Source organism: Couchioplanes azureus, assembly GCF_014648355.1.
GTDB classification, from domain to species: Bacteria; Actinomycetota; Actinomycetes; order Mycobacteriales; family Micromonosporaceae; genus Actinoplanes; species Actinoplanes azureus.
In genome coordinates this window covers 1-44,333 of record NZ_BMQY01000008.1, presented here as the reverse complement: position 1 = coordinate 44,333, position 44,333 = coordinate 1, and the positions used below count along the sequence as shown (strand labels likewise).

Here is a 44,333-nt window from a genome sequence, read left to right as displayed (position 1 = left end):
TCTCACAGCCTGCCGAGCAGGTCCTCCATCAGGCCGATCTCGGCCTGCTGATCGGCGGCGATCTTCGCGGCCAGCGCCTTGGCGTCCAGGTTGACACCCGCACCGGACTCCTCGTCCGCCATCGTGATCGCGCCCTCGTGGTGGGCGATCATCATGGTGAGGAACTGCTTGTCGAACGCCGGGCCGCTCGCCGCGGCCAGCTTGGTTATGTCGTCCTGCGACATCATTCCCGGCATGGACTCGTGGCCGGCGCCGTGCGCGTCGGGGGCCGGAACCGGCTCGCCCCAGGCGCCGAGCCAGCCGGCCATCGTGGTGACTTCCGGGTCCTGCGCGGACTTGATCTTCGCGGCCAGCCGCTCGACCTCCGCGTTCGCCGCGCGGGTGCCCGCGAGGGAGGCCATCTCCACGGCCTGGCGGTGGTGCACGATCATGTGCTGGGCGAACGCCACGTCGGCGTCGCCGAACTGCGCTCCCGGCGCCGGGCTGCCGGCCGGCGCGGACGCGGCGGAGCCGTGACCGGACGAGCCGGTCGAGGAATGGTCACCACCACCGCAGCCGGACCCGGCGAACAAGAAGACAACGGCGACACCGGCCGGGACAGCGCGGCGCAGCAGGTAACGAGACATCGAACAGGCCCTTCAGCATGGGGAACGCACGAACCATTGTCAGCGGATCTGTTCCAGTGCGCGGTGATTGCGGCGTACTGGTCCGGGCGCGACGCGTGTCGCCGGCCGCATGTGCGCGCCTGCGGGGCGAGGTGCCGGGCAATGCCGTCGCAGGCGGATGGTGGCGTCCACGCCGGTGCCGGGGGCTTGTTCGAGGCTGATCTGCCCGCCGCTGGCCAGCCAACGGTTGGCGAACGGCCAAGGTTCCACCAAGAATCCGCCATCCGGTCCCCGCCTCGTGGGTGTTGCGTCCCGGCCGCGAGGCCCTAAGGTGTGCTGCCATGTCGAGCGACCTCCCGCCGGCGCCGTTGGGCGCCCACGCGCCGGATCTGTCCGCACCCACGCTTGCCCTGCCCGAGGTGCGCACCGGTCGGCGGCGGCGGGCGGGGTCCGGCCTCGCCTCCGGCCGCCGACGGCTCCTGCTGCTGGTCGCCGGCGGTGCCGCCCTCGCCGTCGTGCTGGCCCTGCTGGGTGCCGCGCTGCTCGCCGGCGGCGGGGCCGAGCGCCGTAGCTCCGCGCCGGCCCCCGCGGCGCCGGCGGACGCCGGCTCCGCGCCGGCGGGCGCCAGCGCCGAACCCTCCGCCAGCGCCGGGCCCTCGGCCACGGCGGAGCCGTCGCCCTCGCCCACCGTGGCGCCGTCCGCCCGTCCCCCCGCTCGCCCGGGCGAGCTCATCGCCGGCATCCGCGCCGGGCTCGACCAGCTGGCGGCCACCGGCCAGCTCGACCGGGACGCCGCCGAGCGGCTGGACGAGCGGCTGGCCGAGGTGGCGGACGCCCTCGCGGCCGGGGAGATCCGCAAGGTACGGATGCAGCTGCGGAAGGCTGCCCGGACGCTCGTCGACCTGCGCGAGGACGGCAAGCTGACGCCCGCCGGCTTCGAGGCGCTCGGGGCCGCCCTCAACCAGGTGGCCAGCGCCCTGCCCGCGCGCTGAGGCGGCGAGCCGGGTGTAACGGACCCGGCGCCACGAACGCTTTGTTGAGGAGACAATCAACTCGAGCAGCGTGGCGGTGAGAGGCATCCATCATGACGTTCAGTCACACCGTCGAACGCTCCGGCGCCCTGGTGCGAGTGACCCTGGCCGGCAAGGCCGACTTCGCCGTGGTGGAGGACTTGCGAGACATCCTGGCCGACGCCCTCCGGGAACATCCGGAGCGGGTGGAGGTCGACCTGTCGGCGCTGGATTTCGTCGACTCCCGCTCCGTCGGCGTCCTGGTCGGCGCCTGCCAGGCGGCCACCGGCTTCGGCTGCCGGCTGGTCACGACCGGCCCGCGCGGTCGCGTACTGCAGGTTCTGCAGGCGATGGGTGTCCTCGACGAGCTCACGGGCGGCACTCCGCGACCTCCGTCCGCTCCGCGCCCCCGGGCGCCGAGCGACGGGCCGGCCCAGCGGGCACCCTCGACCGGGTGAAGCTCCCCCAAGCAGAGCACCACCCGGCCGCAGCTTCACAGCTCTGTCATGTTCCGTTGTCGCGGGGTTCGCATGAGTCCGGTGTCGACGGCCACGGGGCATTTCCGAGCATCGATGTATGTCTTTTCATTGCATTGCCCCGCCGGCGCCGACGGAACCACCGGAGCGGCCGCCGGGCATCGGCCGCCGCCGGTTCGTGGCCGCGGCCGGCGGCACAGTCGCCGGACTGATCTGCGGCCCGGCCCTCGTCGATGCTGCCGGCGCCGCTCGGGCGGTGCCGCGCCCCGGCCCGGCCGCGCGGGTGCCGGCGAATGTGTTCACCTTGGGCGTCGCCTCGGGTGATCCGGGCCCGGACGGCATGGTGTTGTGGACCCGGCTCGCGCCCGATCCGGTGCACGGCGGCGGCATGCCGAACCAGAGCGTGACGGTGGCCTGGGAGCTCGCCGACGACGACCGGTTCGCTCGCATCCGGCGGCGCGGCACCGCCACGGCAGAGCCGGGCTGGGGGCACAGCGTGCACGCCGAGGTGTCCGGCCTGGAGCCGGACCGGGTCTACCACTACCGGTTCCTGGTCGACGGCCAGGCGTCCCCGGTGGGGCGGACCCGCACCGCACCGGCGGTGGACGCGCAACCAGCCCGGCTGCGGTTCGCGTTCGCCAGCTGCCAGGACTTCCAGGCCGGCCGGTACACCGCCTACCAGCACCTGGCCCGGGAGGACCTCGCCTTCGTGGCGTTTCTCGGCGACTACATCTACGAGAGCCCGCGCAACCCCGCGTCCTACCGTCAGCACGACGGCACCGGGGAGCCGTACACGCTGACCGACTACCGCAACCGGCACGCCTGCTACAAGACCGACCCCGACCTGCAGGCGGCGCACGCCGCCGTACCGTGGATCGTCACCTTCGACGACCACGAGATCGACAACAACTGGGCCGACGAGATCCCGCAGGACCCCGCCCAGCAGAGCCCCGAGGCGTTCCGGGCGCGGCGCGCCGCGGCGTTCCAGGCGTACTACGAGCACATGCCTCTGCGCCGCTCCTCGCTGCCGCGTGGCATCGACATGCGGGTCTACCGGCAACTCACCTTCGGGCGGCTCGCCGCCCTGCACGTGCTGGACACCCGCCAGTACCGCAGCGACCAGCCCGCCACCCTGGCCGAGGCGGACGACCCCGCCCGCACCATGACCGGCACCGAGCAGGAGCGCTGGCTGACGGCCGGGTTGAGCCACGCCGGCACCCGGTGGAACCTGCTCGCCAGCCAGGTCATGTGGGCCTCCAACGACCGCACCGCCGGGCCCGCGGACAGCTTCGACTTCGACAACTGGGACGGTTACCGCGTCCAGCGCCGCCGGCTGCTCGAATTCCTCGGCTCCGGCGCGGCCGGCAACCCGGTCGTCCTCACCGGCGACCGGCACGCCACCTGGGCCTGCGACCTGCGCCCGGACTTCGACCGGCCCGGTACCCCCGCGGTCGCCGCCGAGATCACCGGCACGTCCGTCTCCTCCGGCGGCGACCCGGACACCGCCGCGTTCCACCGCACCTACGACCCGATCATGGCCGAGAGCCCGCACTGGAAGTACATCGACAACCGGCGCGGCTACCTGGTGTGCGACCTCACCCCGGAGCGGCTGCTGGCCTCGCTGCGTACGGTCAGCACCGTCTGGGCGCCCGCCGCGACCGTCACCACCGCCGCCCAGTTCCAGGTCACCGCCGGGCGGCCCGGCCTCGACGTGCTGCACCACGACACCCCGCCGGTCGCCGGCCCGGCCGCCCTGCGCCGCTACGCCGTCGACGACGACCAGCCCTGAGGCCACAGCCACCTACGTACACGTCATGGAGAAACATTCCTGATATCGCCTCTTATCAATGTCTGCGTAAGCTGCCGTCTGCGTAACGGCAAGAATACGGAAGGTTACGCGAAGCCGAACCAGACACGGTGCGACGGAGAGGGGCTGGCGACCATGGCGAAGAAGAGCAAGAAGGACAAGAAGGACAAGAAGGGCAAGGCGAAGAAGAAGTAGCCGACGGGCCCGCCTCGCCGTCCCGGCCATCGCATCCGGGCGCGAGGTGGGCCCTGCCATGCTGTCCGCTGCCGGCTCCCGCGGCCGTGACGGCGGCACACCTCCGTCCGAGCGTGGAGCGAGGCAGACGAATCCCATGCACAGCGAAGTCCTTCAAGCGCTGGACCTGCACCTGCAGCAGATGACAAGTCTGCGCCAGAACCTGGTCGCCAAGCGGCCCATCACCCCCGGCGAGCGGCGGCGCCTCGCCGCCGACGCGCTCAGCTGCGCCGAGCAGTGCGCCCGCACCCTGAACGGCCTGTTGACCGGCGACGGCGGCGACGGCGACGAGCACCGCTGCCGGCCCGGCCAGGGCGAGACCCGCAAGCCCGTCCTGTCCGAACGCGTGCCGGCCCGCAAACGCTCCCCGATGCGTCGCAGACCGGCCGACATCGCGGTGAGCTGACCCGGCCTGCACGATGCGGGGAATCACCACCCACGACGTATTGCGACCGATCGACGCACGGGCCCTGCGGTGCCACCGTCGGCTGTGGCGCGAACGAGGAGGCGGCCATGACGGCGACGGTGGATCCCGATCGGTCCGAGTGGGACGTGATCGTCCTGGGTGGCGCGGCCGCCGGCGAGAACGCCGCACTGTACGCGACGCAGTTCTCCGGCCTGACCGCGGTCATCGTGGAGAAGGACCTGGTCGGCGGCGAGTGTTCGTACTGGGCGTGCATGCCGAGCAAGGCGCTGCTCCGCCCGGTCGAGGTGCTCGCCGCCGGGCGGGACCTGCCCGGCGTACGGGAGGCGATCGGCGACCGCGCCCTGGACACCGCGGCGGTGCTGGCCCGTCGCGACACGGTCGTGAAGCATCTCGACGACTCGTCACAGGTGCGGTGGGCCCTGGACGCGGGCATCGACGTCGTGCGGGGCCACGGGCGCCTCGACGGTGAGCGGACCGTGGTGGTGGCGGGCCCGGACGGCCGCGACCGGCGGCTCACCGCGCGGCACGCCGTGGTCCTCGACACCGGGAGCAGCCCCTTCGTGCCTGCCGTTCCCGGGCTGCGCGAAGCGCGGCCGTGGACCTCGCGAGATGTCACCAACCTGCACGAGGTGCCGGCGCGGGTCGTCATCCTGGGCGCGGGCGTGGTGGCCTGCGAGGCCGCGACGTGGCTGCGCGGCCTGGGCGTCGCCCAGGTCACCATCGTGCACCGGGGAAGCCGGTTGCTGGAGCGCAACGAGCCGTTCGCCGGTGAGCTCGTCGCGGCCGGGTTCCGCGAGTCCGGGATAGTCCTGCGCCTGCGCACCACGGCGACCTCGGTCCGGCGTGCGGACGTCACCGACGCCGGTGCCGGTCGTCTGCACGGGGGCGAGCTGACGGTGAGCCTCTCGGACGGCGACACGGTGACCGCGGACGAGGTCGTCGTGGCGACCGGCCGTACGCCGAACAACGAGGGCATCGGGCTGGAGACCGTCGGCCTGGACCCCGGCAAGCCGCTCGTCGTCGACGACCACATGACGGTGCTCGGGGCCGGCGGCGACTGGCTCTACGCCATCGGCGACCTCTGTGGTCGCGCCCAGCTGACGCACATGGCCAAGTACCAGGCGCGGGTGGCCGGCCGGGTGATCGCCGCCCGGGCCGCCGGCCGGCCGCTCGGCAGCGGGTCGTACAGCCGCTACGCCGACCTCGCCGACCACGGCCTCGTCCCTCAGGTGATCTTCACCGATCCGGAGATCGGGGCGGTGGGCCTGACCGAGGCCGAGGCCCGCGCGCGCCACCTGGACGTCGAGGTGGTCGAGTACGACCTGGCTCAGCTGGCCGGCACCTACGTGCTGCGCGACAACTACGTGGGCCGGGCCAAACTCGTCCTGGACAGGTCGGCCGACGTCGTCGTCGGGGCCACCTTCGCCGGCGCCGGGGTGGCCGAGCTGACCCATTCGGCCACGATGGCGGTGGTCGCGAGGATCCCCGTCCCGGTGCTGTGGCACGTGGTGCCCAGCTACCCGACGGTCAGCGAAGTGTGGCTGCGGCTGCTCGAGACACACAGCGCGGCGCGGGAAGCCCGGTCCTGAGTCGACGCCGTTTCTTCATCCCGATGCCACCCGCCCCTCACATGAACGGCGCTCCGGTGTCGGCCCGCGGAGGTTGGCTGTCGCCGTCCACACGTGAAAGAAGGAGCTACCTCGCGTGCCTACCTCTCGCCGTACCTTTCTGACCGGCGGCACCGCCGCCGGCGTGGGTCTCGCCGTCGCCGGTGCCGTCCCGTCGCTGGCCCAGGCCGCACCGGGCCGGGGGCACCGGCCCGCCGGGAGCCGCGTGCCCTTCCCGCCGCTCGTCGACGACCCGGACGGCATCCTGGCTCTGCCCGCGGGCTTCCGCTACGCCGTCGTCACCCGGACCGGCGTGACCCGGCTCGACCGCGGCCAGGGCCTCACCCCGGCCAGCCACGACGGCATGGCCGTCTACCCCGCCGGGCACGGCCGCTACACCCTGATCCAGAACCACGAGATCCACCCGGGCGCCGAGTTCGGCGTACCGCACGTGAAGGGCACGGTGTACGACCCCGGCGCCGTCGACGCCGGCGGCTGCACGGTCATCAGGACCGACCGCGCCGGCCGCAACCTCGGCGAGTTCGTCGCCCTCTCCGGCACCGCCGTCAACTGCGCCGGCGGCCCCACCCCGTGGGGGACCTGGCTGACCTGCGAGGAAACCGAGGACCGGGCCGGAACGACCTGGACCGAAGGCAACCGCAGCGGTGTCTACCAGAAGGACCACGGCTACGTCTTCGAGGTCCGGGCCGACGGCACCGCCGACCCGAGACCGATCAAGTGCCTGGGCCGCTACGCCCACGAAGCGCTGGCCATCGACACCGACCGCACACACGTCTACCTCTCCGAGGACGCCGCCAAGCCCAACGGCCTCTTCTACCGGTGGACCGCGCCCCGCGGCGTGCGGGTCGGCCCCGGCGTGCTCACCCGCCTCGCCCCGGACGCCGGCGTGCTCGCCGCGATGCAGATCATCATGGACGACGGCTCGGTACTGCCGGACGTCGCCTACCTCACCTCCGCCCAGCTGGGCCGGCCTTTCCCGGTACGGTGGATCGAGGTGCCCGAGCGCGACGCGAAGACCACGCCCGTGCGCAAGCAGTTCACCGACGCACAGATCACCCGCGGCCGCAAGTTCGAGGGCGTGTGGGGCACCGACAAAGGCGTGTACGTCGTCAACTCCTACGCCTGGAAGGACGGCGACCTGCCCGCGGACGCGGTCCCACACGACGGCATGGTCTGGTTCTACGACTACCGTGCCCGGACCATTCAGCTGGTCACCTACTTCCCGCACCAGAAAACCGCAGAGAACGGTGCCGTGGCGAAGTACTCCGACCTGACCTTCGACGGCCCGGACAACGTGACCGTGACGCCGTGGGGAAGTCTCGTGCTCGCCGAGGACGGCGCCGGCGCCTCCCACGTGCTCAGCGCGTTCCCGGGCGGCCCGACCTACGCCATCGCCCGCAACCAGCTCAACGACTCCGAGTTCTGCGGGCCGACCTTCACCGCCGACGGCCGGGTCCTCTTCGTCAACATGCAGGACCCGGGTCTCACCCTGGCGATCACCGGCCCGTGGGAGAAGTACCTGGGCTGAGCCGGACCACCGCGAGCGGGGCCGGGCGATCCGCCCGGTCCCGCACCTCGGCCGGTCGAATCTCGCGCCGGTGAGGGCGCAGGGGTGCCGGGGCGGAGCGCCGGCACCCCTGCGGCGCGGGTCGCGTCCTCAGAAGACGGCGGTGAAGACTCGCTTGGCGACAGCGACGATGAGGGCGATCAGCAGCGAGCTGACGACCTGGACGGTGATGGCGGCGAGCACCTCGGTCATCGGAGCCTCCTCGAATGCGCCGGGTCCCCGGAGCCTATGCGGACCCGATGACACAAAGGTTACCCCGTCGTAATGCAGAGTTAATGACGATCGTCCTCCAGGTGACTTCTGTGGATCACGGGACGGCCACGGGCTCCCGCCTCGGAGTCGCGCCCGGCGCGGCGTCGCGCTCGTGCGGCCCCGGTTCGGGCGCTCTGCGGGTCTCCGCTTCCTGCCGTTCGCCGCCGTGCCGGCGAGCGATCCACACCCCCGCGCCGATCGCCGCGGCGACCGGCCAGTCCACGACCCCGAAGGCGGCCAGCACGCCGAGACCGCCGTAGTAGAGCAGCTGGTCGGCGCTCGGCGTGTTCTCCCGTACGACGTTGCTCGCCCGGACCGCGCCGACGACGACGTCGTGCTGGGACGGCAGGGGAACGTGCGGCACGGCGATACGCACGCCGGTGAACGGCACCGGGATACCGCCCCGGCCGCCGCCCTCCGCGGCCGACGCCCCGCCCCGGCCGCCGCCCTCCGCCGCCGACGCCCCGCCCAAGGCGGCGCCCGGAGCTATTCCCGGCGACCGGCCGGCGGTCCCGCCGGTGGCCTCGCCGCCGCCGGTGGACCTCTCGGCGGCCGGGTCCACGCCCTCCGCCGCCGTGCCGTCCAGACCCTCGGCCGTGGGTTCCGGCTCGGCCGTCGCCTTGCCGGCCCTCGCCCGCTTCTTCGGCACGCTCCGCTCGTCAGCCATGATCGGCTCCTTCGTCGACCGGATGATCAGTGACAGTGATGCGGGTCGATTCGCCGCATCGGTCCCAGTCCAGTCCTGCGTGCCGGATTCGTCAACCGTGCGCGGCTCACCGATTGCCCGTCGCAAGGCCGTCCACCAACGACAGAGGGTCAGTCCCCGGGTCGTCCGCCCGGCAGCGGGGTGAGCCGCACGCGCCCGACCAGCTCGGCGATCGCGTCGCGGCGGCCCGTGCCCAGTCCGTGGCGGGTGACGTTGAGCGCGCCGGCCGCGGCACCGGTGCACACCGCCTCGCGCAGCTCTCCCCCGCGCGCCAGGACCGCGGCCACGCCGGCGGTCATCGAGTCGCCGGCGCCGCGATGGTCCACCACCTGCAGCGACGGCAGCTCGACGAGCACCGCTTCGTCGTCGATCAGCGCGATCGCCGGTTCGCCGGCCCGGCTGACCAGGACGTTGCGCGCCCCGGTGCGGCGCAGGTCCCGGGCGGCCCCGACCAGCGCGTCGACGCTGTCGTCGCCGGCCCGGCCGTCGCCGAGCAGCTCCTCGTGGCTGACCTTGACGAAGGCGGCGCCGCCGTCCAGCGCGGCGCTCAGATGATCGCCGGACAGGTCGGCGACGACCTGCGCCCCGTGGACCGACAGATCCGCGGCCAGCCGCCGGTAGACCTCCGGCGCGACCACCTCGGGACCGGCCGGCCCGCTGAGGATGCACACCCGGGCCCGCAAACCCTCGGCCAGGGCGACACCGTAGAGCTCGTCCAGATCGTGCCGGCCCAGCGGCGCGCCGGGATGCTCGCCGAGCGCCTCCCGGGAGCCACCGCGCCGGTCGTGCACGTACCAGCCGGTGCCGGTCGCACGCCCCACCAGGCGGACGGCGAACTGCTCGCGATCGAGCAGGGAGGCGACGACGTCACCGATCTCGCCGCCCACCGCGGCGCACAGGGTGACCGAGGCGCCCAGCGCGGCGCACATCCGCGCCTGCCAGATCCCCTGACTGCCGGGGTGCACGTGCAGCTCCGGGGCGTCGGTCTGCTGCTCGATGGTGACCGTCAGCTGCGGCACAGGTGCGAACACCATCACGGTGCCTTCCTCGCTGCCCATACCGGCCGGATACCCGGGATCCGGCGAGGAAACATGAAGGTTCGGTGAACTTCGGCCGCCGGAGCGGTGCTCAGATGAGCTGCGGCAGGGCGGTCCCGGTCCGCCCGCGGCGCTCGCTCATCAGCTCGTGCAGGGCGGCGACCGGCGCGGGCCGGGCGAAATGGTAGCCCTGGGCGAGGTCGCAGCCGAGCTCCCGGAGCCGGTCCGCCTGGGCCGCGGTCTCCACCGCCTCGGCGATGGTCTGCAGCCCGAGGTTGCGGCTCAGCTCCAGGATGGCGCGGATGAAGGCGAGATCGCGTACGGTGCCCTCCTCGATCTGCAGCGCGGTGAAGGACCCGTCCATCTTGAGGATGTCGACCGGCAGCTGGCGCAGGTAGGCCAGCGACGAGTAGCCGGTGCCGAAGTCGTCGATCGCGATACGAACCCCGTGGTCGCGCAGGATCTGCAGCTGCTCGGTGACGGTGGCGGCGTCGACGACCGAGGTGACGAGCACCGTCTCGGTGATCTCGACGATCAGCGCCGAGCCCGGCACGTCGTGACGTCCCAGCAGGTCGAGGACCCGCTGTGCGAACCGTGCGTCGCGCAGCTGCTGGGCCGAGACGTTCACGGTCACGGACAGCCCGTGCTCGCGGTGCAGGTCCCGCAGGTCGGCACAGACCTGGGCCAGCACCCAGGACCCGATGGCCACGATCGCGCCGCTCTGCTCGGCGAGCGGGATGAACCGCCCGGGCGGGACGACGGTCCCGTCGGGACGGGTCCAGCGCAGCAGCGCCTCGGCCTCGACGACGTCGCCGGTGGCCAGTGCCACGATCGGCTGGTAGTGGACGGTGAACTCGCCGGCCTCGAGGGCGCGGTGCAGGTCGGCCACGAGCTGGGTGTTGGCGAGCCGTTCGGCGTGCACGGCGGCGTCGTAGACCGCGACCTGCTGCCCGCCGGCCGATCGGGCGCTGCGCAGGGCCAGGTCGGCGTCGCGCAACGCCTGCCCGCGCGGGGCGTTCGCGGCCAGGGGCACCACGCCGATGCTGGCGGCGATGCGCCGGGCCGGGATCCCCGGCAGCCGGTACGGGTGGTGCAGCCCGTCGAGGATGTCCTGGGCGACGGCGGCGCCGTCGAGGCCGTCGCCGGTGTCGGTGAGCACGGCGAACTCGTCGCCGCTGATCCGGACCACGACGGCCCGGCCGGGCAGAGCGGCGCGCAGCCGCCGGGCGGCCTCCACCAGGACCGCGTCGCCGGTCTGGTCGCCGAAGCTGTCGTTGAGGTCGCGGAAGCCGTCCAGGTCGACCAGCAGCAGCGCCTGGTCCCGGCCGCCGCCGCCGTCCAGGGCGTCCTGCAGCCGGGAACGGTTGCCGAGCCCGGTCAGGCCGTCCAGCCGGGAGCGGCCGTTGAGCAGCGCGGCGAGCTGCGACATCCGGGCGATGAGCAGGACCGACATCGCGCAGCCGAGCAGCTCCAGCACGATCGTGCGGGGTGAGTGCCCGCCGAGGTCGGTCGCCAGGCTGGTGACGGTCAGCGCGCTGATCGCCAGGATCAGCGTCACGTAGAGCAGGAGCCGTCTCCGCGAGGCCGGCGCCGGGTTGCGGGTGACGGTGCCGGTGCTCAGCGCCATCGACGGATGCAGCGCCGCGCCGCCGATCAGCAGGTACGTGCCCAGCCAGCCGAGCGCGGTCACCCGGTCGAGGTCCGTGCCGGACAGCAACCCGGCGAAGTTCACGGTGTTCGTGATGATCAGCAGGCCGCCCGCGGCGACCATCAGCCGGTACGCGGGCGTACGCACCCGCGAGACCACCGCGATGCGCACGATGAGCACGAGAATGACCAGGTCCATGGCGGCATAGCAGAGGTAGCTGGCCAGCCGCAGCCCGCCGAACCGGTCGTCGAACAGCAACGGCTCGATCACCAGGGTCCACGAGAAGGCACCGCCGCCCAGCGCCACGATGGCGGCCTCCACGGCCCCGCCGCGGCGCTGCCCGGGACGGACCCACCAGTAGTTGCTCAGGACCAGCAGCACCAGCATGAGCGCGTAGAACAGGTCGCCGAACGACGGGAACCGCGGCACACCCGCCGGCGTGAGCGCCAGGGCCCAGCCGGCATTGGCCAGCAACGACGCGGCCACCGCCGCGACCATCAGCCACCACGGCGCGCTCCAGGCCGGCCGGTACCGGCGTACACCGACCGTGACGGCCCCCATGACCGACGCCGCGACCGCCATGTACAGCCAGATCCGCACCTCGAGGTCGAGCAGCGTGCCGAGCAGCACGATCAGCCCACCGACGGCGAGGTACCACCGGTGGGCGACGGCGCCTGCTTCACCTGTCGAACGGGGATGGGTCACAGGTCATGGATACCGGCCGCCGGGTGCAGTCGCGTTGCCAGCGCCCTGCAATCCGGATCGGGCGCCGCCGGCGGCCGGCCCGGACCCTGGTCCGGCCGACCCCGACTGGACACCTGCGGTTGGTCCGGACCTCGCCTCGGCGTCATGGTCCCCTCAATCCGCGTCCTTACGGTGACCTCCGACCTGAAGGGGGTGGTGTGTCGGATGCTACGTGCCGCCGTCGACGCCGATCGCGACACCGTGCTCGTCTGGCGCAACCATCCGGAGGTACGGCGGGTGAGCCTGTCCACCCACGTCATCGGCGCGGAGGAACACGCGCGGTGGTGGACGGCCGCGACGACAGATCCCGCGCGCCACGTTCTCATCTTCTGTGACGACGGCGTGCCGGCCGGCGTGGTGCTGTTCGACCTGCGGCGGGATCCGGCCGTCTGGTCCTTCTACCTCGACGTGGCCGGGCTGGGGGCGGCGTTGCTGCCGGCCTGGATGCGGCTGGAACGCGAGGCCGTGGCGTACGCCTTCGGCGAGCTCGGACTCGACCGGCTCGGCGGAGAGGCCCTGGCGAGCAACCGGCAGGTGCTGGCGCTGCACCGGCGCTTCGGCTTCCGGGAGCTCCGCCGGTACGAACGGCTGGTCGACGGCACGCCGCAGACCGTGGTGTGGACCGAGAGAGGAAGACAGTGATCGTCAACCAGGCCGAGATCGGCGCGGGGCTACGGCCGTACATCGTGGCGGAGATGTCCGGCAACCACAACGGCTCGCTGGACACGGCGCTGGCGCTGGTCGACGCGGTGGCGGACGCCGGTGCCCACGCCGTCAAGCTGCAGACCTACACGGCCGACACGATGACCGTGGACGTCCGGCACCCCCGGTTCCGCATCTCCGAGGCTCACGACCTGTGGCCAGGCCAGTACCTCCACCAGCTCTTCGCGCAGGCGCACACGCCGTGGGAATGGCATGAGGCCATCTTCGAGCGGGCGCGGTCGCGGGGCCTCGCCGCCTTCTCCAGCCCGTTCGACCGCACCGCCGTGGAGTTCCTGGAGAAGCTCGACGTCCCGATGTACAAGATCGCCTCCTCGGAGATCACCGACCTGCCGCTGGTGCGCCTGGCGGCCGGCACCGGGAAGCCGGTGATCATCTCGACCGGGATGGCGACCCTCGGCGAGATCGCCGCGGCGGTGACCGCGGCGCGCGAGGCGGGGTGCCGCGACCTGGTGGTTCTCTCCTGCACCGCCTCCTATCCGGCGCCGCCGGAGCAGACGAACCTGCGGCGGATCCCCGTGCTGGCCGACTCCCTGCGGGTACCGGTGGGACTCAGCGACCACACCCTCGGCATCGGCGTGCCGATCGCCGCCGTGGCCCTGGGCGCCTGCCTGATCGAGAAGCACGTGACGCTGGACCGGGCCGCCGGGGGCGTCGACGCCGCCTTCTCGCTCGAGCCGGCGGAGCTCCGCGACCTGGTGACCGAGTCGGAGCGGGCCTGGCAGGCGCTCGGCACCACGAGCATCGGCCCGACCGAGGCCGAGCGGGAGAGCCTGCGCTTCCGTCGCTCCCTCTACGTCGTGGCCGACGTGCGGGCCGGCGAGCTCGTCACCGAGCGGAACGTCCGGTCCATCCGCCCCACCGGAGGTCTGCCACCGGACGCGATCGGCTCGGTCCTCGGCCGCGCCTTCCGGCACGACGCGGCGATGGGCACGCCGCTCACCTGGGACCTCATCTAGTCGGCGAAAGGCACGGAACTCCACGGTGTGGCTGAAAGCGAACAGTCGGGAACTGCAATGGTTCCTGGAGGCGGCGGCGGTCTACTGGGACAAGAACCTGCGGCGCCCGGATGACGACGCCGTCGTCCTGGTCGAGGCGTTCCACCAGGACATCCGGGTGACGCTGCGGAACCTGGCCTTCGCGAACGCGGTCCGCCGGCTGCGCCCGGCCCGCCTGGTGGTGGTCACCGGCGTCGAGGAGCACTGGCGGCGTACGTTGTGGAGCGGGTTCGACGTCGACACGGTGCGCCGGGTCGCGCAGGCGTACGGGGCGGCCGAGGTCGTCGACGTGTGGGACGCCGTCCGGGCCGGGCCGTCGGGTCCGACCCTCGACGAGGCGACGCTGACGGCCTACGCCGACGCGACGTACTGCCGCCTGGGCAAGCTTCCCAGCCTGCCCGCGGACCACGCGTCGCGGCCCGACTACCAGCTACGCCGCCGGTACGCCACGGCGCTGTCGGCCGTCTACGAGAAGACCTTCGGCGGCCACGTGGTCGCGCTGGTCACCAGCCATGTCGACTACGACCAGTGGGGGCTGGCGGTCGAGTCGGCGCGCCGGCGGGGCGTACCGGTCATCCACACCCAGCAGACCGGCTGCATGAAGGCGTACGGCCTGTTCCCGGAGCACGACACCGGCGCCGGGACGTTCCGCCAGGAGCTGACCCGGCAGATCGGTGCGACGTTCGAGGGTCGGGTGTGGCCGCGCCGCGCCGAGCTGCACACGGCCGGCGAGCTCGTCGCCTGGCGGGCCAAGGTGAACCTCGGCCGGCCGAGCTGGTGGCGCGGCGGCGTGTCCGCCTCGGTCGACCTCGACGACGCCGCCGACCGGGCCCGGCTGCGCACCCACACGGCCCGCCGCCTGGGCCTCGATCCCGACCGGCCGGTGGTCTCCGTGTTCAACCACGCCGTCTCCGACGCGCTGGGCACCAATCGGGAGGTGTTCGGCTCGCTGGCCGACTGGTTCTCCGGCACCGCCGCCTACGCCGCCGGCCACACCGAGGCGCAATGGCTGTTCCTCGACCATCCCAGCCAGGCGCTGTACGACTCGACCGACTTCTTCGCCCGGGTCTCCCGGCAGCATCGCGGGGCACGGCACCTGGTGTTCCGTCCCAGCGCCGCACTGAGCAAGAACGCCTTGTGGAGCCTGACCGACCTCGGAGTGACGGTCCGCGGCAGCGTGAGCAACGAGCTGCCCGCGTACGGCATCCCGGTGATCCAGGCCGGCTGGTCGGAGTGGAGCTCGTGCGGGCTGTCGACGGTGGTCGACGACACCGACGCGTACTGGAAGACCCTGGAGGACCGCATCACGGCGCTGTGCGACGGCACGGTACCGATCAGCGAGGAGCAGGTGCGGCGCGCCCGGCTCTGGCTGTGGCTCTACCGCAGCGGCACCGACGTGGTCACTCCGCTCGTGCCGCAGTGGGAGGTGTGGCCGGCGGACACCCTGTTGAAGGTCATGCGCGCCACCTTCCGGCACATCGAGAGCGACGCCGACCCGCTGTTCGCGGCGGTGGAGCGGATGTGGCACCGTCGCGAGCCCATGCTGACCCGGGTGGACCTGTGATCGGCTCCTGGTTCGCCACCGACTTCGACGCCCCGGCCACCGTGCTCGACCTGCCGGTCGAGGTCACCAGCGGCCAGCACCCGGGCGTGCGCATCGTCGACCAGGTGGTGCGCGGCGCCGCCATCGTCGGCCGGCTCACCGGCGACTGCGGCGGGGTCGTGCTCAAGGTGCGCGGCGGGGCCGGTCCGGTGGTCGTCACGGTCGAGCTGAACCTCGACGAGACGGCGACGCGGTGGTGGGCCGACCGGGTCCGGCCGCCGCGCCACGCGCCGGAACGGCCCCGCCTGGTGCTGCTGCGCTGTCAGGGCGCCGTCCGCGGGGCGGCGGTGCTGGCCCGCCGGCAGGGCTGGCGCCGCGCCACGGCCGCCACCACCGTGGTCGAGTTCGAGCTCGCCGCCGGCGAGCTCGCACCGGACGGCCTGCTCGTCGTCGAGCTGGCCGAACCGCCGGTGCCGCCCTGGGCCCGGGACCGCGTGTCGCCGCGCGGCGCCGTCGGGCTGCGCATCGAGCGCATCCGGGTGCGGCCCCGGCCCGCCGGCCCGGCCGCGGTGACCCCGGCGCCGTCGGAGACGGGATGCGATCTGGCGGTCCTTCCCCCCGGCCCGGCACGGCGGATCCGCCTGGCCGCCGGGCTCGTCCCGCCGGCCCCACCGGTGGCCCGCTCGCCGGCCAACCGGTGGACCCGGCAGAAGCCGGCCCGCGCGGTGTTCAAGGTGTCGCGCCTGGCCCGCCGCGCCGCCCTGCACGCCGCCGGGGCACCACGGATCCGGCGGGTCGCGCCGCCGACCGTCCGCGCGACCCTGCTGGGCGACGCCGCGCCGGCGCCGGTCACGGTGCTGCGCCGAGGACCGGGCTTCGTCGAGGTGGAGCTGACCGCACCGGTTTCCGCCCCGGTCCTGCTGGGCCTGGCCGATCCGGACCCGCGACTGGCCCTCCGGATCACCCAGGAGTCCCGGCGATGACCTACCGTCCGCGCCTGACCGCGGATGCCGCCGGCAACCGCCGCATCGTGCAGGAACTACTGGACACGGCGAGGCCCGGCATCCTGGAGCTGCCACCGGGCGACCATCCGGTGGCCGGCGGGCTGGCCGTGCCGCAGGGCTGGAGCATCCGCGGTGCGGCCGGCTCCGAGGGCCGTCCGGCGAGCTGGCTCGTGTCGGCCGACTCCACCGACCACCCGCTGGTGCACGTGCTGGGTTCCGGCGTGTCCGTGCGGGACCTCGGGCTGCGGCCGGCGTCGGCGGACCCCGGTGAACACGGCGGCGACCGTGGCACCGCGCTCACCGTCGGCCGTTACCTGTACGCCGCACCTCCGCAGTGGATCACCGGGGTCGAGGTGCGGCGGGTGCATGTGGAACGGCCCGGAGACCGGCACGCGAACGGCATCGCACTGATGGGCGCCGTCCGCGACGTGGCACTGGAGGACGTCACGGTGCGCGGAGGCCACACGGCGCTGGCCGTGCACTGGGGAGCCGTCGGCGCGGACGTGTCGTCGGTCGCCGGGCCGACCTTCCACCCGCACCGGCTGGACATCACCGGGCTACGGGTCCGGGACGCGGTGGAGGGCTTCTACCTGAGCTCGGTGCACGACGTCCGGGTCGTCGGCTGCTGCCTGCGCGACGTGGAGATGGGCTTCCGGCTGCTGCCCGGAGACAACACCGACCGGTACGTGACGTCGGCGCGGATCGGTGCGGGCATCGAGATCGCGCGGGCCTGTGTGGCCTGGACCGGCCCGCGGTACGCCGTCCGCGTCGCGGGCTGGGGCCGCAGCGAGGTGGACGGGGCGGTGACCGTGCTGCGGTACGCCGACACGGTCATCCGCGACTGCCGCCTGTCCGGCACCGGTACCGCCGGCACGTGGTCCCCGGTCCTGGTGGAGCAGGCGCCGCAGGTCCAGTTGCGCAACATCCGGATCGACTCGGACGCGCCGAGCCCCGGCCGCCCCTGCTGCGAGCTCGGCCTCCCGGCCTGACGGCTAGGTCTGCACGGTGGTCAGCCGGGTGAACTCGTGCAGCAGGTCGTAGCCGTCCCAGAGCACGCCGAAGGTGAGCGCCGACCCGAACGGCACGATCCGGTCCACGCCACGGCCGCCCAGCGCCTGGGCGAAGCCCTGCAGCTCGGCCGGGGTGAAGCCGAAGTGGCTGACCGTCTGGTCGTGGCGGGTCATCGCCGGCACCAGCTCGTCCAGCGAGCTCACCGACGCGAACGGGAACGCGCCGGCCCCGATCCAGTGCCGGGGCGCCGCCTCGGCGTGGCGCAGGGCCAGGCCGGTGACCTCGTTCCCGGTGTGCCGGATGGCGCTGACCGCGCCGGTGGCGGCGAGGCCGTAGGCGTGGACCCGCTTCTCGACGGCCATCGCGGCGTCCACGCTCCAGCCGCGCTTCGCGACGACGCCGGCCAGCAGGTGCAGGAACTCGTCGGCGACCGCGGGTGCCGGCGGACCGACGAGGAACACCGTGCGCGGTGACGAGCAGGCGGCCTGGTCGAACCAGTAGGCGTCGTTGGCGAAACCGGTGACGGCGGCGCGGCGGGCGGCCGGGTCCGCGGCCCGCCAGCCCGGCACCGACAGCACCGCCCAGGAGGTGCGGTCCGGGAAGGTCAGGTCGCGCCCGGAGGGACGCAGCGGGAGCCGCCGGATGGTGTCGACGGCCGCGTCGCCACCCCAGATCACCCGCAGATCGCACCAGCCGCTCAGGACGCCGGTGACCGCGTCGTCCCGGCCGTAGGTGACCATGCGCTGGGTACGGGCGATCACCGGATCGGCGTCGGCCAGGGTGGCGGTCAGCGCCTCCAGCACCGTCTCGGCGGCCGCCGCCGCCCGCGGCGAGATCCGGACGATGTTGTGGTTGCCGGCCAGCGCGGACAGCGCCCACGAGTAGACGAAGATGGTGTCGACGTTGGCGGGCGGCACGTGGAAGACGTTGCCGCGCGGGAACACCAGGGCGTCGTCGCGCCGCATGCGCGCGACGGCCCGCGCCAGCTCGGCGGGGCGCAGGAAGTAGCCCAGGGAGCCCAGTTCGGGGTGCCGCCGGGCCACGGCCGGGGCGAGCAGGCGGCGCGCGAACCGGGTCAGGAAATCCACCACGCGCGGGTCACCCACGGCGAGCCGGTCCCGGCCCGGCGCGATCAGGTCGTCGAGGTTGCCGGCGGGAGCGCCGAAGCGGACCTTCATGCCGCCTGCCGATACGTGTCGCTGCAGCCGCGCGCCTCGGCGCGCGGCAGCCGGCCGTGCACCGTGAACCGCTTGCCGGGCCAGTCGCCGTCGTCGATGCCGTGCACGACGCCGAGGTCCTCGGTGAGCAGCACATGGCCCGGGTACGAGGTCGGCAGGGTACTCACCACCTCGACGAGTCCCGGCTCGCCGGGCGGCAGCTCGGCCCAGGTGGCCGGGTCGCGGATCACCACGTCGGCGAAGTCGGGACAGTACAGGCTTCCTCCGGACGGGCCCTCGAGGAAGATGGTGCCGATCTGCTCGACCATGCCGTAGAAGTTGTGCACGCGGGTCAGCCCGATGTCGTGGGCCAGGCGCCGGCGGAACTCGGCCGGCGAGACGGCTCGGTCGGTCAGCTTCTTCCAGCCGCCGGAGTGGATCAGGATACCGTTGCCGAGGTCGAGACCCGCGTCGCGGGCGACGTCGTAGAGGTGCAGCCACACCAGATAGGTGAAGCCGAAGATCAGAAAGGGCGCGTCGCCGTGTGCGGCCAGGAAGCCGCGGATCGCGGACAGGTCGGGCCGGCCCTGCTCGTCGAGGGCCCACGCGTGGTCGCGGCCGAAGGTCGCCATCCCCAGCACCCCGGCGCCGCGCGCGCTGAACGTGTGGCGGTTGGCGAGGATGCCGCGCGAGTCCACGAGCAGCATCGGCAGCCGCCGGGGACCGAGGACGGTCTGCACGGTGGCACCGAGCTGCCGGGTCTGGGTGGCCGCGGCCGCCCGGTCCAGGTGGATGCGGCTGACCTCACCGGTCGTCCCGCTGGACGTGAGGACCTTGAACACCTGGTCGTCCGGGATGCTCTTGAGGTCCAGGTTCTTGAACAACCGCACCGGCAGCCAGGGCAGCTCGGCGATGCTGTCCGCCGCGGTGTAGCCGTCGGCGGCGAGGATCCGGGCGTAGGGCGCGCACCGCTCACGGTGGTGGTCCACCAGGTCGGTGAGCTGCCGCAGCAGTCGCGGTTCCCGTTCGTCCTGCGACAGGGTGAAGACGGTCATACCTGTGCCTCCAGGCTGCGATAGTCCACCTTGCCGGTGGGCAGCAACGGCAGGGTGTCGACGCCGCGGACGTCCAGCCCGGTGAAGTGGGTGTCGAGCAGGGTCGCCAGCTCGGTACGGATGGCCCGGGCCGCGGCCGTATCGGCGCCCTCGACGAAGACGTGCAGCCGGTCCTCGCCGGCGACCGCCGCGACCGCGCCGTGCCCGGCCAGTTCCCGCTCGACGTCGTCGAGGTTGACGCGCACGCCGAACACCTTGCCGATGCGTTTGCGGCGGCCGGTCACGAACAGGAAGCCCTCGTCGTCGACGTGCCCGAGGTCACCGGTGTGCAGCACGCCGTGCAGGTCGTCGCCGCGGGCCAGGTCGGCGGCGCTTTCGGCGTACCCCATCATGGTGTTGGGTCCGGTGTAGACGACCTCGCCGTCGTGTATCGCCAGCGATCCGCCCGGTATCGGCAGCCCCACGGAGCCGAGCCGGTCGGCGATCCGCTCCGGCGGCAGGACCGTCATGCGGGCGGTGGCCTCGGTCTGGCCGTACATGACCACCAGGCGGCCGCCGGCGTCGGCCATGCGCCGGCCGAACTCGGCGACCAGCTCGGTCCGCAGCCGCCCGCCGGCCTGCGTCAGGGTACGCAGCGCAGGATGCCGGGCCGGGTCGAAGCGCAGCCGCCGCAGCATCTCGTACTGGTACGGCACGGCGGCCAGGGAGGTCACGCCGTGCTCGTCCACGGCCGTCCAGAAGGCACGCTGCGCGAGGCCGGTCCGCTCCAGGACGACCGTCGCGCCGCGCAGCAGGTGACTGTGCAGCACCGACAGCCCGTACGTGTAGAACAGCGGCAGGGTGGTCACCGTCACGTCGCCGCCGCCGATGCCCAGGCTGGCGGCGATGGCCTCCGCGTTGGAGCGCACCGCCGAGCGGGACAGCCGCACCAGCTTCGGGTCGCCGGTCGACCCGCTCGTGGTCAGCAGCAGCGCCAGGTCGGCGTGGACGCCGGCCGCCGGTGACGTGCGGACCCAGTCGCCGCCGGTGGCCCGGTAGCCGGCGGGCGGCTCGGCGGACGCGCCGGCGACGGTCGCGGGCGCGAAACGCCGCACCCAGGAGGCCAGGACCGGCGGGGCCAGGCCGGGGTCGAGCAGCGCCACGGGCCGGCCGGCTCGCAGGGCGCCGAGATAGCGTGCGACGGCCGGGAGCTCCGTCGGCATGGGGAGGAACACCGCGCCCGGCGGGCTGCGGTCGAAGGCCTCGGCGGCGGCCGCCACGGCGGCGTGGTCGAGCGTCTCGCCGGTCGCGGCGTCGATCACGCGGGCGGCGGGGTGGAGCAGGTTCACAGCGTGAGACCTCCGTCGACGCCCAGCACCTGGCCGGTGACGAAGCGGGCCTGATCGCCGAGCAGGAAGGCGATCACGTCGGCGACCTCCTCCGGGCTGCCGAGCCGCCCCAGCGGCGTGGCGGCGACCCGCCCGGCGCGGCCGTCCTCGTCCAGCGAGGCCAGCATGTCGGTGGTGATGAACCCCGGGGCCACCGCGTTGACCCGGATCCCGCGCGGTCCCCATTCCTTGGCGGCCGAGCGGGCGAGCCCGGCGACCGCGGCCTTGCTCGCCGCGTACGCCGCCTGACCGGCGATCCCCGCGGTGCCCACCAGCGACGACACGAGCACGACGGCGGGGGCGGTGCCGCGGCCGAGCAGGCGGGCGGCGCTCTGCAACAGGTGCACCGCACCGGCCGCGTTGACCGCGAACAGCCGCTGCACGGTGGCGTCGTCGGTCATGCCCAGCATCCCGGCGCCGTGCGTGCCGGCGTTGACCACCAGCGCGTCCAGCCGGCCGAATTGCTCGAACGCCAGCCGCACGGCGGTCCGGCTGGTCGCCGGCTCGGCGACGTCGCCGTGGGTGGGCACGACCGTGACGTCGAACTTGCCGGCCAGCTCGGCGGCCACCTCGCCGACCGGATCGCGGTGCTGCCCGTGCAGCACGAGGTGGTGTCCCTGCTCGGCCAGCCGGGTGGCGGTGGCCCGGCCGATGCCGCGGGACGCCCCGGTGACCAGTGCCACCCGGTCAGCCATGAACGTCAATCCCGTATTTACCCAGAATTCGCACGGCCTCCGCGAAGCTGCTCATATTGATGACGTCGTCGGTATCGAGCATCACCGAGAATTCATCTTCGATCGACGCGACCAGGGACATGTGAGCCAGTGAATCCCACTTGTCGTCCTGGTATTGCAGGTCGTCGACGTGCCGGTCCGCGGGCAGGTCGAGCGACACCCGGAACACCTCACGCAGTCGCTGCAGCTCAATCACGGTTCACTCCAGGGAAAAGGGGCACAGGGCACCACCTTCTCCAAGCCGGCCGGCGCGCCGCGACAAATCCCGGTTGAACTGTACGTGAACGCTGACCGCCTTTTTGGACAGCCATTGGAAATGGTCCATCGGCTCGTTATGCTTCCGGCTCGAGTCGCCCTCAATCCCACCCCGGAGCAGCTGAAATGAGCATTTCCAGCGGATCGTCGATACTGGTCACCGGCGCCACCGGCTCGTTCGGCAAGGCCTTCCTGCGCCACGCCCTGACCCACCTGGATCCGCACCGCATCGTGGTCTTCTCCCGCGACGAGCTCAAGCAGTACGAGCTGCGGCAGATGTTCGCGGACGACCCCCGGCTGCGCTTCTTCATCGGCGACATCCGCGACCGCGACCGCCTGGTGCGGGCCATGCACGGCATCGACCACGTCGTGCACGCCGCCGCCCTCAAGCAGGTCGACACGGCCGAGTACAACCCGTCGGAGTACGTCGCGACGAACGTCGACGGCTCGCAGAACGTCATCGACGCGGCGATCGCGGCCGGGGTGCACAAGGTCGTGGCGCTGTCGACCGACAAGGCGTCCAGCCCGGTCAACCTCTACGGCGCCACCAAGCTGGTCGCGGACAAGCTGTTCATCGCCGGCAACCACTACGCCGCCCACCACCGGACCCGGTTCGCGGTGGTGCGCTACGGCAACGTGATGGGCAGCCGCGGCTCGGTCGTGCCGCTGTTCCGGCGGCTCAACGCCGAGGGGCGCAGCCTGCCCGTCACCGACAAGCGGATGACCCGCTTCTGGATCACCCTGGAGCAGGCCGTGCGGTTCGTGGTGGACTCGTTCGACCGCATGCAGGGCGGTGAGCTGTACGTGCCCCGCATCCCCAGCATGCGCATCGTCGACCTGGTGGCGGCCGTCGCGCCCAACGCCACCACGCACGAGGTGGGCATGCGTCCCGGGGAGAAGCTGCACGAGGAGATGATCTCGGCCGACGACAGCCGCCGGACGCTGCGCTTTCCGGACCGCTACGTGGTCCAGCCGGTCATGGCGAGCTGGGGCTACGAGACGCCGGACGGCGGCGAGCGCGTCCCCGACGGGTTCAACTACCGCTCCGACAACAACGATCTGTGGCTCGAGGTCGATCAGATGCGCGAGATCCTGGAGCGGCAGTGATGCTCCCGTACGGGCGCCAGTCCATCGACGACTCGGACGTGGCGGCCGTCGTCGCCGCGCTGCGCAGCGACTGGCTCACCACCGGGCCCGCCGTGGCCACCTTCGAGGCCGACCTGCAACGGGTCGCCGGCGCGCCCTGTGCGGCGGTCGCCAACGGCACCGCCGCGCTGCACAGCGCGTACGCCGCCGCGGGCGTGGGTCCCGGCCGCGAGGTGGTGACCTCACCGATGACCTTCGTGGCGACCGCGTCCACCGCCGTCCTGCTGGGTGCCACCGTGGTCTTCGCCGACGTGGAGGAGGACACCGGCAACCTCGATCCGGCGGCGGCCGGGGCGCTGTGCTCGACGCGGACCCGGGCGGTCACCGCCGTCGACTACGCCGGCCACCCGGCCGAGTACGACGAGCTGCGCAAGGTGGCCGACACCGCGGGGGCCACCCTCATCGCGGACGCGGCCCACGCCATCGGGTCCCGCTACCGGGGCCGGCCGGTGGGCACCCTGGCCGACCTGACCACGTTCTCCTTCTTCCCCACCAAGAACCTGACCACCGCCGAGGGCGGCGCGGTGGCCGCCACCGACGCGACCCTGCTGGAGCGGGTACGGGCCTTCCGCACCGGGGGGCTGGTCCGCGACCGCGCCCGGCTGCGCCATCCGGACGAGGGCGGCTGGCACCAGGAGGTGCACGAGCTCGGGCTCAACTACCGCCTGCCCGATGTGCTGTGCGCGCTGGGCAGCGCCCAGCTGCGCCGGCTCGACGCGTTCAAGGCCCGCCGGTCGGCACTGTCCGCCCGCTACGACGAGCTGCTCGCCGGCGTACCGGGACTGCGACTGCCCGCGCAACGGGCCTGGGTGGACCCGATGCGTCACCTCTACCCCGTCCGGATCCTCGACGGGCGGCGCCGCGAGGTGTACGACCGCATGCGTGCGGCCGGCATCGGCGTGCAGGTCAACTACCTGCCGGTGTACTGGCAGCCCGTCTTCGCCGACCTCGGCTACCGGCGGGGCATGTGCCCGGTGGCCGAGGCGTTCTACGCCGAACAGCTCTCCCTGCCGCTCTTCGCCGACCTGAGCGAGGCCGACCAGGACCGGGTGGTCGGCGTGCTGCGCGCGATCCTGGAGGGCTGACCGGGTGCACCACGCCAACCACTTCTACGGCCATGCGCACGTGCTGGCCGAGTACTGCGGGCTGGGCCGCGGCGACCCGCCCCGGATCGGGGGCTACCTGCAGCACGGGTGGAACGTCCTGGACGGCCTCGGCCCGGGGACGCCGTACGCCCCCGGCCACCCGATCTTCGTCTGGTCACCGCAGACCCGCCGCCGGGCCTGGTCCATGGGCCGGCGGCTGGCCACGGCGATCGGCGCGCCGTGGCTGTACCTGCTGACGATGCAGCCCCCGCCGGAGCCGCCGCCGGCCCGCGAGGGAACCATCTGGTACCCCTTCCACGGCTGGGAGGGCCAGCACGTCCGCGGCGACCACCGGCGGCTGATCGACGAGATCCGGGCCACCGAGCCGGGCCCGGTCACCTTCTGCCTCTACTGGCACGAGTATCGCGACGACCGCATCCGGGCCGTGTACGAGGCCGCCGGACGGGTCGTGTGTCACGGCTACCGGGGCTTGCAGCGGCGGGACACCGACGTGGACTTCCTCCGCCGGCAGCTCGCCGAGCTGCGCCGGCACCGGCGGGTGGCCTCCAACCGGCTCGGCAGCGCCGTCCTCTACGGCGCGGTGGCCGGTTGCACGCCCGCCGTCTACGGCGACCCGATGCGGCTGGCACACGAGGACCGCCGGACCGCCGACCGGATCCGGCGGCAGTGGAGCCAGCTGCACGGCGTCGACCCGGATCCCGTCGTCGCCGCGGAGGTCGCGGCCGCCGAGCTCGGCGCGGACAGCGTCGCCGCACCGGGCGAGCTGCGGGCCCTCCTCGGCTGGAGCCGGCGATCGGCCGCCGCGGCATGAGCGGCGAGCTGCACCTCATCGGCGGCGAGATGCCCGGCTGGTCCGATCGCCGGGCCGGCGCCCGGCCACCGGCGGGCGGGCCCCTGCTGGTCGAGCTGGCCCATCGGGTCGGCGCCCTCCTGCCGCCCGGCGGGCGGCTGCTGGTGGCCGGTCCGCACGACGACGCTCTCGTGGACGCGCTGTCCACGTACGGGCCGGTCAGCTGCCTGCTGCGCGGCGAGCCGGACGCGCGCGCCGCCGCGGAGCGCGGCATCACGACATTGTGCGGCAGCCTGGCCAAACTGGACGACAGCCCGGGATACGACGCCGTCGTGGCGCTCGACGGCCTGGACCGGCTGTGCTCGGTCGAGGAGCCACAGCTCGGCTGGGACGGCAGCCGCCAGGTGCTGCAAGGTGTGCTGCGCCCGGGTGGCATCCTGCTGCTGGCCGTCGAGAACGAGCTGGGTGTGCACCGGCTGGTCGACCCGCACACGGCCACGTCCGCCCACGCGGGCGCGACCTGGCAGGCACTCGGCGAGTTCGGCACCACCCCGGGGAACCCGGCCCGGCTGGCCGGCCGGCTCGCCGCGGACGGGCTCACGGTGAGCTGGCAGGCGGCGGCCTGGCCGCTGCCGTCGGCCCCGACACTGATCGCCACCGCGGAGGCGCTTGGCGCCGAGCCGGCCGGCGCGCTGTCGGCCGCCGCGGCGCGCGCGGTCGCGCGGGCGTACGCCGGCCGGCTCGTCCTCAGCGACCCGCGGCGGCTCGCCGCGGCGGCCGTCCACGCCGGACTCGGCGCCGCCCTCGCCCCCTGCTGGCTGGTCGTCGCGCACCGGGAGCCCCGGTCGGCCCCGGCCTTCGCCGGGCCGTCGGTGCTGCTCGGCGACGGGCCGGTCACCGAGGTGGCCCGGGGCGCCGAAGGTCTCCTGCCGGCCGGGCGGCTGCTCGAGGAGCTGTTGCTGGGCGCGCTGCTGCGGCACGACCTGCCGGTGGTCCGGCGGCTGCTGACCGGCTGGGTCGGCTGGCTCGGCACCCTGGCGCCCACCGACCGCGCGGCCGCCACCGCGGACAACGTCCTCGTCGACGGTGAGACGTACCGGCTGATCGACCCGGGCGCTCCGGCCGCGGCGGTCGGCACGCCGGCCGCCGCGGCGGGGGCACTGCGCCGATTCGCCCGCACCGTCCTCACCGGCGGGTACGCCCATCCCTGGCCGGCGGTCGCCGACGAGGCCTCGCTCACCGCCGTCCTGGCCGGAGCGGCCGGGCTCGACGAGGAGGGCACCGACCCCGCGCCGGCCGGGGCCACCCCGGCGCCGGTGGCGCTGCGCGAGCACCACGAGCAACTCGGCGCCCTGCGCCGGCAGCTGGCCGACGCCACCGACCTGGCGCAGTGGTACCGCGAGGAGCTCGACCGCCGCGACGGCGAGCTGCGCCGGGCCCGGCTGCAGATCGACGCCTTCAGCGGAACCCTGCCCTACCGCCTCACCCGCCTCGCCGTCCGGCTGCTGCGCCGGGTGCGGCGGTGACCGTCCCGTACGGAAGGAACGACATGCGTACCCTCGGCATCGTCCAGGCCCGGATGGGCTCCTCCCGGCTGCCCGGCAAGGTCCTGCGGCCGCTCGGCGGGCGTACCGTGCTGGCCCGGGTCGTCGCCGCGGCACAGGCCGGCGGCGTCCTCGACGACCTCGTCGTGGCCACCACCGTGGAGGCGCGCGACGACGCGATCGTGGCCGAATGCGCCGCGCTCGGCGTGCGGTGCCACCGCGGGCCGGTGGACGACGTGCTCACCCGGTTCCTGGGCGTGGTGGACGCCTGCGACAGCGACGCGGTGCTGCGCTTCACGGCGGACTGCCCGCTGCTCGACCCCGGGCTGGTGCGGCTGGCCGCCCGGACGTTCGCGGCGGCACCGGGCGTGGACTACCTGAGCACCTCCATCGCCCGCACCCTGCCACGCGGCACCGACGTCGAGGTGGTCCACACAGACGTGCTGCGCCGCCTCGACTCCCTCGCGACGGGGCACCATCGCACCCATGTGACCTCGTACGTGTATTCGCACCCCGAGGACTTCACGGTGCTGGGGCTGACCCTGCAACCGGACCTCTCGCACCTGCGTCTCACGCTGGACACCGAGGAGGACTGGCAGCTGGTCGAGGCGGTCGTGGCGCACTTCGGCGACGAGCCGGCGGCCGTGCGCACGCTGGCCGGCTGGCTCGCGGAACGCCCGGACCTCGTCGAGCTCAACGCCCACGTCCGGCAGAAGGCCCTGGTGGAGGCGTGACGGCGCCGCGCGTCGGGATCCGCTGCGACGCCGGGCCCCGCACCGGCGTGGGACACCTCGTGCGGTGCGTGGCGCTGGCCGAGGAGCTGACCGCCCGCGGCGCCGAGGTGCACTTCCTCGGTGACCTGGGCGGCCTTGCCTGGGCCGAGACGCAGCTGACCACCCGCGGCCTGCCGCGGCATCCCCCGCCGCCGACCGCCACCGCCCTGCTCGCCGTCACCGGCCGGCTCGGCCTGGACGCGCTGGTCGTCGACTCCTACCGGCTCCCGCCCGCGCACAGCGCCGCCGTGCGGGCCACCGGACGCCCGGTGCTGGCCGTCGTCGACGGGGAGCTGCGCGGTCAGCACGCCGACGTCTACGTCGACCAGAACCTCGACGCGGAGCTCACCGCGCCCGCCCTGCCCCGCGGCGCGACCCGGCTCGCCGGCCTCGAGTACGCCCTCCTGCGCCGTGGTGTACGGCAGTTGCGACCCGCGTCGCCGCGCCGGCCGGACGCCACCCGTACCCCCAGGGTCGTGGCTTTCTTCGGTGGCACCGACGCCTTCCGCGCGGCCCCGGTGATCGGACGGCTGCTGGTGCGCACCGGCGCGGCGTTCGAGGCCGCCGTCGTGGCCGCCGACGCCGGCCTGCGCGGGGAGCTGCTCGCGCTGACCCCCGGCCCCGGCCAGCGGATCGACGTGATCGCGCCGACCGACCGGCTGCCCGAGCTGCTCGCCGGCGCCGACCTCGCGGTCAGCGCAAGCGGCACCGCGACCTGGGAGCTGCTCTGCCTCGGCGTGCCCGCCGCGGTGGTCCGCGTCGTGGACAACCAGATCCACGGGTACGAACGGACGGTCGCCCGGGGTTTCGCCTCGGGCCTCGGCCACCTGCCGGCACTGCGCCCACCCGGTGCCGCGGCGGACACCGCCACCCGCGTGCTGCGCGGCCTGCTCACCGACCCGGCGGCACGCGGGGGCCTGGCGGCGCGGGCCTGGGCCGCCATCGACGGCCGGGGCACCGAGCGGGTCGCCGACGCCCTGCTGGCCCGTACGGGCGGCGCCGGCGCTTCCCGCCGGTCCGCTGCGCAGCGGGCTGTCCTCCCGTGACCGTGGCGACCGGGCCCGGACACCGGCCGCAACGCAGGACGCCGCCGTCACCCGGCGGGGGCGACGACGGCGCCGATGGGCCGTCCGGCGCGGGTCACTGCACCGGCGGCATGTCGCGGTAGCTGGTGGTGTAGTAGTTGCCGACCTGCTCGCGGTACTCCGGCGTACCGAAGGTTTCCTTGTCGTACTCCGGCGAATCCTTGATCTGGTCCTTGGTGCGGTCGACGTACACCTTGCGGTCGTCGTGGTCGATCCGCTGCACCGTGCCGGCCGGCAACAGCACCTTACGGCCGAAGATCCACGGCCCAGTGTCCACGACCAGGTGGGCGCTGCCCACCTCGTAGGTGGCCTCGTCGATCTTGCCGATCCCGCCGTCGGTGGCCTCGACGTGGTAACCGGCCAGGTCGGCGCCGGTCCGCTCGTCCACGCGGCCGGCGTCGCCGGCCCTGGCGGTGCCGCTCAGCGAAGGGTCGCGCCAGGTCCACGGCTCGAACGCGAAGGGCTGCATCACAGACTCCTTGATCGTCGTCGATGAATGTCCCGTCGCTCTCGCATACCCCGTGCGGCGCCCGCCGAACCGCACCGCCGGACGCCGGCCGGCAGGGATGGATGAATGTCGTCCGGAAGCCGGGCGGGCGGTGAATGCCGGGCGATGAGCGAGGAACTGCGGGCGCCGGCCCGCGACGCCCCGGAGATCCTCGACACCGGCCGCTACCTCGCCCCGAGCGGCGCAAGCGCCGCTCGGGCGGATCGGGTACGCGCGGCTGTCGCCGGAACGGCGCTGCACCCGCCCGGCGAACCGATCCGGCCCCGGTGACAGATGGTGCGAACTCGATCGTCGAGGCGACCCGGGAGAGCCCCCTCGCGGCGACGCGCCGCCTGGTCCGCGACGGCGAGGCCCGCGGCGCCGGCCCTTCGCCTCGGCCAAAGAGCCCGGGCGCCGGGCGGACCAGATCGACGCGCTGCTCACGGTACGCGCACGGGCAAGGAAACCTCAGTGGAAGGCAAGGGTCATCGTATGCGGCGTCAGGGAAGCTTCCGCTTGGCTGTGCGCGGTCCACAGACGACTCCGGGAGAACCCCGATGCGCAGACGCCGCATGATATCGATGTACGCCGTGCTCGTCGCGGCGATGCTCACCCCGGCCTCCCTCGCCGGAGCGCGCGAAACGACCCGCCACGCCGGCGGTCGAGAGACAGCCACCCGCCAGGGCCGCCTTCGCCCACCCCGGCGTGCTCGTGAGCCGGGCGCAGCTCGACTTCGTGCGGGCCAAGGTCAGGGCGGGCAGACAACCCCTCGCGCTGTGGCGCGGGCGGGTGCCGGCCTACATCTACCGGCCGGTTCGCCGCGGCGCTGGAGTTCCACGCCCGGTACGAGACCGGCACGCCGGTGCCGTCATGACGCCGACGTCGGCCGACAACCCGGCCTGAGCCGGACGGGAAATCGACATTCTTGACTTGATTATGAACGGGCTGATAACTCTTAGGAAACCTTCTTAAAGGGGGGACCAGGGTGACCATCTACGCTCGCGGCCTCGTCGCCGTCCTGCTCCTCGCGGGCTCGGCGACGGCGGCCGCCGCCCCCGCCCACGCCGCCCCGGCGGGACTCACCGCCGCCTTCTCGGCCACCGACCACGGCACCTACTCCGTCGACAAGTACGTCATCAGCAATCCGACCAGCGCCGCGGTCACCGGCTGGAAGCTGGAGTTCGACCTGCCGGCCGGCGTCACCATGGGCGACGCCCACCACGGCACCGTGACCCGGACCGGCAACCATGTCACGGTGGTCAATGCGCACTACAACGGCACCGTGGCCGCCGGAGGCACCACCGAGCCGTACAGTTTCTGGTTCATCGCCACCGGATCGCAGGCCGCGCCGCTCAACTGCCGGGTCAACGGCGACAAGTGCGACGGCAGTGCCGACCGGGCGCCCGGCACGCCCACCGGGCTGACCGTCGCGGGGCGCACCACCACGACCGTGTCGCTGCGCTGGACCCCCGCCGTCGCGACCGACTTCCCGATCGCCGGGTACGACGTCCACCGCGGTACGGAACCGGCCGCCACAGTCACCGAACCGGCGGCGACGATTTCCGGCCTGACGCCGCGCACCGCGTACACGTTCACGGTGCGCGCCAAGGATTCGCGCGGCAACGTCTCCGCCAGCTCGACCGCGGTCACCGCCACCACCCTCGACCCCGCCGCCGACACCACCGCGCCGCCGGCTCCCGGCGGGCTGCGCGCCACCGCCACAGGCGCGGTCGCCGTGACCCTCGCCTGGAACCCGGTCTCGGACGCCGGCGGCATCGCGGGTTACGACGTCTACCGGGGCGCGGCCCTGGCCGCGTCGGTCACCGGCACCACCGCGACCGTCGGCGGGCTCAGCCCCCTCACCGAGTACACGTTCACGGTGCGCGCCCGTGACAACTACGACAACGCCTCACCGCCGTCCAGCGCCGTCACGGTCACCACCGACGACGCCGTGGGCACCGGCGGCTACGCGAAGGTGGGCTACTTCGTCCAGTGGGGCATCTACGGCCGGCAGTACTTCGTCCGCAACCTCGACACCTCCGGGGCGGCGGCCCGGCACCCACCTCAACTACGCCTTCGCCAACCTCGACCCGGTCGGCCTCACCTGCCTGCAAGGGGTCACCCGAGGCACCACCGCCAACCCGCAGGACCCCGACCAGGGCACCGGTGCCGGCGACGCCGACGCCGACTACGGCCGTCCGTTCAGCGCGGCGCAGTCCGTCGACGGGGTCGCCGACACCGGCTGGGAGACGCTGCGCGGAAACTTCAACCAGCTGCGCAAGCTCAAGGCCAAGCACCCGCACCTCAAGGTGCTCATCTCGCTCGGCGGCTGGACGTACTCCAAGTTCTTCTCCGATGCGGCAGCCACCCCGGCGGCACGGGAGAAGCTGGTGCGCTCCTGCGTGGACATGTATCTGCGGGGAAACCTGCCGGTGTACAACGGCGCCGGCGGGCCGGGCAGCGCGGCGGGCATCTTCGACGGCATCGACCTCGACTGGGAATGGCCGGGCGCCGAGGGGCACCCGGGCAACCACTGGGGACCGCACGACAAGGCCAACAACACCGCGCTACTGGCCGAGTTCCGCCGGCAGATGGACGCCCTCGGCGCGACGACCGGCAAGCGGTACCTGCTGACCGCCTTCACCCCGGCCGACCCGGCGAAGATCGATGCCGGCTGGGACATCACCCGCGCCGACGGCACGCCGAGCGTGTTCGACTCGCTCGACTTCGCCAACGTCCAGGGCTACGACTTCCACGGGGCCGGCAGCGACAACTCCTGGGAGCCGAACCGCACCGGCCACCAGGGCAACCTGTACCGCGACGCGCAGGACCCGTACCCGTTCGAGTTCAGCGTGGAGCGGGCCGTTCGCACCTACACCGACGCCGGGGTGAACCCGCGCAAGCTCACCGTCGGTTTCGCGTTCTACGGCCGCGGCTGGCAGGGGGTGGCCGCCGGGCCGGCCGGTGCCGACGGCGAGTGGCAGAGCGCCACGGGCGCCGCCCCCGGCCAGTTCGCCGAGGAGGCCGGCACCCGGGGATACGCGAACCTCGTCGCCATGGTCCCCGGCTGCACCGTCCGCCACGACACGCAGTCGGTCTCGGCCTTCTGCTACACCGGCGCCGGCGGCCAGTGGTGGACCTTCGACGATGCCTGGTCGATCGGGCAGAAGAGCGCCTGGCTCAAGCGGCAGAACCTGCTCGGCGCCATGGTCTGGGAGATGTCGGGCGACACGGCCGGCGGCACGCTGATGAGCGCGCTGCACAACGCCCTGCCGGGCGGATCGTCCCGCTAGCGGCTGCGCCCACCTTTTGCGAAAAAGGTGGGCGCAGCGAGATTGTCGGATAACTTCCATTCTGCTTGACCCCGAAAACTCCCCACCGCTATACAGCTTTCGTCGCGACTCGCTGGGCTCAGGGCCGGAGGCTCTCATGGAACCGATCTCTCTGATCATCGCGGCGATTACCGCCGGCGCCACCGCGGCGGCCCAGGACACGACTTCGGCCATCGTGAGAGATGCGTACCAGGGCCTCAAAAGGATGATTCTGCGCCGGTGCGGTGGCAGCCCCGAGGCGCAGGAGGAATTGGCGCGGCAGGAACGCGAGTTGGATTCCGATCCGGCGGGGCTCGCCGAGCGGCTGCGGGCCGCCGGCGCCGACCGCGACGAGGAGCTGGTGGCGGCCGCCCAGGGGCTGCTGGAGACGGTCGACCCGGCGGGCGCCCGGGCCCACAAATATTCCGTCTCGATCAGCGGAGGAAAGGGCGTCGTGGTCGGCGACCACGCGACCACGACGATGAATTTCGACGACCGTGACTGATCGCCGTCGAGACATCGGGATCTCCGGCGGCAAAGGTGTCGTGGTCGGCGACTACGCCACCGTGTTCCAGTCGTTCGCCGACCAGTCCCGTCCCATCGCCTCGTATATCCGGGCGGCGCAGTTCCGCACCGTCGTGGCGGAGCGCACCAGGCATTTCGTCGGCCGGGAGTTCGTTTTCGACAGCGTCGCCCGGCTCACCACCGGCGAGCAGTTCGGGTCCGGTTACGTCGTGATTCGCGGCGAGCCCGGCATCGGCAAGACGTCGATCGCCGCGTCGCTGGTCCTGCGCTGGGGCTGCGTGCATCATTTCAACATCGCCCCGGAGAACATCCGGTCGCCGCGCCAGTTTCTCGAGAACGTCTGTGCGCAACTCATCGTGCGCTACGACCTGCCGCACTCCGCGATGCCGGCCGAGGCGGGCGCCGACGCCGGTTTCCTCTCCCAGCTGCTCGGCGAGGCCGCCGAGCGGGCTCGCGAACGCGGCACGTCGCCGGTGGTCGTCGTGGTGGACGCGCTCGACGAGGCCGAGGACACTGGCCTGCCCCACTCGGCCAACCGCCTGTTCCTGCCGCGCGCGCTGCCCGACGGCGTCTTCTTCGTCGTCACCACACGCGAGGAGATCGACTACCGCCTCGACGTCGACCACCTGGAGGACATCTGGATCCGCGACGACGATCCCGCCAACGAGCGGGACGTCAGGCGCTACATCGAGGGCTTCGTCGAGGCGAACGCCGAGGTCATGACGGCCCGCATGGCCGAGTGGCAGCTGAGCCCGGCGGAGTTCGTCCAGGAGCTGGCCCGCTTCTCCGAGGGCAACTTCATGTATCTGGTGCACGTCCTGCCCGAGATCGCGCAGGCCCGGTTGAGCCGGGACACCGTCGGCGCCATCCAGGGCCTTCCCCGGGGGCTGAAGGGCTACTACCAGCGGCACTGGCGCGACATGAAGGACGAGGATCCCGAGCGGTTCGCCCGGCTCCAGCGCCCGGTGCTGTGTTTCCTCGCCATCGGCCGGGAGCCGGTCACGATCCACCAGCTGACGGAGTGGACGCGGCTCACGCCGGGCGATCTGCGGGCGGTGATCCACCAGTGGCGCGAGTTCCTCAACGAGGACACCAGGACGTCCCCCAGCCGGTACCGCATCTACCACCGCAGCTTCGCGGATTTCCTCGACGAGCAGGAGGACCTGCGCTGGTACCACGACCAGATAGCCTCCGCGGCCCTGCTGAAGATCCCCGCCTTCCTGAGCGGCCCGGGAGCCTCCGGGCTTCCGTAGCGGCCGGGTGGCGTTGGAGGATGGTCGATGAGTGATCCCTTCCACCTCCTGTCGGACTACGACCTCCGGCATCTGCCTCGCCACCTGGCCGAAGCCGGACGCATCGACGAGATGCACTGGCTGCTGAGCTTGGAGGACACCGTGCCGGACGACCGGGCCGACCGGCGACGACGGCTGACCGGCCGGTCGGGCAACGCCTGGTACGTGGCCGCCACCCGCGACGGCGACCAGCGGCGCTACATCGACCAGGTGGAGTACGCCGCACGCAGCGCCGGGCGGGTCACCGCGGCGGACCTGCGTGCCGGACGCACCGGGTTCGGCATCGTCCACGAGTTCCACTACGCGCTGAGCCTCGCCTCGGTGCGCAACCTGTCCGCCAACGTCCCCGTACGGCTGCTCGCCGCCCTGGTCCGGCGCGACCTGCTCGGCCAGGAGGAGGCGCTGTCGTACGTCCGCCAGGTCCCGGATCCGCGCCAGCGGGCGGAAGGGCTCCGGAGCCTCCTGCCGTTCCTCGACGAGCGAACCGCGTCCGAGGTGGCCGCCGAGGCGCTCGCCGCCGTGGCCGCCGTGGAGGACGAGTACTGGCGGGTGGCCGAGCTGGGACAGCTCGTCCCCCGGCTGCCGGCGGCGCTGGCGTCGCACGCGCAGCTCGTCGCCGACCGGTTCCACGATCCGTACTACAGCGCGGTGGCGATGGCCGTGCTGGGTCGCGACCTCGACGCCGACCTTCGTGCCCGGCTGGCGTCGCTGCAGTTCGGGCGAGCCAACGTCGTGACCGAGGAGTACGGCCTGACCGAGGGGCAGCTCTCGTTCCGCGACGACTACCTGGGCGAGTACGCCCAACGCGGCCTGCACGCGGTCCGCGGCCTGGGCGAGCTCCTGCGCAAGCGCGGCGCGGAGTCCATCACGTCGCCGCACTGGGCGGCGCAGGCGTACGCCGCGCTCGCCGACGAGTCCGACGAGTTCCTGGAGCCGGCGATCGCCGCCGCCGGGGCCGTCGGCGGCGATGCCGCGCACGCCGGCCTGGTCCGGGTGGTCGCGCTGCGGATGGCGGCGCTCGGGGACACCGCGGGGGCCGAGGCGCTGCTCGCCGAGGGGACGCTGGGCGACGCCGACCGTCTGCTGGTGCGCTGCGAGCTCGCGGCCCTGGGCGCGACCCGGATCGAGCTCGACGAGCTGGACGCGCTGGCCGATCCCTGGACGCTGCTGCGCGCCTGCCGGACCCTGCTGCCCGCGTTGCGGGGGGCGGACCTGGCCCGCATGGTCGAGGAGCTGACCCTGCCCGGGGGCGACGACCTGCCCGCCGGCATCCTGGCCGACCGGCTCGCCGCGGTCGCGCCGTACGCCGACCGGGCGGCCTGGGAACGGGCCTTCCGTACGGCCGCACGCCTCGGCCACCCGGAACAGAGGATGCGGGTCCTGGGCCTGCTCGCGGCCCGCGGCGTCGCGCTCGGCGACGACTCGGCGCTCGGCCTGGTACGGGAGATGGACGACGAGTACTGGTACGGCCGGGCGGTGGACCAGCTGGTTCCGGCGCTGGTGCACGCCGGGCGTACCGGTGAGGCGCTGGCCTGGGCACAGGCGGCGCCGCACCCGCACCGCCGCGCGGCGTTGACCGCCAGGTGCGCGGCGGAGCTGCCCGGGGCGCAACGCGGCGCGGCGTTCGCCGCGGCGTACGACACGGCGTCGTCCATCGCCGCGCCGGCGTCGCGGGTGCGCGCGCTCGTGCTGCTCGCCGAGGCGGCCGGCGGAGACGACGCGACGCGGTTCCTCGCCGAGGCGGCCGATGCGGCCGACTCCATGGAAGCGAGTGCGCGACTGCGCGCGGACGCGGTCGCCGCCGTGGCGGCCGCCCTGGCGGCGCACGGGGACGTGGCGCGGGCCCTCGGCCTCGCCGCGGAGATCGTCAACGAGCAGGCGCTGGCCACGGCGCTCGCCGGGGTCACCGAACACGCCGACGAGGGACACTGTGGCCGGATCCTCGCGCGGACCCGGGCCGTCGAGGGCCGCCGGCAGCGCGGGCGGGTCCTGACCGCGCTGGCGTGCCGGGTCGCGGCGCTCGGCGCCGAGCCGGTCACGCTGCACGAGTACTGGCGGGAGGCACTGCAGACCCTCGCGCTCGCCGAGCGCGAGGACTTCCTGCGGGAGGCGGTCAACCTGCTGCCGGTCGCCGAGAAGCTCGCCGGCCCCGAGGCCCTGCACGCCCTGGCCGGCACCAGCCGGCGGATCATGACGTGGTGGCCCTGACCGGACGGGTCAGCCCAGCGTGCCGGGGTCGCCGCCCACGCTGCGCCACAAAGCCAGCTCCTGCATGCGGCCGGCGAAGACCCGCTTGTCGGCGTCGGGCCAGGCGCCCACGTTGACCCCGTACGGCCACTCGACGCCCTGCACCCGGCCGAGGGGGCTGTACTCCGCCGCGCACCGCCGGTCGTCGATGGACAGGGTGCAGGTGTCGATGCCGTCGTAGGTGAAGACGATCCGTATCCACCGTCCCAGTGGGACGGCATCCGGCTCGCTCTGCACGCCGCCCCAGTCGATGCCGTCGTAGACCGTTCCGCCGAGGCTGCGGTCGGGATCGATGAACAGGGCGAACGCGAGGTACCCCTCGACGATCGTATGGCGGCCGCGGACCCGGTCCACCCAGACCGAGCTGGTCACCCGGATGCCACCGAGCCGGCGGAACTCGGGCGACGGGGGAACGACGATGCGGCTGCGGCGCCCGTCGAACCCCATCGCCGGCGCGCCGGGCGTCCGTCCGGCGACGGCCTCGATGTGGTACGGCTGCACCACCTGCCCGCGGGCCGACGTGTCGACCGGCTGGTGCTGGCCCTGACGCAGATCGAGGATGAGCTCCATTCGGGCCGCCTTCCGTCTGCGCCGGATTCTCCCACGACACCGCCGCCCGTCACGACAGTTTCAGCTGCGGGCGGTACAGCTCCAGCCAGGCGCTGAGATTCAGCACCCATTCGAGGTTGTTGCGCACCCGCGGCGGCACGCGGGACGGCGCGGTCTCCACCGCCTCGCCCAGCCACCGCCGGTCGACGACCTCGAAGACGCGGTGGTCGCGCTCGGCGACGAGCTCCTTGGCCTGGCGCTGGAGGGCCGCCACGTACATCGGCTCCTGGATGGCGGGGAAGGCGCTCTTGGCGCGGTGGAGCACCGACGCCGGCAGCATGTCGCGCACGGCCGAGCGCAGCAGGCTCTTCGGCCGGCCGTCGAAGGCCTTCCAGGCCCACGGTACGTTGTAGACGTACTCCACCAGCCGGTGGTCGCAGTACGGCACCCGCGCCTCCAGTCCGGTCGCCATGCTCAGCCGGTCCTTGCGGTCGAGCAGGACCCGCAGGTGCCGGGTCAGGTGGTGGTGGCCGGCCACCCGCATCCGGTGCTCCCCCGGAGTCTCGCCGTCGAGCGGTTCCACCTCGCGCACCGCCGCGGCGTACGCCTGCACCACGTGGTCCCACACGTCGACACGGGGCGCCAGATCCGGGGCGATCGCCTCGGGCAGCGGCCCGTACGTCCGGAAGAGGGACGTGATCCAGCCGAACATGCCGGTGCGCTGGACGGCCGGGTCGTGGAACCAGTGGTACCCGCCGAACAGCTCGTCGGCCGACTCACCGGACAGGGCGACGACCGAGTGCTCACGGACGGCCCGGAACAGCAGGTAGAGCGAGCGGTCGCGATCGCCGGAGCCCGGCGGGGTGTCGTAGGACCACACGGCCCGCCGGCGCAGGGACGGCTCGGCCAGCACGACGTCGTCGAGCACGAGGTCCCGGTGGTCGCAGCCCACGTGATCCACGACCTCGCGCACGTAGGGCTGGTCCGGGTCGGCCCTCTCGTCGTCCGGTACGAACGACTGGCTGTATCCGGCGAAGTCGACCGTGCAGGTGCGTACCCGCTCCCGTCCGGCCAGCTCGGCCGCGGCGAGCGCGGTCAGCGCGCCCGAGTCGATGCCCCCGGACAGCAGCACGCACACCGGCACGTCGGCGACGAGCTGCCGGCGCACGATGTCGTCGAGGAGGTGCCGGGTGTGCGCGATGGTGGCCGGCAGGTCGTCCCGGTGCGGCCGGGTGCCGAGGGTCCAGTAGGTCCGGGCGGTCAGCCCGGCGCGCGAGACCGTCACCACCGTGCCGGGCTCCACCTCCCGCAACCCCCGCCACGGTACGCCGGGCAGCGTCACGGTGTAGGCGAGCATCCGGTGCAGGCCCTCGATGTCCACCACCCGCTCGGCGCAGGGGTGGGCGAGGATCGCCTTCGGCTCGGACCCGAAGAGCAGGCCGTCCTCCGTGCGCTGGTAGTAGAGCGGCTTCACGCCCAGCCGGTCGCGGACCAGCGCCAGCCGCTCGTTGCGAGCGTCCCAGACCGCGAACGCGAAGATGCCGTTGAGCCGCCCGGCGAGCCCGGTGCCCCACTGGAGGTAGGCGCGCAGCACCACCTCGGTGTCGCTGGAGGTGCGGAACCGGTGCCCCCGTGCCCGCAGCTCCCCGCGCAGCTCGACGTAGTTGTAGACCTCGCCGCTGTAGGTGATCGTCACGGGGCCGTCCGGCGTCGGCGCGGTCATCGGTTGCCGCCCGCCCGGCAGGTCGACGACCGCGAGCCGGCGATGGCCCAGGGCCACGTGCCGGTCGCTCCACCGCCCCTCGTCGTCCGGTCCCCGCTCGCGCAGGGTCGCGAGCATCGCGCCGACGGCCGGCGAGTCGGTCAGGTCGCGCTCGAACGAGACCCAGCCCGTGATGCCGCACATGATCAGTCCTCCGCGCGTTCGTGGTGGCGTCCCGCGAAGTAGCGCGGCGCAGCGGGCCCGATCGCGCCCTGCCGGCCGCGCGCCACCCGCGACCGCAGGCCCGCGACGACCGCCGGGCGCAGGTCGCCGCGCTGCACCCAGGCCCGCTCGTCGGCGTGCCACATGCGGGCCAGCCACGAGGCGGTGCCGCGCAGGCCGGTCGGGCCGTACGACCCGCGCACGGCCCAGTCGTAGTTCTCGACCACGTAGGTACGGCCGTCGACCTGCGTCCCGCGGGGCACCTCCCGACCGGTCAGGTCGAGGTGCATGGCACGCACGACGTCGATGTCCCGGTCCGTGACGAACAGCCGGAAGCACGCGCAGACCCGCGGGTTCGCGTCGAGCAGACGGTAGGTGCCGGTGCGCGGGTCGTGGCGGAGGTCGATGCCGATCGGACCCGCGTACCGGATGTCGCGCAGGAACCGCTCCACGGCCCGGCGCAGCTCGCCGTTGGTCTCCGTCCGGGCGTACGCCGTCTCGCCGGCGAATGCGGGGCGGGATCGCAACTTGCGGCCGGTGAAGCTGACCAGTGGCGTGGAGGTCGCGTCGTAGTAGCCGTGGTAGAGCCAGTCGTCGCCCGCGAGGACCTCCTGCACGATCACCTCGTACGGCCCCGCCGAGCGGTCCTGGAGCGTCCGGCGCAACGCCTCCCGGTCCCGCGCGATCACCGTGCTGAACGTGCGCGTACCGTCCGGGCGCAGGCCCGCCACCGGGCGCTTGACCACCGCCGGCAGGCGCAGCCCCGCGACGTCGGCGTCGGCGGCCGGGCAGCACAGGGCCACGGCCGCGGGGACGCCCAGCCCCGCCCGTGCCGCGCTGTCGGCACAGCTCACCTTGCTCGCCAGCCGCCGGGCGAGGCCGGCGGGACACGGGGGCAGCAGCACCACGCCGGCCAGGTCGGCGGCGTGCTCGTTGCAGAGCATCGCCGCGACGTCGTCGGTGGGCACCACCACGCTCGGGCGGCCGAGGTGCGCGGCCATCCGGCGCAGGGCCGCCACGAACCGGTCCCCGGCCGCGTCGTCGCGCCCGGTGGGCCAGGCGAACCCGCCGGACAGCAGGGACGACGTCGCGGAGGCCGCGTGCCGGTGCTCGACCACGGCGTACGCGGCCACTCCGGCCCGGGCGAGGCTGCGCACGACGGCGAGCCCGCCGTGGTGCCAGGGATAGCTGCCGATCTTGCACACGAGGGCCGGGACATCGGTGGCGAGTCGGGGCTCGCGGCCGCGGGACATCACCACCCGCCCCGGTCGACGGGCTTCTCGAACAGGGCCACGGGGTAGCCGGACGGGCAACTGTGCGGCCGCCGCCCCACCTCGTGGTAGCCCGCCTCCGCGTAGTAGCGGCACAACCGGGCGTTGCCGGCGGCGCAGCTCAACCGGGCGAGCAGCCGGCCGGCCGCGGCGATGCGCCGCTCGGCCACCTCCAGCAGCACGCGCCCGGTGCCGGGCCGCGCGGCCGCGCGGTCGGTCATGAGCCGGTGCACGTACCCGGCGCAGGGAGGCTGCGGTCCCCAGTCGACAGGGTCCTTCCACCACAGCTCCCACGCCCCGACCAGCCGGCCGGACGGCAGGCGCAGGGCGAGCCACACCTCGCCGCGCCGGATACGCTCCCGGAAGTGGGCCTCGGTGAGCTCACCCGGGCGCCACTGCGCGATGCCGTGGGCGATCTGCCACCGGGCGGCGGCGTCGCGCATCGCGACGAGCCTCGACAGATCGGGCCCGTCCTCGGCGAGCCGGAAGGTCAGGGCCGGCTCGCCGGCGCGGTTCACCGCGGCGCTCCCGGGTCCGTCGCGCCGGCCAGCGCCGCGCGCCCCGGCCGCGGTTGCCAGGCCGGCCACATCGAGGCCACCATCTCCGGCAGCGTCCGGCGCGGCCGCCAGCCGAGCTCGCACCGGATGCGTGCGATGTCCGCCACGACCGCGGGCGGGTCGCCCGCGCGGCGCGGTCCCGTGCGGCACGGGACCGCCCTCCCGGTCACCGCCTCCACCGACCGGACCACCTCGTACACCGAGTGCCCGTTGCCGGTGCCGACGTTGAACACCGCCTGAGGCGCGGCACCCGCCCGCAGCCGGGCCATGGCCGCGAGGTGGGCCCGCGCCACGTCGTCCACGTGCACGTAGTCGCGGACCGCACTGCCGTCGGCCGTCGGGTAGTCGGTTCCCGTGACGGTGAACGGCCGCCGGGACACCACCGCGTCGAACAGCAGCGGGAACAGCCCGGTCGGGGTGGCGTCGGCGAGCGAGGCGTGGGCCGCGCCGCTGACGTTGAAGTAGCGCAGCGCCACCCAGGAGAGCCCGGTCCCGGTTCCGGCCGCGCGCAGGAGTTGCTCGCCGAGGAGCTTGCTGTGCCCGTACGGGTTGATCGGCGCCGTCCGGTCGCCCTCGTCCACCGGTCCGGGCGGCGGCGCACCGTAGACGGCCGCCGACGACGAGTAGACCAGCCGCCGGACACCGGCGTCGGACATCGCCTGGAGCACGGCGAGGAACCCGCCGACGTTCTCCTCGTAGTAGAGCTCCGGCCGGGACACCGACTCGGCCGGCGACTTGCGCGCGGCGAGATGGACGACGCCGGTGAGGGCGTGGCGGCGCAGCGCCCAGGCGACGGCCCGCCGGTCGCGCACCGTCGAGACGACCAGCGGGACGTCCCGCGGCAGCCGCCCGGCCCGGCCGCAGGACAGGTCGTCGAGTACGACCACGACGTGGCGGGCCGCCCGCAGCCGGCGCACGACGTGGGCACCGATGTAGCCGGCGCCACCGGTGACCAGCCACCTCATGGGTGTCCTCCGGCCGGGGCGAGGCCCGGGACCAGCCGGCGGCAGTTGCCCGCGTAGACGCCCTCGAGGACCCGGTGCGGCAGGTCGAGCGCGGACACCGGCCAGCGACCGGTCGGCGGCGGATCGGACGCCGAGTACGGGAAGGCCTCGTCGGCGGTCTCCAGGAACCGGAACGCGATCTCGTAGTCGCTGCGGCACGGCGGGATGCCGTCGGTGCCGAACAGCACGCGCGCCGGGTGGCGCAGGACGAGGCGGCGGGCGGCACGCGGCTGACGGCCGAGCTCGGCGATGCGCGCCGCGATGTCGATGTGGAAATTCGGGTACGTGCCGAGCATCCGGTCGACCCACCCCAGGTCCTCGGCATAGCACCCGGCGTGCACACCGACGAAGGTCGTCTGCGGGTACGTCGCCACGAGGGCTTCCAACGCGTCGATCAGCCGGGCGAAGCGCGGGAAACCCGGGCCGGCGAACGACCAGTCCGGGTGCGCCAGCAGTTCCTCCAGCCGCTCGTTGTGCCGGTTCACGGGATCGAAGAACGCCACCGGGTCCGCGGTGTGGATCGCGACCGGAACGCCCAGCTCCCCCGCCGCGCGCCAGAGCGGGTCGAGCCGCGGATCGTCGGGCAGCACGAGCGCGCCGTCGGCGTCGCGGACCCGCAGCCCGAGGTCCTTCCACACCTTGAGGCCGCGCGCGCCGGCCGCCACGGACCGGCAGAGGCTGGCGGCGAGCCGCTCGCCGCCCCCGGCGCCGGCGAGCGCGGTCCAGTCGACGTGGCAGAAGGTGGCGAAGCGCTCGGGGTGCCGGCGGTCGTACCGGTCGAGGTTCGCCTCCAGTTCGTCGCCCCACCGGCCGTCCAGATTGACCGCCGCGGCCACGTTGCACTCGTCCATGAGCGCGAGGAACGCGGAGGTGTCGGGAACCGCCCACCTGCCGCCGGTCAGCCACCGCCCGAGGTGGGTGTGCGAGTCGACCGCGGCGAACCGGGCGCGCGGCCTCGGCGACTCCGCGGTGCGCAGGCACGAACGCGGGATGTACTCCCGCAGCGGCAGGTCGGCGAGGTCGCCGGGCTCGGGTCCGTCCACCTCGATCAACCGCCCGTGGCCGCGGCGTACACCTCGCCGAGCCGGGTGCACATGCGCTCGGCCGACAGTTCCCCGGCGGCGTGCGCGCGGGCCGAGCGGGCCAGGGATTGCCGCAGGGCCGGATCGGCCAGCACCCGGACCGCGGCCGCGGCGAGCAGGTGGGGCCGGCGGCGCGGCGCGAGCGCGCCGTGCCGCCCGTGGCCGAGCAGCGCCGGTACGCCGCCGACGGCGGTCGCGACCACCGGCACGCCGGCCGCCATCGCCTCGATCACGGCGAGCGGCGTGCCCTCGGTGTCGGACGTGTGCAGCAACAGATCCAGGGCGGCGTACACCCCGGCGGTGTCGGCGACGTGGCCGAGCAGCACGACGCGGTCGCCGAGGCGGCGCTCCCGGACGATCCTGCGGATCTCGTCCCGGCGGGGACCGTCGCCGGCGATCACCAGGACCGCGTCCGGGAAGTGGCGGATGATGCCTTCGCCGGCGGTCAGGAAGACGTCGTGGCGCTTCTCCGGGGCCAGCCGGCCGACGATGCCGACCACGGGGAACCGGTCGCCGAGTCCCAGCCGGGCGCGGGCCAGCGCACGCCGCCGGGCGGTGACCGGCGGCGGCACCTCGATCCCGTTGACGACGACGTCGACCGGCCGGCCGGCGCCCCTCGCCAGGCGCGCGACCTGCCGCGGGCTGCAGGCGACCACCCGGTCGGCGAAGCGGTGGAGGAACAGCTCGGCCGGCCCCAGCATGCGGCGCGCCACCAGCGTCTCGACGAACCCGTGGTTGGTGTGGACGAGCGCGGCGCACCGCCAGCGGGCACCCGGCGGCAGACGGAGCACGCAGGCGAGCAGCAGGGCGGACGATCCGTGGGTGTGCAGCACGTGCGTCGCGGCCGGATCCGGCCCTGCGCGCCACAGGACCAGCAGCGCGCGGAGCCAGGCCCGCAGCCCCCGCCCCGGCACGACCGTCACGGCCCCGCCCTCGGCGCCGCCCAGGGGCGGGCCGGACGCGGCGGGACCCGCCGCCACCACGGTGGCCCGGGTCAGCGGCAAGGCATTCTGCGCGCGGGCGAGCGCCGCCACCACCACTTCACGGCCGCTCACCTGGGCACCGGTCACCAGGACGTGGCGAATGAGCAGGTGATCGCCGCGCCGGCCGGCGCAGGCACGCTCCGGCGGTCGCCGACTTCCGGGCTCGCGCATTCCGCCCCCTCCACCGTGGACGCGGTTGCCATTCTCACCCGGGAGGACTCATCGATCTTTGCGAATCTTGTAATCGGCAGGTCGGATATCCGTCACCGATCCGGCGGGCACCCGGACACGGTCGTGCGGCCGAGGACGGTCCCCGGCCGCACGACCGCAGGGTCGGTGCGCTACTGCTGCTCAGGAGCCGGACACGAGCCGGGTCCGGGCCATGTCCCAGTTGCCGCGCCCGGAGTCCCACACCGTACGGCTGGTCGGCTTGCCGGTCACGTCGTCGAACACGAACAGCTTCGCGTGCGCGTCGCCGTAGTCGTAGAAGGCGCCGATCTCGCCCTGGCCGTCACCGTCGAAGTCACCGGCGACGTACGACGCCCGGCCCGATTCCCAGTTGCCCTTCTGCGAGTCCCACGTCCACCGGGCGGTGGCGGTGCCCGCCACGTCGTCGTAGACGAACAGCTTGGTGTGCGCGTTGCCGTAGTCGTAGAACGCGCCGATCTCCGC

Annotated in this window: 41 protein-coding genes and 1 pseudogene; 23 read left to right on the top strand and 19 right to left on the bottom strand. The window is 73.7% G+C overall.

Annotated elements, in window-relative coordinates; all coding sequences use genetic code 11:
* Positions 1-2 precede the first annotated feature (2 nt).
* Entirely contained in the window at positions 3-626 is a 624-nt protein-coding gene (locus IEY99_RS25430; RefSeq protein ID WP_189206598.1) for a DUF305 domain-containing protein, read from the bottom strand.
* A 320-nt stretch (positions 627-946) separates the two neighbouring features.
* On the opposite strand from IEY99_RS25430, the gene IEY99_RS25425 reads away from it, so the two are divergent.
* The 6 genes from IEY99_RS25425 to IEY99_RS25400 all read left to right on the top strand — a co-directional run bounded on the left by IEY99_RS25425 (position 947) and on the right by IEY99_RS25400 (position 7,715).
* Positions 947-1,597, top strand: coding sequence for an FIMAH domain-containing protein (locus IEY99_RS25425; protein WP_189206597.1), 651 nt, complete (start codon positions 947-949; stop codon positions 1,595-1,597).
* A gap of 92 nt (positions 1,598-1,689) precedes the next feature.
* Positions 1,690-2,073 (top strand): STAS domain-containing protein, encoded by a 384-nt coding sequence (locus tag IEY99_RS25420; protein WP_189206596.1) that lies wholly within the window; start codon positions 1,690-1,692, stop codon positions 2,071-2,073.
* Between the two features lie 118 nt (positions 2,074-2,191).
* Positions 2,192-3,880 carry an alkaline phosphatase D family protein gene (locus tag IEY99_RS25415; protein WP_189206595.1) on the top strand — a complete coding sequence of 563 codons (1,689 nt, stop codon included), beginning with the start codon at positions 2,192-2,194 and terminating at the stop codon, positions 3,878-3,880.
* A 349-nt stretch (positions 3,881-4,229) separates the two neighbouring features.
* Positions 4,230-4,538 (top strand): hypothetical protein, encoded by a 309-nt coding sequence (locus IEY99_RS25410; protein WP_189206594.1) that lies wholly within the window; start codon positions 4,230-4,232, stop codon positions 4,536-4,538.
* Between the two features lie 107 nt (positions 4,539-4,645).
* Entirely contained in the window at positions 4,646-6,148 is a 1,503-nt protein-coding gene (locus tag IEY99_RS25405) for a dihydrolipoyl dehydrogenase family protein (RefSeq protein ID WP_189206593.1), read from the top strand.
* A gap of 115 nt (positions 6,149-6,263) precedes the next feature.
* A complete protein-coding gene (locus IEY99_RS25400; protein WP_189206592.1) occupies positions 6,264-7,715 on the top strand; it encodes an alkaline phosphatase PhoX in 1,452 nt (483 codons plus the stop codon).
* 346 nt (positions 7,716-8,061) lie between these two features.
* On the opposite strand, the gene IEY99_RS25395 is transcribed toward IEY99_RS25400, so the two are convergent.
* The 3 genes from IEY99_RS25395 to IEY99_RS25385 all read right to left on the bottom strand — a co-directional run bounded on the left by IEY99_RS25395 (position 8,062) and on the right by IEY99_RS25385 (position 12,102).
* Positions 8,062-8,673, bottom strand: a complete 612-nt coding sequence (locus IEY99_RS25395) for a hypothetical protein (RefSeq protein WP_189206591.1) — start codon at positions 8,671-8,673, stop codon at positions 8,062-8,064.
* A gap of 149 nt (positions 8,674-8,822) precedes the next feature.
* Complete coding sequence (locus IEY99_RS25390) at positions 8,823-9,746, bottom strand: 1-phosphofructokinase family hexose kinase (RefSeq protein ID WP_189206590.1); 924 nt, start codon at positions 9,744-9,746, stop codon at positions 8,823-8,825.
* Between the two features lie 94 nt (positions 9,747-9,840).
* Positions 9,841-12,102 (bottom strand): putative bifunctional diguanylate cyclase/phosphodiesterase, encoded by a 2,262-nt coding sequence (locus IEY99_RS25385; RefSeq protein ID WP_189206589.1) that lies wholly within the window; start codon positions 12,100-12,102, stop codon positions 9,841-9,843.
* A 195-nt stretch (positions 12,103-12,297) separates the two neighbouring features.
* On the opposite strand from IEY99_RS25385, the gene IEY99_RS25380 reads away from it, so the two are divergent.
* Genes IEY99_RS25380 through IEY99_RS25360 form a run of 5 tightly spaced genes read left to right on the top strand, consistent with a single transcriptional unit; the run spans position 12,298 to position 17,395 of the window.
* Positions 12,298-12,783, top strand: coding sequence for a GNAT family N-acetyltransferase (locus IEY99_RS25380; protein WP_373293442.1), 486 nt, complete (start codon positions 12,298-12,300; stop codon positions 12,781-12,783).
* A complete protein-coding gene (pseI, locus tag IEY99_RS25375; protein WP_189206587.1) occupies positions 12,780-13,820 on the top strand; it encodes a pseudaminic acid synthase in 1,041 nt (346 codons plus the stop codon). The genes IEY99_RS25380 and pseI overlap by 4 nt, the downstream gene beginning before the upstream one ends.
* Positions 13,821-13,845: 25 nt before the next feature.
* The gene (locus IEY99_RS25370; RefSeq protein WP_189206586.1) at positions 13,846-15,423 is read left to right on the top strand and encodes a hypothetical protein; all 1,578 of its coding nucleotides are present in this window, start codon (positions 13,846-13,848) and stop codon (positions 15,421-15,423) included.
* Positions 15,420-16,385 (top strand): hypothetical protein, encoded by a 966-nt coding sequence (locus IEY99_RS25365; protein ID WP_189206585.1) that lies wholly within the window; start codon positions 15,420-15,422, stop codon positions 16,383-16,385. Before IEY99_RS25370 ends, IEY99_RS25365 begins: the two co-directional genes overlap by 4 nt.
* On the top strand, positions 16,382-17,395 hold the full coding sequence (locus IEY99_RS25360; RefSeq protein ID WP_189206584.1) for a right-handed parallel beta-helix repeat-containing protein: 1,014 nt from the start codon (positions 16,382-16,384) through the stop codon (positions 17,393-17,395). Before IEY99_RS25365 ends, IEY99_RS25360 begins: the two co-directional genes overlap by 4 nt.
* A 3-nt stretch (positions 17,396-17,398) precedes the next feature.
* Here IEY99_RS25360 and IEY99_RS25355 read toward each other — a convergent pair whose 3' ends face one another.
* From IEY99_RS25355 to IEY99_RS25335, 5 genes are read right to left on the bottom strand one after another with little or no spacing between them, the layout of a single operon-like run.
* The gene (locus IEY99_RS25355; protein WP_189206583.1) at positions 17,399-18,595 is read right to left on the bottom strand and encodes an acyl-CoA reductase; all 1,197 of its coding nucleotides are present in this window, start codon (positions 18,593-18,595) and stop codon (positions 17,399-17,401) included.
* The gene (locus tag IEY99_RS25350) at positions 18,592-19,629 is read right to left on the bottom strand and encodes a LuxE/PaaK family acyltransferase (protein ID WP_189206582.1); all 1,038 of its coding nucleotides are present in this window, start codon (positions 19,627-19,629) and stop codon (positions 18,592-18,594) included. Before IEY99_RS25350 ends, IEY99_RS25355 begins: the two co-directional genes overlap by 4 nt.
* On the bottom strand, positions 19,626-20,957 hold the full coding sequence (locus IEY99_RS25345) for an AMP-binding protein (RefSeq protein WP_189206581.1): 1,332 nt from the start codon (positions 20,955-20,957) through the stop codon (positions 19,626-19,628). Before IEY99_RS25345 ends, IEY99_RS25350 begins: the two co-directional genes overlap by 4 nt.
* Positions 20,954-21,691 carry an SDR family NAD(P)-dependent oxidoreductase gene (locus tag IEY99_RS25340; protein ID WP_189206580.1) on the bottom strand — a complete coding sequence of 246 codons (738 nt, stop codon included), beginning with the start codon at positions 21,689-21,691 and terminating at the stop codon, positions 20,954-20,956. The genes IEY99_RS25345 and IEY99_RS25340 overlap by 4 nt, the downstream gene beginning before the upstream one ends.
* A complete protein-coding gene (locus IEY99_RS25335; protein WP_189206772.1) occupies positions 21,684-21,923 on the bottom strand; it encodes an acyl carrier protein in 240 nt (79 codons plus the stop codon). Before IEY99_RS25335 ends, IEY99_RS25340 begins: the two co-directional genes overlap by 8 nt.
* A 194-nt stretch (positions 21,924-22,117) precedes the next feature.
* Between IEY99_RS25335 and pseB the strand changes: the two genes are divergently transcribed.
* From pseB to IEY99_RS25305, 6 genes are read left to right on the top strand one after another with little or no spacing between them, the layout of a single operon-like run.
* Positions 22,118-23,092: a UDP-N-acetylglucosamine 4,6-dehydratase (inverting) gene (gene pseB, locus IEY99_RS25330; protein ID WP_189206771.1), complete on the top strand. Its 975-nt coding sequence runs from the start codon at positions 22,118-22,120 to the stop codon at positions 23,090-23,092.
* Entirely contained in the window at positions 23,092-24,216 is a 1,125-nt protein-coding gene (locus tag IEY99_RS25325) for a DegT/DnrJ/EryC1/StrS family aminotransferase (RefSeq protein ID WP_189206770.1), read from the top strand. Before pseB ends, IEY99_RS25325 begins: the two co-directional genes overlap by 1 nt.
* A 4-nt stretch (positions 24,217-24,220) precedes the next feature.
* Positions 24,221-25,048, top strand: coding sequence for a hypothetical protein (locus IEY99_RS25320; RefSeq protein ID WP_189206579.1), 828 nt, complete (start codon positions 24,221-24,223; stop codon positions 25,046-25,048).
* A complete protein-coding gene (locus tag IEY99_RS25315; RefSeq protein ID WP_189206578.1) occupies positions 25,045-26,553 on the top strand; it encodes a class I SAM-dependent methyltransferase in 1,509 nt (502 codons plus the stop codon). Before IEY99_RS25320 ends, IEY99_RS25315 begins: the two co-directional genes overlap by 4 nt.
* Positions 26,554-26,576: 23 nt before the next feature.
* Positions 26,577-27,305, top strand: a complete 729-nt coding sequence (locus IEY99_RS25310) for a cytidylyltransferase domain-containing protein (protein WP_189206577.1) — start codon at positions 26,577-26,579, stop codon at positions 27,303-27,305.
* Positions 27,302-28,390 carry a PseG/SpsG family protein gene (locus tag IEY99_RS25305; protein ID WP_189206576.1) on the top strand — a complete coding sequence of 363 codons (1,089 nt, stop codon included), beginning with the start codon at positions 27,302-27,304 and terminating at the stop codon, positions 28,388-28,390. Before IEY99_RS25310 ends, IEY99_RS25305 begins: the two co-directional genes overlap by 4 nt.
* Positions 28,391-28,484: 94 nt before the next feature.
* Here the strand turns inward: IEY99_RS25305 and IEY99_RS25300 are convergent, their stop codons facing one another.
* The gene (locus tag IEY99_RS25300; RefSeq protein ID WP_189206575.1) at positions 28,485-28,898 is read right to left on the bottom strand and encodes a PRC-barrel domain-containing protein; all 414 of its coding nucleotides are present in this window, start codon (positions 28,896-28,898) and stop codon (positions 28,485-28,487) included.
* Positions 28,899-29,003: 105 nt separating this feature from the next.
* On the opposite strand from IEY99_RS25300, the gene IEY99_RS25295 reads away from it, so the two are divergent.
* Complete coding sequence (locus IEY99_RS25295; protein WP_189206574.1) at positions 29,004-29,207, top strand: hypothetical protein; 204 nt, start codon at positions 29,004-29,006, stop codon at positions 29,205-29,207.
* Positions 29,208-30,029: 822 nt separating this feature from the next.
* Here IEY99_RS25295 and IEY99_RS35125 read toward each other — a convergent pair.
* Positions 30,030-30,170 (bottom strand): hypothetical protein, encoded by a 141-nt coding sequence (locus tag IEY99_RS35125; RefSeq protein ID WP_189206573.1) that lies wholly within the window; start codon positions 30,168-30,170, stop codon positions 30,030-30,032.
* Here IEY99_RS35125 and IEY99_RS35120 point away from each other — a divergent pair.
* From IEY99_RS35120 to IEY99_RS25270, 5 genes and pseudogenes are all read left to right on the top strand, one after another.
* A pseudogene (locus tag IEY99_RS35120) lies at positions 30,103-30,789 on the top strand (fibronectin type III domain-containing protein); the annotation flags it as partial. The gene IEY99_RS35125 and the pseudogene IEY99_RS35120 overlap by 68 nt on opposite strands.
* A 16-nt stretch (positions 30,790-30,805) precedes the next feature.
* Positions 30,806-32,209, top strand: coding sequence for a glycoside hydrolase family 18 protein (locus IEY99_RS25285; protein ID WP_229799234.1), 1,404 nt, complete (start codon positions 30,806-30,808; stop codon positions 32,207-32,209).
* A 136-nt stretch (positions 32,210-32,345) separates the two neighbouring features.
* Positions 32,346-32,732 (top strand): Het-E N-terminal domain-containing protein, encoded by a 387-nt coding sequence (locus IEY99_RS25280; RefSeq protein ID WP_189206572.1) that lies wholly within the window; start codon positions 32,346-32,348, stop codon positions 32,730-32,732.
* On the top strand, positions 32,725-34,005 hold the full coding sequence (locus IEY99_RS25275) for an AAA family ATPase (protein WP_189206571.1): 1,281 nt from the start codon (positions 32,725-32,727) through the stop codon (positions 34,003-34,005). Before IEY99_RS25280 ends, IEY99_RS25275 begins: the two co-directional genes overlap by 8 nt.
* Before the next feature lie 27 nt (positions 34,006-34,032).
* Positions 34,033-36,252: a hypothetical protein gene (locus IEY99_RS25270; RefSeq protein WP_189206570.1), complete on the top strand. Its 2,220-nt coding sequence runs from the start codon at positions 34,033-34,035 to the stop codon at positions 36,250-36,252.
* Positions 36,253-36,261: 9 nt separating this feature from the next.
* On the opposite strand, the gene IEY99_RS25265 is transcribed toward IEY99_RS25270, so the two are convergent.
* The 8 genes from IEY99_RS25265 to IEY99_RS25230 all read right to left on the bottom strand — a co-directional run.
* Positions 36,262-36,861, bottom strand: coding sequence for a hypothetical protein (locus tag IEY99_RS25265; RefSeq protein ID WP_189206569.1), 600 nt, complete (start codon positions 36,859-36,861; stop codon positions 36,262-36,264).
* A 49-nt stretch (positions 36,862-36,910) separates the two neighbouring features.
* A complete protein-coding gene (gene asnB, locus IEY99_RS25260; protein ID WP_189206568.1) occupies positions 36,911-38,746 on the bottom strand; it encodes an asparagine synthase (glutamine-hydrolyzing) in 1,836 nt (611 codons plus the stop codon).
* A 2-nt stretch (positions 38,747-38,748) separates the two neighbouring features.
* The gene (locus IEY99_RS25255; RefSeq protein ID WP_229799233.1) at positions 38,749-40,023 is read right to left on the bottom strand and encodes a carboxylate--amine ligase; all 1,275 of its coding nucleotides are present in this window, start codon (positions 40,021-40,023) and stop codon (positions 38,749-38,751) included.
* Positions 40,017-40,553 carry a GNAT family N-acetyltransferase gene (locus IEY99_RS25250; protein WP_229799232.1) on the bottom strand — a complete coding sequence of 179 codons (537 nt, stop codon included), beginning with the start codon at positions 40,551-40,553 and terminating at the stop codon, positions 40,017-40,019. Before IEY99_RS25250 ends, IEY99_RS25255 begins: the two co-directional genes overlap by 7 nt.
* Positions 40,550-41,557 carry a UDP-glucose 4-epimerase GalE gene (gene galE, locus IEY99_RS25245; protein WP_189206566.1) on the bottom strand — a complete coding sequence of 336 codons (1,008 nt, stop codon included), beginning with the start codon at positions 41,555-41,557 and terminating at the stop codon, positions 40,550-40,552. The genes IEY99_RS25250 and galE overlap by 4 nt, the downstream gene beginning before the upstream one ends.
* Entirely contained in the window at positions 41,554-42,639 is a 1,086-nt protein-coding gene (locus tag IEY99_RS25240; protein ID WP_189206565.1) for an amidohydrolase family protein, read from the bottom strand. Before IEY99_RS25240 ends, galE begins: the two co-directional genes overlap by 4 nt.
* 5 nt (positions 42,640-42,644) lie before the next feature.
* Entirely contained in the window at positions 42,645-43,733 is a 1,089-nt protein-coding gene (locus tag IEY99_RS25235; protein ID WP_189206564.1) for a glycosyltransferase family 4 protein, read from the bottom strand.
* Between the two features lie 279 nt (positions 43,734-44,012).
* The coding region (locus tag IEY99_RS25230; RefSeq protein ID WP_229799231.1) for a hypothetical protein at positions 44,013-44,333 on the bottom strand (321 nt) is incomplete at its 5' end.

What these genes read in the sequence shown, in the direction of transcription:
- IEY99_RS25310 (WP_189206577.1), top strand. Translation starts at nt 26,577, where the DNA reads ATGCGTACCCTCGGCATCGTCCAGGCCCGGATGGGCTCCTCCCGGCTG.
- IEY99_RS25405 (WP_189206593.1), top strand. Translation starts at nt 4,646, where the DNA reads ATGACGGCGACGGTGGATCCCGATCGGTCCGAGTGGGACGTGATCGTC.
- IEY99_RS25410 (WP_189206594.1), top strand. Translation starts at nt 4,230, where the DNA reads ATGCACAGCGAAGTCCTTCAAGCGCTGGACCTGCACCTGCAGCAGATG.
- IEY99_RS25420 (WP_189206596.1), top strand. Translation starts at nt 1,690, where the DNA reads ATGACGTTCAGTCACACCGTCGAACGCTCCGGCGCCCTGGTGCGAGTG.
- IEY99_RS25360 (WP_189206584.1), top strand. Translation starts at nt 16,382, where the DNA reads ATGACCTACCGTCCGCGCCTGACCGCGGATGCCGCCGGCAACCGCCGC.
- IEY99_RS25430 (WP_189206598.1), bottom strand. Translation starts at nt 626, where the DNA reads ATGTCTCGTTACCTGCTGCGCCGCGCTGTCCCGGCCGGTGTCGCCGTT.
- IEY99_RS25390 (WP_189206590.1), bottom strand. Translation starts at nt 9,746, where the DNA reads ATGGTGTTCGCACCTGTGCCGCAGCTGACGGTCACCATCGAGCAGCAG.
- IEY99_RS25415 (WP_189206595.1), top strand. Translation starts at nt 2,192, where the DNA reads ATGTCTTTTCATTGCATTGCCCCGCCGGCGCCGACGGAACCACCGGAG.
- IEY99_RS25315 (WP_189206578.1), top strand. Translation starts at nt 25,045, where the DNA reads ATGAGCGGCGAGCTGCACCTCATCGGCGGCGAGATGCCCGGCTGGTCC.
- IEY99_RS25270 (WP_189206570.1), top strand. Translation starts at nt 34,033, where the DNA reads ATGAGTGATCCCTTCCACCTCCTGTCGGACTACGACCTCCGGCATCTG.
- asnB (WP_189206568.1), bottom strand. Translation starts at nt 38,746, where the DNA reads ATGTGCGGCATCACGGGCTGGGTCTCGTTCGAGCGCGACCTGACCGAC.
- IEY99_RS25280 (WP_189206572.1), top strand. Translation starts at nt 32,346, where the DNA reads ATGGAACCGATCTCTCTGATCATCGCGGCGATTACCGCCGGCGCCACC.
- IEY99_RS25300 (WP_189206575.1), bottom strand. Translation starts at nt 28,898, where the DNA reads ATGCAGCCCTTCGCGTTCGAGCCGTGGACCTGGCGCGACCCTTCGCTG.
- IEY99_RS25395 (WP_189206591.1), bottom strand. Translation starts at nt 8,673, where the DNA reads ATGGCTGACGAGCGGAGCGTGCCGAAGAAGCGGGCGAGGGCCGGCAAG.
- IEY99_RS25425 (WP_189206597.1), top strand. Translation starts at nt 947, where the DNA reads ATGTCGAGCGACCTCCCGCCGGCGCCGTTGGGCGCCCACGCGCCGGAT.
- IEY99_RS25295 (WP_189206574.1), top strand. Translation starts at nt 29,004, where the DNA reads ATGTCGTCCGGAAGCCGGGCGGGCGGTGAATGCCGGGCGATGAGCGAG.
- IEY99_RS25350 (WP_189206582.1), bottom strand. Translation starts at nt 19,629, where the DNA reads ATGACCGTCTTCACCCTGTCGCAGGACGAACGGGAACCGCGACTGCTG.
- IEY99_RS25355 (WP_189206583.1), bottom strand. Translation starts at nt 18,595, where the DNA reads ATGAAGGTCCGCTTCGGCGCTCCCGCCGGCAACCTCGACGACCTGATC.
- galE (WP_189206566.1), bottom strand. Translation starts at nt 41,557, where the DNA reads ATGAGGTGGCTGGTCACCGGTGGCGCCGGCTACATCGGTGCCCACGTC.
- IEY99_RS25265 (WP_189206569.1), bottom strand. Translation starts at nt 36,861, where the DNA reads ATGGAGCTCATCCTCGATCTGCGTCAGGGCCAGCACCAGCCGGTCGAC.
- IEY99_RS25325 (WP_189206770.1), top strand. Translation starts at nt 23,092, where the DNA reads ATGCTCCCGTACGGGCGCCAGTCCATCGACGACTCGGACGTGGCGGCC.
- IEY99_RS25340 (WP_189206580.1), bottom strand. Translation starts at nt 21,691, where the DNA reads ATGGCTGACCGGGTGGCACTGGTCACCGGGGCGTCCCGCGGCATCGGC.